Below are 57,139 nucleotides of genomic sequence, written 5' to 3' on the forward strand. Positions count from 1 at the left end.
CGGCCATCGACGCCAAGCGCGGCAAGCTCTTCGCGAAGCTCATCAAGAACATCGAGGTCGCGGCGCGCACGGGCGGCGGTGACCCCGCGGGCAACCCGACGCTGTTCGACGCCATCCAGAAGGCGAAGAAGTCGTCGGTCCCCAACGACAACATCGACCGCGCCGTCAAGCGCGGGTCGGGCACGGGCGCCGACGCCGTCGACTACCAGACGATCATGTACGAGGGCTACGGCCCGAACGGCATCGCCGTCCTGGTCGAGTGCCTCACCGACAACAAGAACCGCGCGGCCTCCGAGGTCCGCCTCGCGTTCAGCCGCAACGGGGGCAACCTCGCCGACCCGGGCTCCGTGTCCTACCTCTTCTCGCGCAAGGGCCTCGTCGTCGTGCCGAAGGCCGACGGCGTGACCGAGGACGACGTCATGCTCGCCGCGCTCGAGGCGGGGGCCGAGGAGGTCACCGACTCCGGCGAGGTCATCGAGGTGCTCTCCGAGGCGAGCGACCTCGTCGCCGTGCGCAGCGCCATCCAGGAGGCGGGGATCGAGTACGACTCCGCCGACTCGATCTGGCACCCGTCCATGGAGGTCGAGGTCGACGCCGAGGGCGCGCGCAAGATCCTGCGCCTCATCGACGCGCTCGAGGACAGCGACGACGTGCAGAACGTCTACGCCAACTTCGACGCGTCGGACGAGGTCATGGCGGAGCTCGAGAACGACGACTGACCCGGCTCGGGTCGCCTCCGGGTGGTCGGGTCGCGGTGCGGCCGGGAGGTCGGCGCGCGGTCTACCATCCGCGGCGCTCGTTCCTCGCGCCGCTCCCGCCAGGCCCGCCACGACCGCGCACCGACCTCCCGGCCCCACCGCTGGCTGGTCCGTCGCCGGACCGCGTGGCACGGCCGGTCCGTGCCGTTCACGTGAAAGGGTCGGGGGGTGCGCGTTCTCGGAGTGGATCCTGGGCTGACCCGGTGCGGTGTCGGGGTGGTGGACTCCGCGCGGGGGCGGCGGGCCGAGCTCGTCGCCGTCGGGGTGATCCGGACGGACCCGGAGCTGAGCGTGGACCTGCGGCTGCTGCGGGTCGCGGAGCGGCTCGACGCGTGGCTCGACGAGCACGTGCCCGACGTCGTCGCGGTCGAGCGCGTGTTCGCGCAGCACAACGTCGGGACGGTCATGGGCACCGCGCAGGCCGCGGGGATCGCGATGGTCGGGGCGGCGAAGCGGGGCGTCCCCGTCGCGCTGCACACGCCGTCGGAGGTCAAGGCCGCGGTCACGGGGAGCGGACGCGCCGGCAAGGAGCAGGTCCAGCGCATGGTCGCGAGCATCCTCGGCCTGGCGGAGCCGCCGAAGCCCGCGGACGCGGCGGACGCGCTCGCGCTCGCGATCTGCCACCTGTGGCGCCCGGCGGGCGCCCTGCAGGGTGGCGAGCGCCACGAGCTGACGCCCGCGCAGCGCGCCTGGGCGGCCGCGGAGCACGCGGCGAAGGGACGCCGCGCGCCGCGCTAGAGGCGGCCGTGGCGGTGGTCGTGCCCGTGGCCGCGCCGGTGGTCCGTGTCGGTCGGTCGGCGGGTGGGCGGCCCTTGCTAGAGTGACCGCGGTCGTACGGGTGTTCGACGCGCCCCTCGGCGCGCGGCCCGACGGCGGTCCTCGGGCCGGCGGACCATCGGACCAGGTCGGCGGTGCCGGCCGGAAGAGGAGCCTGCGTGATCGCGTCCCTGAGCGGTGTCGTGGCGAGCGTCCAGCTCGACCGCGCCGTGCTCGAGGTCGGAGGAGTGGGCTACCTCGTCCACGCCACGCCCGCCACGCTCGCCGCCCTGCGCGTCGGGGAGACGGCGCGCCTCGCGACGAGCCTCGTCGTGCGCGAGGACTCGTTCACCCTCTACGGCTTCGCCGACGACGACGAGCGCGCCGTCTTCGAGACCGTCCAGACCGTGAGCGGCGTCGGTCCGCGCCTCGCGCTCGCGATGCTCGCCGTGCACACGCCCGACGGCCTGCGCCGTGCGGTCGCGGGCGCCGACATCGCCGCGCTCGTGCGCGTCCCGGGTATCGGCAACAAGGGTGCGCAGCGGATCGCGCTCGAGCTCGGCGACAAGCTCGGCCCGCCCACGGGCTCCGACGCCCCCGACGCGGGGTCGACCGCCTCGGCGGCGGCGCGTCCGGACGACCGCCGCGACCAGGTGGTCGAGGCGCTCGTCGGGCTCGGCTGGAACCTCAAGGCCGCGGACGACGCGGTGTCCACCGTGCTCGCCGAGGCGGGCGTCGACGTCGTCGAGGCGCCCGACGTGGCGGGTGCGCTGCGCGCCGCGCTGCGGGTGCTCGGCGGGCCGAGGAGCTGACGATGGCGACCTTCGACCAGGTGGGTCTCGACGACCTCGGCGGGGACGGCACGTTCTCGTCGGAGCGCATCGTCGCGGCGGGCGCGGACGACCTCGAGCGCGCGGCCGAGGCCGCGCTGCGCCCGCGCCGGCTGGAGGAGTTCGTCGGCCAGGCCGTCGTGCGCGACCAGCTGTCGCTCGTGCTCCAGGCTGCGCTCGCGCGGGGGAGCGCGCCCGACCACGTGCTCCTGTCGGGCCCGCCCGGGCTCGGCAAGACGACGCTCGCCATGATCATCGCCGCGGAGCTCGGCACGTCGCTCCGCGTGACGTCCGGTCCGGCGATCCAGCACGCCGGCGACCTCGCGGCGGTGCTGTCCTCGCTCGAGGAGGGCGAGGTCCTGTTCATCGACGAGATCCACCGGCTCGCGCGACCGGCCGAGGAGCTCCTCTACATGGCGATGGAGGACTTCCGCGTCGACGTCGTCGTGGGGAAGGGGGCCGGGGCGAGCGCCATCCCGCTCTCGCTCCCGCCGTTCACGGCGGTCGGTGCGACGACGCGCGCAGGGCTCCTGCCCGCGCCGCTGCGCGACCGGTTCGGCTTCACCGGGCACCTGGACTTCTACTCGGGCGACGAGCTCGAGCGCGTGCTGACGCGCTCGGCCGGCCTGCTCGGCGTCGCGCTCGACCCGGACGCCGCCCGTGAGATCGCGGGCCGCTCGCGCGGCACGCCCCGCATCGCGAACCGCCTGCTGCGGCGCGTGCGCGACTGGGCGCAGGTGCGCGGTGACGGGACCATGGACCTCGCGGCTGCGCGCGCAGCCCTCGAGGTCTACGAGGTGGACCCGATCGGCCTCGACCGGCTCGACCGGGCGGTGCTCACCGCGCTGTGCACGCGCTTCAACGGCGGTCCCGTGGGCCTGACGACGCTCGCGGTGACGGTGGGCGAGGAGGCGGAGACGGTCGAGACCGTCGCCGAGCCGTACCTCGTGCGCGAGGGCCTGATCGGGCGGACGCCGCGAGGCCGCGTCGCGACCCCGGCCGCCTGGACGCACCTCGGGCTCACCCCGCCGCGCGAGGGCGGCACGCTCTTCGACGCCTGAGGCGACGCCGGCGGTCACGGGCCCGCGGGAGCGCTCCGTGACGGCGGTCACAGGCGCTCCGCGGGTGGTCCTAGAATGGTCGGGACCCGAGCGGGCGGAACTCCGCGGCGAGACGGCTCGTTGGTGAACCGTGCGCGCACGCCTAGACTGCGCGCAGATCCCGCACAGAACAGGACACGAGACTCCGTCATGGATATCAGCTTCATCCTCATCCTCGCCCTCGCGGCGGGTGCGATGTTCCTCATGACCAGCCGCACCCGCAAGCAGCAGCGCGAGGCCCAGAACTTCCGGGCGACCCTCGCCCCCGGGCAGGAGGTGATGACGGGCTCGGGCATGTTCGGCACGGTCGTCGACGTCGATGACGAAGCCGACGTCATCACCATCGAGTCGACGCCGGGCAACCAGTCCCGGTGGCTGCGCGCCGCGATCGCCAAGCTCGTCGAGCCCCCGGTCGAGGAGACCGAGGAGACGACGGCGGACGACGCGTCCGAGGACGCGGCAGAGTACGGCACCGCCGGCGCCGACGCCGGGACCACCACGAAGGGCGACGTCGACGACCTCGTCGTGCCCGACGACCTCTCCGGTCTGACCGACGACCGGTCGGAGAAGGACCGCGGACGCCGGGACGACGGCACCGACATCAAGTGACCCTATGCCGGTCGCTGCCGCGACCGGCCTGACGCGGTGGGCCGCGAGGCCCACCGCACACGCACGAGAAGAGACGGACAGTTGGCCACCAGCAGCACACGAGCGAGGCCCGTACGGACCCTCGTCACCCTGGGAATCCTCATCGTCGTCCTCTTCGGGTCCCTCTTCGCGGGCACGAAGCTCGACCCGAAGACCGAGGACAACCCGGGCGGGGCGAGCCTCACCCCGGGCCTCGCGCTCGATCTCGAGGGTGGCACGCAGATCATCCTGCAGCCCGTCACCACCGACGGCTCGCAGCCGACGGCCGAGGACATCAACCAGGCGATCAACGTCATCCGCCAGCGCATCGACGCGCAGGGTGTGTCCGAGGCCGAGATCACGAGCCAGGGCCGCAACAACATCGTCGTCGGCATCCCGGGGCAGCCGTCCCAGGAGACCATCGACCTCGTCAGCACCTCGGCCCAGATGCGCTTCCGCCCCGTGCTCTCCGTCGGCATGCCGACGGCGACGCCCGCTGACGAGTCCACCGACCCGGCCGCGGGCGAGGACGCCACGGCCGAGGACGCCCCGGACGCGACGGAGTCCGCGGACGCGGCCACCGACGGCGCGACGGACCCCGCGGCCGAGGACGGCACGGACCCGGCGGCCGACGCAGCGACGGACGCCCCGGCGGACGACGCCACGACGGACCCGGCACCGGAGACGACCCGCCCGGAGAACCCCAGCGACCTCGCGCAGATCACGCCGGAGCTGCAGGCGCAGTTCGACGCGCTCGACTGCACGCTCCCCGAGAACCTCGTGGGCGGCGACAGCGGACCGACCGACAGCGCGTTCGTCTCGTGCGCCGACGACGGCACGGCCAAGTACATCCTGGGCCCGGTCGAGATCGAGGGCACCGACATCTCGAACGCGAGCTCCGGCCTGCGCGTCGGGCAGAACGGCGTCGTCACCAACGAGTGGGTCGTCAACATCGAGTTCGACTCCGAGGGCACCAAGGCCTTCCGTGACGTCACGACGCGTCTCACGACGCTGCCGTCGCCGCAGAACCAGTTCGCGATGGTCCTCGACGGCCTCGTCATCTCGGCGCCCGTCTCGCAGGTCGCGATCCCCGACGGCAAGGCCGAGATCTCGGGCAGCTTCACGCGCGACAGCGCGGCGACGCTTGCGAACCAGCTCAACTTCGGCTCGCTCCCGCTGACGTTCGAGGTGCAGAGCCAGGAGCAGATCTCGGCGACGCTCGGCTCCGAGCAGCTCGAGAAGGGTCTGCTCGCGGGCGCGATCGGTCTGCTGCTGGTCGTCATCTACTCGCTCTTCCAGTACCGCGTGCTCGGCCTGGTCACCGTCGCGTCGCTCGGCATCGCGGCCGTCGTGTCGTACGGCGTGATCTCGGTGCTCTCGTGGACGATCGGGTACCGCCTGTCGCTCGCCGGCGTCGCGGGGCTCATCGTCGCGATCGGTATCACCGCGGACTCGTTCATCGTGTACTTCGAACGCATCCGCGACGAGCTGCGCGACGGCCGGACGCTGAACTCCGCGGTGGAGAAGGGCTGGCAGCGCGCCCGCCGCACGATCCTCGCCTCGGACGCGGTGAACTTCGTCGCCGCGGTGGTGCTGTACTACCTGGCCGTCGGCGGCGTGCGCGGCTTCGCGTTCACGCTCGGCCTGACCACCCTGGTCGACCTCATCGTGGTGTTCCTGTTCACGCACCCGCTCATGCAGCTCCTCGCCCGGACCAAGTTCTTCGCGAACGGCCACCCGGCGTCGGGCCTCGACCCGCGGCGCCTCGGTGTGCGCGGTCCGCGGTACGCAGGTCGCGGTCGTGTCGTCGGCGCGACCTCGACGGCCCCCGCGGCCGGCGACGCCGTCGTCGAGGACGCGCCCGTGCAGGACGCCCCGACGCCCGAGCGCGCGGCGCCCGTGCGGGAGACGGTCGGCGCGGGCGTGGGCCGGTCCGACGGTCCGCGCATGACCATCGCGGAGCGCCGCGCGGCCGAGCGGCGAGCCGCCGCCTCCGCGGACGGCGACGACGGGTCCCCGGCCGCTGACGCGGCAGGCGACGAGAACGAGGAGAAGCACTGATGGCCAGCGGTTTCGCCCAGTGGGGCAACGACCTGTACACGGGCCGCCGGTCCTACGCCATCGTCGCCAAGCGGCGTGCCTACTTCGTGGTGGCGCTCGTCCTGGTCGTCCTGTCCCTCGGCATCATCGGGGTCCGGATCGCCGGTGACGGGCTCAACCTCGGCATCGAGTTCCGCGGCGGGTCGGAGTTCACCGTCTCCGGCGTCTCCGACACCTCGCAGCAGCCCGCGCTCGACGCCGTCGCGGCGGTCGCCCCCGAGGAGGTGCCGCGCGTCACCTCGGTGGGCTCCAGCACCGTGCGGGTGCAGACGGCGGAGCTCAGCAACGCGCAGGTCGAGCAGGTCGCCGTCGAGCTCGCGAGCGCGTACGACGTGTCCGAGGGGGAGGTGACGAGCTCGTACATCGGCCCGACCTGGGGCAAGGACGTCTCCCAGAAGGCGATCGTCGGCCTCGTCGTCTTCCTGCTCCTCGTGAGCCTGGTCATGACGATCTACTTCCGGAACTGGCGCATGGCGCTCGCCGCGGTCATCGCCCTGTTCCACGACCTGATCGTCACGGTGGGCATCTACGCGGCGATCGGCTGGGAGATCACGCCGGCGACGGTGATCGGGCTCCTGACGATCCTCGCGTACTCGATCTACGACACGGTCGTGGTCTTCGACAAGGTCCGTGAGAACACCGCGGGTGTCCTCGACCAGACGCGCAGCACGTACGCCGAGCGGGCGAACCTCGCGATCAACCAGACGCTCGTGCGCTCGATCAACACGTCCGTCGTCGCGCTGCTCCCCGTCGCGGGCATCCTCTTCATCGGGGCGTTCCTCCTCGGCGCGGGCACCCTGCGCGACATCGCGCTCGCGCTGTTCGTCGGCATGGCCGTCGGCGCGTACTCGTCGGTGTATCTCGCGACGCCGCTTGAGGTCGCGCTGCGCGAGCGCGAGAAGCCGATCCAGGAGCACACGGCCAAGGTCCTCGCGCTGCGCGCGGAGCGGGCCGAGGTCGCGGGCGACGAGGAGGACGCCGCGCTCGCGGCGGCCGGCGTCGGGGCGGGGCACCGCCAGCTCCAGCCGGGCGCGCACCAGGGCAACAAGGCGCAGCCGCGCCGCCGTCGTCCCCGATGACGGCACCCGGTCACGTGACGGCCGGCGAGGCGGGCGGCCTGCGCGCCGTCCACCTCGCCGGCCTCGGCCCCGAGCGCGCCTCGCGCGTGCTCGAGCTCGTCCGCGCCGTCCCGGACTACCCGGGGCCGGGGATCGTCTTCCGGGACATCACCGGCCTGCTGGCCGACGGCGACGCCTTCGGCCACGTGGTCGAGGCGCTCGGCGACGTGGCGCGCGCCGCGGGCGGGGTCGACCTCGTCGCGGGCATGGAGGCGCGCGGCTTCCTCATCGGGGCGCCGCTCGCGACGCACCTCGGCGTGGGGTTCGTGCCGCTGCGCAAGGCGGGCAAGCTCCCGCCGCCGACGGACACCGTCACCTACGACCTCGAGTACGGCACCGCGACGATCGAGCTCCGGTCGGGAACACTGCCCCCGGGTGCGCGTGTTCTCGTGGTGGACGACGTGCTCGCGACCGGGGGCACGGCGGCCGCGGGCGCCGAGCTCGTCGAGCGCGGGGGAGGCGTCGTGGTGGGCCTGGCGTTCCTCCTCGAGCTCGAGGGTCTGGGAGGCCGCGAGCGGCTCGCGGGCCGCGAGGTGGCCACGCTGGTCCACGTCGAGTCGTAGGATTGCCACTCCGGTCGTCTCGGCTGGTCGCCGGTATCGTGCCGGCGGCCGCCGCCCTGCGGAAGGAGGCGCGCATGAGCGAGAACACCCGGACGTCGCGCGCTCCTGAGCGCGCGGGCGCCCCGACCTCCGGCACCGGTGGCTCGGGCGGGCGCGGCGTCCGCTCCCGCCTCGTGCGCTTCGGCGCGCGCCCCAACGCGGGCAGCCCGGCGCTCGAGCCGGTGCTCCAGGCGGTCCGCACCAACCACCCCCGCACGGACCTCAGCGTCATCGAGCGCGCCTACGAGACCGCCGAGCGCGCCCACCGCGGCCAGCTGCGCAAGAGCGGCGACCCGTACATCACGCACCCCGTCGCGGTCGCGACGATCCTCGCCGAGCTCGGGTTCGACGGGTCGACGCTCGCCGCCGCGCTGCTGCACGACACGGTCGAGGACACCGACTACTCGCTCGCGCAGCTCACCGAGGAGTACGGCGAGGAGATCGCCATGCTCGTCGACGGCGTGACCAAGCTCGACAAGGTGACGTACGGCGACGCGGCGCAGGCCGAGACGGTGCGCAAGATGGTCGTCGCCATGGCGCGCGACATCCGCGTGCTCGTCATCAAGCTCGCCGACCGCCTGCACAACGCCCGCACCTGGAAGTACGTGTCGTCGTCGTCGGCAGGGCGCAAGGCGCGCGAGACCCTCGAGATCTACGCGCCGCTCGCCCACCGCCTCGGCATGAACACGATCAAGTGGGAGCTCGAGGACCTGTCGTTCCAGGCCCTGTACCCCAAGGTGTACGACGAGATCGTCCACCTCGTCGCCGAGCGCGCGCCGGCGCGCGAGGAGTACCTGGCCGTCGTGCGCGAGCAGGTCACGGCCGACCTGCGCAGCGCGAAGATCAAGGCGACCGTCACCGGTCGGCCGAAGCACTACTACTCGATCTACCAGAAGATGATCGTGCGCGGCCACGACTTCGCGGAGATCTACGACCTCGTCGGCGCGCGCGTCCTGGTGGACAGCGTCCGGGACTGCTACGCGGCGCTCGGCGCGCTGCACGCGCGGTGGAACCCCGTGCCGGGGCGGTTCAAGGACTACATCGCGATGCCGAAGTTCAACATGTACCAGTCGCTGCACACGACGGTCATCGGGCCGGGCGGCAAGCCGGTCGAGATCCAGATCCGCACGCACGAGATGCACCGGCGCGCGGAGTACGGCGTCGCGGCGCACTGGAAGTACAAGGAGACCGCGAAGTCGGGCGGCAAGACGGCGAAGGACGACGCCGCGGCCAACGACATGCGGTGGCTGCGCCAGCTCGTGGACTGGCAGCGCGAGACGGCCGACCCGGCCGAGTTCCTCGACTCCCTGCGCTTCGAGATCGGCGGCGCGGAGGTCTACGTCTTCACCCCCAAGGGCGACGTCATGGCGCTGCCGGCAGGCTCGACGCCGGTCGACTTCGCCTATGCGGTGCACACCGAGGTCGGGCACCGGACGATGGGTGCGCGGGTCAACGGCCGGCTCGTCCCGCTCGACTCGACGCTCGAGAACGGCGACTCGGTCGACGTCCTCACGTCGAAGTCCGAGAACGCGGGGCCCAGCCGCGACTGGCTCGCGTTCGTCAAGAGCCCGCGGGCGCGCAACAAGATCCGGCAGTGGTTCTCCAAGGAGCGTCGCGAGGAGGCCGTCGAGCACGGCAAGGACGCGATCGCCAAGGCGATGCGCAAGCAGAACCTGCCGATCCAGCGCCTGCTGTCGCACGAGTCGCTCGTCGCGCTCGCCAACGAGCTCCGCTTCGCGGACGTCACCGCGCTGTACGCGGCGATCGGCGAGGGCCAGGTGTCGGCGGCGAACGTCGTCTCCAAGCTCGTCCAGGCGATGGGCGGCGAGGAGGGCACGGTCGAGGACGTCGCCGAGACCGCCCGTCCCGGGCACACCGCGCGCCGCGTGCGCACGGGGGACCCGGGCGTCATGGTCAAGGGCGTCGACGACATCTGGGTCAAGCTCGCGAAGTGCTGCACGCCGGTCCCGGGCGACGAGATCATCGGGTTCGTCACGCGCGGGCAGGGCGTGAGCGTGCACCGCGCGGACTGCGCGAACGTCGTCGGGCTGCGCAACCAGCCCGAGCGGATCGTCGACGTCTCGTGGACCACGGGCAGCAACGCGATGTTCCTCGTGCAGATCCAGGTCGAGGCGCTCGACCGTGCGCGCCTGCTCTCCGACGTGACGCGCGTCCTGTCGGACAACCACGTGAACATCCTCTCGGCGACCGTCTCGACCTCGAACGACCGCGTGGCGATGTCGCGCTTCGTCTTCGAGATGGCGGAGCCCGCGCACCTCGCGCAGGTCCTCAGCGCGGTCCGCAAGGTCGACGGCGTGTTCGACGTCTACCGCATCACGGGGACGAAGGCCGCCGAGACGGCGCAGCTCCCCGCCTGAGGCCGCGGCCGGCACGCTGACCGAGGCCACCACGCCGCGCAGGGCGGCAGGCCCGGTGGCAGCATCGGCACATGGACCTGCCCGTCATGCCTCCCGTGCTGCCCATGCTCGCGAAGTCCGTGCCCACCGTGCCCGAGCCCGACGCCGTCGACGGCGGGTACGTGTACGAGCCGAAGTGGGACGGCTTCCGCGCGATCGTGTACCGCGACGACGACGAGGTGCGGCTCGACAGCAGGAACGCGCGGCCCATGGACCGCTACTTCCCCGAGGTCGTCGAGGCGGTGCGGGCGGCGCTGCCGCCCCGGTGCGTGGTCGACGGCGAGATCGTCGTCGCGCGCGACGGGCGTCTCGAGTTCGAGGTGCTCCAGCAACGCATCCACCCGGCTGCGTCGCGCGTGCGGCTGCTCGCGGAGCAGACCCCCGCGGCGCTCGTCGTGTTCGACGTGCTCGCGCTGGGCGACGAGGACCTCACGCGCGCACCGCTCGCGCGGCGGCAGGAGGTGCTCGACTCGCTGGGCCTGGACGGCCCGGCCGTGCACGCCACGCCCCGCACGCGCGACGTCGCCGTGGCGCGGGAGTGGTTCGACACGTTCGAGGGGGCTGGGCTGGACGGCGTCGTCGCCAAGCCGCTCGACGGCACGTACCAGCCGAACAAGCGGGCGATGCTCAAGATCAAGCACGGCCGCGAGGCGGACGTCGTGCTCGCGGGGTACCGCCTGCACAAGACGTCGACCCCCACGAAGCCGCTGCTCGGCTCGCTCCTGCTCGGCCTGTACGACGACGCGGGCCAGCTCCAGTTCGTCGGCGTCGCCGCGTCGTTCCCGACAGCGCGCCGTGCCGCGCTGGTCGCCGAGCTCGCGCCGCTCGTCGTCGAGCCGGGCACGCCGGACGCGGACGCGCACCCGTGGTCCGGGTGGGAGAACCCCGCGGGGGAGCGGATGCCGGGTGCGGTGTCGCGCTGGAGCTCGGGCAAGGACCTGTCGTTCACGCCGCTGCGTCCGGAGCGCGTGCTCGAGGTCGCCTACGACCACATGGAGGGCTCCCGGTTCCGGCACACCGCGCAGTTCCGGCGCTGGCGCGAGGACCGCGACCCGGCATCGTGCACCTACGAGCAGCTCGAGGAGCCGGTGCGCTACGACCTCACAGGCATCCTGCCCGGGGCGCCCGGCGTGGCCTGACGCCGCGCGCCCCCGAGCCCGCGCACCGCGTCAGTCCCGCGCGCGGTCCCGGTCCTTGCTCGGCTGGACGCGCTTGGGCTCGCCGGGCATCTTCGGGTACTCGGGCGGGTAGGGGAGGTCCCCGAGCCCGTGCTCGGCCTCGTCACGCCGGGACAGCTCCAGGGCGGGCTCGAGCGACGCGCCCGGGTCCTCCCGGTCGGCGCGCAGGGGTGCGAAGAGGTCGCCCGCCGCGGCGAGGCGCGCGGGCATCGACAGCACGTCGAAGTCGTCCGGGTGGACGTCGCCGAGCTCCTCCCAGCGCAGGGGAGCGGACACCGTCGCGCGCTGGTTGGAGCGGATCGAGTAGGCCGACGCGATCGTGCGGTCGCGCGCCATCTGGTTGTAGTCGACGAAGATCTTGGCGCCGCGCTCCTCCTTCCACCACTTGGTGGTGACCTGGTCCGGCAGACGGCGTTCGAGCTCACGACCGATCGCGATCGTCGCGCGGCGCGCGGCCACGAAGTCCCACTCGGGCGCGACCGGGACGAACACGTGGATCCCGCGGCCGCCCGACGTCTTGGGGTAGCCGGGGAGGCCGAGCTCGTCGAGGACCTCGCGCAGGTGCGGCGCGACGCGCACGGCGTCGTCGAAGTCCGTGCCCGGCTGGGGGTCGAGGTCGATGCGCAGCTGGTCCACCGCCTCGACGTCGCCGCCGCGCACGGGCCACGGGTGGAACGTCAGGGTGCCGAGGTTGGCCGCCCAGGCGACGACGGCGAGCTCGGTCGGGCACACCTCGTCGGCGGTGCGTCCGCTCGGGAACGCGATGCGCGCGGTCTGCACCCAGTCCGGCGCGCCCTTCGGGATGCGCTTCTGGTAGAACGCGTCGCCGGTGCTGTCCGTGCGCGTGCTCATGCGCGCGCCCTCGAACACGCCCTTGGGCCAGCGCTCGAGCGTCGTCGGGCGGTCGACCAGGGCGCCGAGGATGCCGTCGCCCACGTCGAGGAAGTACTGCACGACGTCCAGCTTGGTGAGCCCGCGCGCGGGGAAGACGACGCGGTCCGGGCTCGTGACGCGCACGGTCCGTCCTCGGACGTCGAGCTCCACGGGGGGTGTCGTGGCTGCGGCCATGCCGACCAACCTAGACCGGGTCGTCGGCCCCGGCGAGCAGGAGCGCGAGGGTGCGTCGCGCCTGCGACCGGCCGGGCCACCGGTGGCGCAGCTCGAGCGACCGCGCCGCCGTGCGGGCGTCGAGCCCGCAGACAGCCTCCAGCCGACGCAGGGTGCTCAGCGCCTGCACCGGCTCGCACCGCGAGGCGACGTCGAGCGCGGTCCGCAGGACCGACGTCACGAGGACGCCCGCGACGAGGTTCGTCTCGTCGCGCAGCACGTGCGCCTGCCGCGCGGCCCGGCCCTGGTGCGGCGCCGGCCGGTGCCGACCGGGCGGGTGGACGACGTCGAGCACGCGGGGCGGCGCGGAGCCGCACAGCACCCACGCGGCCGCCGCGCCCGCGAGCACCGTGCCGCGCGGGACGAGGTCGCGGACGGCGAGCGCCCGCAGCGTGGGGGTGACGGGCACGCTCGCCGGGGCGGCGACGTCGCCCCACTGCCGACGCACGGCGCCGCTCCGGACGAGCTCCTGGAAGGCCGCCGACCCGCCGACGTCCTCCGGCGCGACGAGCAGGCCCACCTCCGGCTCCTCGACCCGGAGCAGGTGCGCGAGCGCGGCTGCGGGGCCGAGTCCCGTGGGGTGGTCGGGTACGGCGTGGTCGGGCACGGTCGTGGCTGCGGGCACGCCTCAACCGTGCCGCACGGCGGTGGGGACGCGGAAGGGCCGGCGCCCGTCTGTGGACGAGCGCCGGCCCTCCGGTCGAGCGGGACGTGCGTCAGCCGCGCGAGTCCTCCGCCGCGCGGACGACCTGCTCGAGCCAGGAGCGCCGCGCGGCGAGCGCCGTCTCGGCCTCCTTGACGGCGCGCGCGTCCCCGCGGCTCTGCGCAGCGGCGAGGTCTGCCTCGAGCCCTTCGATCGCGGCCTCGAGCTGCGCGGCCGCACCCTCGGCGCGGGCGCGCGTCTCGGGGTTGCTCCGCGTCCACTGCGCCTGCTCGGCGTCGCGGACCGCGTTCTCGACGGCGCGCAGGCGTCCCTCGACACGCTGCAGGTCACCGCGCGGCACGCGCCCGGCCTCCTCCCAGCGCTCCTGGAGGTCACGCAGCGCCGCCTTGGCCGCGGCGAGGTCCTTGACGGGCAGGAGTGCCTCCGCCTCGGTGAGCAGCGCCTCCTTCACCTCGAGGTTCGCCGCGTACTCGGCGTCCGTCGCGGAGTTCACCGCGTCGCGCGCCTGGAAGAACGTGTCCTGCGCGGCCCGGAAGCGGGCCCACAGGGCGTCGTCGTCCTTGCGGCTCGCCCGGCCCGCGGCCTTCCAGCGCGCCATGAGGTCGCGGTACGCGCCCGCCGTCGGGCCCCAGTCGGTGCTCGACGACAGCGACTCGGCCTCCGCGACCAGCTTCTCCTTCGCGGCCTTGGCGGAGGCGTTGCGCTGCTCTAGCTCGGCGAAGTAGTGCCGACGCTCGCGGTCGAACGCGGTGCGCGCGTGGCTGAACCGCTTCCACAGCGCCTCCTCGCTCGCGCGGTCGATGCGCGGGCCCGAGCGCTGGGCCTCCTTCCAGCGCTCCAGCAGCCCCCGCAGCTCCTCGCCCGCCGGCCGCCACTGCATGCGGCTCGGGTCGGTCGCGGCGATCTTCTCCGCGGCCTCGATGATCTCCGTCCGGGCCTCGAGGGCCGCGGCCTTCGCTGCGGCGCGCTCCGCCTCGAGCTGCGCGCGGCGCTCGGCCGCGGCGCCGCGCAGCGACTCGACCTGCGCGCGGAGCCCGTCGAGGTCGCCGACCGCGGAGGGCTCGGCGGTCTCCTCGGTGAGCCGGGCGATCGTCTGGTCGATCTCCTTGACGGACAGGTCCGTGCTCGTCAGCCGTGCCTCGAACAGCGCGACCTTCGCCTGGAGGTCGAGGTAGCGGCGCACGTACAGCGTGAGCGCCTCGTCGGCGCCGACGCCGGGGAACTGACCGACGGAGCGCTCGCCGGCGCTCTCGCGGACGTACACCGTGCCGTCGTCGTCCACGCGACCGAACGCGGCCGCGGCCTTGGCGGCGGCCGAGTCGTCGGCGAGCGCCGGGACGGTGGGCACCTCCGGCACGACGGCCGCAGCCGCGGGAGCGCCCGCGGTGGGGGCGGCCGGCTTGCGGGGCGGGTGCGGGAGCGCCGACGGTTTCGGCCGCGGGCCGGGACGCGGGGCCGCAGGCCGCGGCGCCGCGTCCGTGGTTGCCTGCGCGTCCGTGGGCGCCTCCGCGGGTGCGGTCGTCTCGGCGGGCGCGGCCTCCGTCGTGGCCTCGGCAGCGACGGCGTCGTCGCCAGCGTCGGCAGCCGGAGCGTCCGTCACGGGGTCGGCGGGGGCCTCGGTCTGCTCGGGCTCAGCGGCGGGCGCGGCGTCGACGGTAGGAGAGTCGGCCTGCTCGGCCTCGGCCGCGGGCGCGTCCTCCGTCTCGGCCGCGGGCGCGTCCTCCGTCTCGGCGGCGGGTGCGTCGTCCGTCTCGGCGGCCGGGGCGGGCTCCGCCTCGTCGGGAGCGGGACCCTGGTCGGTGGCCTCGGTGGCCTCGGTGGCCTCGGTGGCCTCGGTGGCCTCGGTGGCCTCGGTGGCCTCGGTGGCCTCGGTGGCCTCGGTGGCCTCGGTGGCCTCGGGCGTCGGCTCCACGTCTGTCGCGTCGACCCGTCCGGTCTCGCTCGCCTCCGCGGGCTCCGGTGCCGGTGCGCTCGCCTGGTTCTGGGCGGGATCGCTCACTGGGTCTCAACTCCTTCGATGGTGACCGGGGTGGCGGGGGACCCGTCGCCGGATCCGTCCTGCGTCCCCGCGTCAGCGACTGCCTGGACGACGTCCAGGCCGGACGTGATGGTGCCGAACACCGTGTAACCACCCGCCGCGTCGGACGGGATGGTCGAGTCCTCGTAGACGAGGAAGAACTGGGAGCCCATCGAGTCGGCGTCCCCGCCCTGGCGGGCCATGGCGACGGTCCCGGCCGGGTAGACGTCGTCGGTCGGGGCGTTCTCGACGGGGCCGAACTTGTAGCCCGGGTCGCCCGTGCCGGTGCCCGTCGGGTCGCCGCACTGGAGCACGTAGATGCCCGAGGTCGTCAGGCGGTGGCACGACGTGCCGTCGAAGTACCCGGACTCGGCGAGGGACACGAAGCTCGCGACCGCCTGCGGGGCCGCCGCGCCGTCGAGCGTAAGCGTGAGGTCGCCCGCGCTCGTGGTGAGCGTCGTGGTCCAGTCGCGGCCCTCGGCGGCGGACGCGGGGGGCAGGGTGTGCTCGCCGGAGGGCGCCCCGCCCGTGTCGCCGCCCGGGTCGGTGCCGGGCTCCTGGGTGGCGGCGAGCGCCCACCAGACGGCGACGCCGATCACGACGAGCGCGACGACGACGCCCACGATCGACCACGTGCGCTGGCGCTTCGCGCGGAGCTGGGCCACGTGACGGTCCCACTTCTCCTCACGACGACGCGCCTGCTCGCGCTCGCGACTCTTCGTCGACACCCCAGCTCCTTCGTCCGGCGCCGCGACGGCGCGCACGGTCGACCCCGGTGCGGCCGTGGTCGGTACGGGACAGTCTAGGCACCGAGAACCCTGGTGGCGGGTGGATTTGCCGCACGCAGGTCACGGTCCGGTATCGACGCCGGCGCTCGAAACCTGCGCTGCGCCCGCCCGGAGCAGCCCCGACGCTCGTGCCGCGGGCTACCCTCGCCCTCATGGACCGACCTCGTGGCACGACGCCGACGCCCTCTGACGACGACCGGCGGGACGCCCCCGGGCCGGCCGTGCACGTGGTCGTGGCCCCCGTCTTCGGCACGAACTGCACGGTGGTGAGCGCCCCGGGCGGCGACTGCGTCGTGGTCGACGCAGGGGCGGGGGTCGCGGACGCCGTCGTCGCGCACGTCCGCGCGGCGGGCCTCGTGCCGCGCGCGGTGCTCGCGACGCACGGCCACGTGGACCACACGTGGGACGCCGCGGCGCTCGCGGACCGCTTTGAGGTGCCCGTCGTGCTGCACGCGGCGGACGCGTACCGGCTCGCGGACCCGTTCGGGAGCCTGGAGCACCCGAAGCACGGCGGGCCCGACGCGAGCCGTGCGGGCGCCGTCGTGTCCGGCCCGCTCGGCGCGGCGCTCGCGGCGGCCGGCGCCGGGCCGCAGGACTACCGCGAGCCGGGACGCGTCGAGACGTTCGACGTGCCCGCGGGCGGCGAGCAGGTGCTGCGCTGGGGCGGTCTCGCGGTGCGCGCGGTCGGCGCGCCCGGGCACACCGAGGGCTCCACGCTCTACCTGGTCGGTGAGCCGGGAGCGGGCCTCGTGCTCAGCGGCGACGTCCTCTTCGCGGGCTCCGTCGGCCGGACCGACCTGCCGGGCGGGGAGGGCGCGACGATGGCCCGCACCCTGCGCGACGTCGTCGCGCACCTGGACCCGGTCTGGGACGTGCTCCCGGGGCACGGCCCGGCGACGACGGTCGCGCGCGAGCTGGCGACGAACCCCTTCCTCGTCCGCTGAGCGCGGGTCCGTGGTCCGGACGATGCGGTCGGCGGTCCCGGCGTCTGGGAAGATCTGACCCATGGCCAGGCCTACACCTCTCTCCGGTTTCCCCGAATGGCTCCCCGACGGTCGGATCGTCGAGCAGCACGTCCTCGACACCCTGCGCCGGGTGTTCGAGCTGCACGGGTTCGCCGGGATCGAGACGCGCGCGGTCGAGCCGCTCGACCAGCTCCTGCGCAAGGGGGAGACGTCGAAGGAGGTCTACGTCCTGCGCCGGCTCCAGGAGGAGCCGCAGGACGACGCCGTGGGCGGGGCGGCCGGGAAGGGTGCGGCCGGCGACAAGCAGCTCGGCCTGCACTTCGACCTCACCGTCCCGTTCGCGCGCTACGTGCTCGAGAACGCCGGGCACCTCGCGTTCCCCTTCAAGCGCTACCAGATCCAGAAGGTGTGGCGCGGCGAGCGCCCCCAGGACGGGCGGTTCCGCGAGTTCACCCAGGCCGACGTCGACGTCGTCGGCGCGGGCGAGCTGCCCTACCACTACGAGGTCGAGCTGCCGCTCGTCATGGCCGAGGCCCTGGGCGCGCTGCGCGACATCGGCGTGCCCGAGGTCCGCGTCCTCGTGAACAACCGCCGGGTCGCCGAGGGGTTCTACCGCGGGCTCGGCATCGACGCGGTGGACGACGTCCTGCGCCAGATCGACAAGCTCGACAAGGTCGGCCCCGAGAAGGTCGCCGTGCTGCTCGTGTCCGAGGCGGGCACGACCCCCGAGCAGGCGCAGGCGTGCCTCGCGCTCGCGGGCATCAGCGGGAGCGACTCCGGCGTGGTCGACCGCGTGCGGGCGCTCGCGGCCGAGCACGGCGTGGAGAGCGAGCTGCTGGAGACCGGGCTCGGCGAGCTCGGCGCGCTGATCGAGGCCGCGAGCGTGCGCGCCCCGGGCGTCGTCGTCGCCGACCTCAAGATCGCACGCGGCCTCGACTACTACACCGGGTCCGTCTACGAGACCGTGCTCGTGGGCCACGAGCAGCTCGGCTCGATCTGCTCGGGCGGGCGCTACGACACGCTCGCGTCCGACGGCGTGAACACCTACCCCGGCGTCGGGCTGTCGATCGGCGTGTCCCGGCTCGTGTCGCGCCTGCTCTCCGCAGGCCTCGTGCGGGCGACGCGCTCCGTGCCGAGCGCCGTCGTCGTGGCCGTCACGAACGAGGAGACGCGCGACGCCTCCGACGCCGTCGCGCACGCGCTGCGCGCCCGCGGCGTGCCGGTCGAGGTGGCGCCCGCGGCCGCGAAGTTCGGCAAGCAGATCCGCTACGCCGACCGGCGCGGCATCCCGTTCGTCTGGTTCCCCGGGCGCGTCGAGGACGACGGCACGCGCTCGCCCGACCAGGTGAAGGACATCCGCTCCGGGGAGCAGGTCGACGCCGACGCCGCGACGTGGGAGCCGCCCGCCGAGGACCGCTTCCCGCGCGTCGTGCCCGCGGGGGACTGACCCGCCGCACCGGGGAGGGAGGGCGACGTGACGCGACCGGTCGAGCTCGCCCTGCCGTTCCACGGGACGTGGCTCGTGCGCAACAGCCCCGCGCGGCGCGTGCCGAGCCACGGCACCGACCTGTTCGCGACCACGTACGCGATCGACTTCGTCGCCGTCCGAGGGCGGCGCACCGCCGTCGTGCGCGACTGGCGCGCCGCGCTGGGCACCGAGCCGCCCGAACGGTTCGTCGCGTTCGGGCAGCCCGTGCTCGCCCCTGCGGCGGGCACCGTCGTCGCGGTGCACGACGGCGAGCCCGACCACGAGGCCCGTCGCTCACCCGCCGCGCTGCTCGGCTACGCCCTCACGCAGGCGGCGCGAGCGCGCGGCGGTGCCGCGGCGCTCGCGGGCAACCACGTGGTGCTGGCCCTCGACCGGCCGGGCACGTTCGTCGTCCTCGCCCACCTGCGCGCCGGGTCGGTGGCCGTCGAGCCCGGCCGACGCGTCGTGGTCGGCGACGAGCTGGGCCGGTGCGGGAGCTCGGGGAACTCGACGCAGCCGCACGTCCACGTGCAGGCCATGGACGCGGCGGACGCGCTCGTCGCCCGCGGGCTGCCGCTCGTCTTCCGGGGGTTCCGCGAGCGGGCCCGTGACGGCTCGGCGCGCGTCGTGGACCGGGGCGTCCCCGCGGAGGGTGCGGTCGTCGAGCCCGCCTGACCCGTGTCCTGCCGAGCATCACGCCGTCAGCGCGCCCAGCCCGGTGACCCAGCCCCCGAGGACCCCGGCGAGGACCACCGCCGCCGCGACCGCCAGCACGCCCACCGCGGCGACGACGTCGGGCACGCCGAGCGGCACGGGCCGCGACGTGGTCCGCGGACCGGACCCGAGGCCCCGTGACTCGAGCGCGACGGTCAGGCGCTCGGACCGGCGCACGGCACCGACGAGGAGGGCGAACGCCGCGGAGCCGAGCGCGCGGGGGGACCGGGGGAGCACGCCGTGTCGTCGGCGCGGGTCGCGCACGGCCTGGGCGCAGCGGATCGTGTGCCAGGCGTCGGGGAGCTCGACGAGCAGCCGGTGGGCCGCGAGCACCGCGTAGGTCCACGTGAGGGGCAGCCGCCCGTGCTGGCGGAGGCTCGTCATGAGGCGCACCGGGTCGGTCGTCGTCGCGACCGTGAGCGAGAGGGCGCCGACGAGCAGCGTGCGCACGGCGAGCCCGGCACCGATCGTCAGGCCGTCGGAGCCGACGGTGACCAGGCCGAGGTCGACCGCGTCGCCGCCCGGCCGGGTGGCGACGTTGACGACCAGCAGGCTCGTCGCGAAGACGAGGAAGGGCACGTGCGCCAGGGCGAGCGTGCGCACGGGGACGCGCCCCGCGAGCAGCAGCGCCGCGACCGTGAGCACCCAGCCGATCGCGGGGGTGTACGGGTCGGTGACGAGGAGCGCGCCGGTCGACACGACGAGGACGGTCGCGAGCTTGACCGTCGGGTTCCAGCGCCCGAGGGGCGTGCTGTGCGGCGCGGTCACGGGGCGGCCTCCGTGCGGGCGACTGCCGCGTCGAGCGCGCGGACGAGAGCGCCGGGGTCGACGCCGTGGCGGCGTCCCGTGCGGGCCCACCACGCGAGCAGGGGCGGGCGGCGCAGGCGCGCGCGCCGGCACAGCGCGTCGTCGGCCAGCACGGTGGCGGCCGGGCCGAGCGCCACGAGCCGGCCGCCGACGACCACCGCGACGCGGTCGGCGAGCGCCGCGACGAGCGCGAGGTCGTGCGTGACGACGACGACCGCGCCGCCGACGTCAGCGCGCTGCCGCAGCGCGCGGGCGACGGCGTCCGCCTGGGCGCGGTCGAGCCCCGACGTGGGCTCGTCGGCGAGGAGGACGGGCGGGTCGAGCACCGTCGCCGTCGCGAGCGACAGACGCCGTTGCTCGCCGCCGGAGAGCCGGTACGGGTTGGCGTCGGCGAGGTGCGTCAGGGCGAAGGTGTCGAGGGTCCGCGCGACGCGCCCGTCGACGTCGGCCAGCCGCGCGAGGCGCGCCGACCACGCGACCTCGTCGCGCACCGTCCGCGCGAGGAGCTGGTGCTCCGGGTCCTGGAACACCATCGCGACGGGCGCGTCCGCCGCCGTCGTCACGTCGCCCCTGGTCCGTTCGAGTCCCGCGAGCCCGCGCAGGAGGGTGGACTTGCCGCCCCCGTTCGGCCCCACCACCGCGAGCACCTCGCCCGCGCGGACGTCGAGGTCGACGTCGTGCACCACCGGCGTCTCGTCCCGCCCGCGTCGTCGGCGGCCTGCCATGGCGCGGTGCACCGCGAGACGACGGGCGCGGAGGGCGACCGGGCCGGGCGCACTCGGACCGGCGTCCGAGGCGCCCGGGACCGGTGCCCGCGGATCCGAGGGGCGCGGGTCTGCGGTGCGCGCGAGGTCGACGAGCCAGGCGTCGGTCGCGGGGGCACCGAGCGGTCCGGGGGCCCCGGCCCGCTCGAGCCGGACGTCGAGCGGCAGCCAGCACCCGAGCGCGGCGAGCGTGGCGGCGTGCGCGCGCAGGACGGCGGTCGTGGGGCCGTGCGCGACGGCGCGGCCCGTGCGGTCGAGCACGAGGGTCGCGTCCGGGAGCGTCCCGACGTCGTCGAGGCGGTGCTCGACGAGCACGACCGACCGGCGGGGTGTTCCGTGCGGGTCCGGTCCGGGCGCCCGGACGAGCCCGCCCACGAGCGTCCCCACCTCGTGCGCCGCGGCCGGGTCGAGGAACGCCGTCGGCTCGTCGAGGACCACGAGCTCGGGGTCGGCGACGAGCGCCGCCGCGAGGGCGACGCGCTGCGCCTCGCCGCCCGACAGCGCGTGGGTCGGTCGGTCGTGCAGGTGGCCCGCACCGGCAGCGGCGAGAGCGGTTGCGGCGCGGGCGTCCATGGTGCGCGGGTCCGCCGCCCGGTTCTCGAGCGCGAACCGCAGCTCCTCGTCGACGCGGCCGAGGCAGAGCTGGTCACCCGGCCGCTGCTGGACGAGGCCGACGCGCGCGGCGAGCCCCGCGGGGGTCGTGGCGCGCGGGTCGACGCCCGTCACGCGCAGGTCGCCCGTGACGGTGCCCGGGAGCGTGTGGGGCACGACGCCGACGAGCGCGCGCAGCAGCGTGGACTTCCCGCAGCCCGAGGGGCCGAGCACGAGCAGCCCCGTCCCCGCGGGGACGGTCAGGGTGAGGTCGTCGAGCACGCACGTCGCGTCGTGGCCCACGGTGACGGTCAGGCCCGCGGCGGAGACGGCGTCGGGCACGGTGCCCGGCACGGTGCCGGGCATGACGTCCGCCGCGGCGTCCCGCACCTCAGCCACGGCGGTCCGTGCCGATCGCGAAGGCGTCGAGCGCGCCGGTGCGGGAGAGGGCGTCGCCGAGGAGGCGCGCCGCGATCCCGCACAGCACGACGCACGAGACGACCTGCACGCCGAGCCGGAGCATCGCCCAGTCCTGCCCGAGCCAGCCGAACCGGACCGCGTTGAACGCGTAGGTGACGAGCGCCGCGCTGACGCCCGACGCGACGAAAACCCACCAGCCGTAGCGGCGGTACCGGGTCAGCGCGAAGGGGATCTCCGCGCCCACCCCTTGGACGAGCCCCACGAGGACGAGCAGCGGGCCTGCGGGCGACGCGAGGAAGACCACCTCGACGAGCGCCGCGAGCGTCTCGGTGAGGATGCCGACGCCCGGCTTGCGCACGATGTACGTCGCGAGCGGGCCCACGACGATCCACGCGCCCGCGAGCACGTTCGCGGCAAGGTCCGCGAGCGGCCCCATGGCGAGCTGGAGCGGGGCCCAGAGCTGCACGAACGCCCAGTAGACGAACCCGAACACGACGCCCAGGACGGCGACGAGGACCGTCTCGTGGAGCGTGAGGCCACGGCGCCGGGCGCGGGCCGGGGGAGCGGTGACGGTGCGGTCTCCGGGACCGGGCGCCGGGGGCACGGCGTCGGCCGGCGGGCCGGGCGTGCTGGTGGGCGGGGTCTCCCGGGGCGGGGTGGTGCGGGGCTCGGTCATGCGGTTCCCTCCGTCGGGCCCCCGGGGCGGAGGGTGCACGACGGCGCGCCACCGCTGCCCCCGCGCGGACGGCACGCGCGGGGCGCGGGCACGAGCGCGCAGGGGACGGTGACGTCGGCCCTGCTCCCTTCGCTGGTACGAACCAGATCAGGTTCCACGGGTCTGCAGGGGGGACGGGTGTCCGACCTGCACTCTCAGCGCTCGTGCGCTCCCCGGAGGCGTTCGGCCCGACCCTAGGGCCTGGACGTCCGCCGGACAATCCCGGCGTCTCACCCACCGGGACGTCCGGGCACCGTGAGAAGGTGACGGCGACGAGGCGCCCGCGCGGACCGGGGACGGGCTCCGACGACGAGGAACGAGGCAGCGCGCATGACCCGAGACAACGACCCCGCGGCCGTCGCGGAGCTGGACCGCCTCGACGAGGCCGTGCGGAGCGCGCCCGCGGGCGACACGTCGGCGCAGATCGCGCTGTGGCGGCAGGCGGCGCGCCTCGGCACGTGGTTCTTCATCGCCCGAGGGCCCGAGGACCAGCCGCGTCCGTACGCCGTCTCCGCGGACCAGGGGCCCATGATCTGCCTCTACAGCAGCGCCCCGCGCGCGGACGAGGCGGCCCGGGCGCTCGGGCTGGCGGCCGAAGGGACCGGCTCCGTGCCGCTGCTCGGCGTGCCCGTGCCGGCGGCGATCGACTACGTTGCGTCCTTCGCCGCAGCAGGGGTCGTCGGCGTCGCGCTCGACCACCCCCGCATCGGCCACCACATCCCCCTCGGGAACCTGGCGCTGCTCAAGACGTGGTCCGCCGGCGGATGACCCGTCCTTGACAGCGGGTTCGAACAGTTGTTCGAATGGCGCGATGCGGTGGGACGGACAGGCGCTCGGCGCGGACGACGGCGCGCTTCCCGGTTTGGAGCGCATGGGCCTCGTCCGCAGCGTGCGCACGCCCGAGTTCGCGGGGATCACGTTCCACGAGGTCACGGCCAAGAGCGCGCTGTCGAAGGTCCCGGCGATGTCGCGCATGCCCTTCCGCTGGACGGTCAACCCGTACCGCGGGTGCAGCCACGCGTGCTCCTACTGCCTCGCGCCGAGCACGCCCGTGCTCCTGGCCGACGGCACGCAGCGGGCGATCGGCGAGCTGCGCGTCGGCGACGAGATCGTCGGCACCGCCCCCCACGGCGCGTACCGGCGCTACGTGCGCACCCGCGTCCTCGACCGCTGGACCACCCGCAAGCGCGCCTACCGGGTGACCCTCGCCGACGGCACGCGCCTCGTCGCGAGCGGCGACCACCGGTTCCTCACCGAGCGCGGCTGGCGCCACGTCGTCGGCGGCGCCGGGCACCGCGCCCGCCTGGCGCTCGGCGACGTGCTCGTCGGGCCGGGCGCCGCGGCGCTCGCGGACGGGCGGCCCGTCCTCGACGGCCAGGACGTCACCGGCGGCGAGGCGTTGCGCGTCGACTCCCTCGAGGCCCTCGACGGGCCGGGGGAGGTGACGGAGCTGGTCGACATCACGACCGGCACGCGCGACTTCGTCGCCGCGGGGGTCGTGAGCCACAACTGCTTCGCCCGCCCCACGCACGAGTACCTCGACCTCGACGCGGGCGAGGACTTCGACCGGGAGGTCGTGGTCAAGGTCAACGTGGACGACGTGCTGCGCGCCGAGCTCGCCCGACCGTCCTGGGCGCGCGAGGCCGTCGCGCTGGGCACCAACACCGACCCGTACCAGCGCGCCGAGGGACGCTACCGCCTCATGCCCGGCATCATCGACGCCCTCGCCGGGTCGGGCACGCCGCTCTCCGTGCTGACCAAGGGCACGCTCCTGCGCCGCGACCTGCCCCTGCTCGTCGACGCCGCCTCGCGCGTCGAGGTCGGGATCGGCGTGTCCCTCGCGCTCCTGGACCCCGAGCTCCAGGCGAGCGTCGAGCCCGGCACGCCGTCGCCGCGCGCGCGGCTCGACCTCGTCCGCACCGTCCGGGAGGCCGGCCTGCCGTGCGGCGTCATGGTCGCCCCCGTGCTGCCGTGGCTCACCGACTCCACGCGGGCGCTCACCGAGCTGCTCGACGCCGTCAAGGACGCGGGCGCGACGGGCGTCACCGTGCTGCCGCTGCACCTCAAGCCCGGTACGCGCGAGTGGTACATGGGCTGGCTCGCGCGCGAGCACCCGCGGCTCGTCCCCGGCTACGAGCGCGTGTACGCGCGCGGCACGTACGCCTCGACGGCGTACCGGTCCTGGCTGTGGGACCGGGTGCGGCCGATGCTCGAGGCGCGCGGGTTCGGAGTCGCGGGGCACCGCGGCCCCGCGGGCGTCGAGGGCCGGTTCCGCCGCGGCGAGCCCGGCGACCGGCGACGCCGGCCAGGGCCGCCGACGGACGGCGCCTACCCGGCCGGCAGCCTCGCCGTCGACCCGGCGCCGCAGGACGCGCGCGCCGGCTACGGCGGGGCGCTCGCGGGCATGCCGATGGACGGCGGCGGGCTCGACGTCGTCGGCGGGGGAGTCGAGCAGGTCCTGTTCTGACCGGTCTCAGGCGTCGGCGAGGCGCGCCGGGAAGCCGCCGGTTGCGACTGGTCCCCAGCGCGTGATCGTCAGCCGCACGAGAGACTTGCCCTGGCTGACCATCGCCGCGCGGTACTCGTCCCAGTCCGGGTGCTCGCCGCTGACGGCCCGGTAGTAGTCGACGAGCGGCTCGACCGACCCGGGCAGGTCGATCACCTCCGCCTCGCCGTCGACCTGCACCCACGGGTCGGAGAACCGCTCGCCCAGCGACAGGAGCGACGCGCGCGCGTCGCGGCGCACGTTGACCGCCTTGGCGCGCTCCGGGTACGTCGACACGACGACCCGGCCCGCGTCGTCGACCCCGTACGTGACCGGGCTGAGCTGGGGCCGGCCGTCCGCGCGGGTGGTGACGAGGACGCCGTCGTGCCGGGAGCGCAGGAACTCCTCGAGCTCGTCGCGCTCGACGCGCCGGTTCGTCGCGATGGTGCGTGCCACGGGTGACCCTCCTTCGTGCGGGCGGCGGGCCGGACGGCCCTGCCGCGGCCGGTCGGCCCGTGCGCCCACGGGCGCGGCGCCGGTCCCGGCGGTGCCGTCACGGGACGTCGCGGCGGCACCGCCACGGTATCCGGTCGCCCCCGCCGGTCGAGAGCGGACCGTCGACCGCCTCCCGTCGGAGGTATCCGGTCGAGCCGCCCGCCCGCCCGCACTAGACTTCAGCGGACGCGTCCCCGCACCGGGATCGCGACCCCCACCGCCCACCTGGAAGGAACCCTCCGTGCTGCGCACCCGAACGGCCGGCTCACTGCGGGCCGAGCACACCGGTCAGACCGTCACCCTCACGGGCTGGGTCGACCGTCGGCGCGATCACGGCGGCGTCGCTTTCATCGACCTGCGTGACGCGTCCGGCATCGCCCAGGTCGTCATCCGCGACGAGGCCGTCGCGCACCCGCTGCGCAACGAGTTCGTCCTCCAGGTCACGGGCGAGGTCTCGCGCCGCCCCGACGGGAACGAGAACCCGTCCCTGCCGACCGGCGAGATCGAGGTCGTCGCGACCGACGTCGTCGTGCTCAACACGTCCGAGGCCCTGCCGTTCCAGGTGTCGACGGCGCTCGCGGACACGGAGACGATCGGCGAGGAGGCGCGTCTCAAGCACCGCTACCTCGACCTGCGTCGGCCCGCCCCGGCGCACGCCCTGCGCCTGCGCGCCAAGGCGAACCAGGCCGCGCGCCGCGTGCTCGACGCCGAGGAGTTCGTCGAGATCGAGACGCCCACGCTCACCCGCTCGACCCCGGAGGGCGCGCGCGACTTCCTCGTGCCCGCGCGCCTCGCGCCCGGCTCCTGGTACGCGCTCCCGCAGTCGCCGCAGCTGTTCAAGCAGCTCCTCATGGTCGCGGGCATGGAGCGCTACTACCAGATCGCGCGCTGCTACCGCGACGAGGACTTCCGCGCGGACCGTCAGCCCGAGTTCACGCAGCTCGACGTCGAGATGAGCTTCGTCGAGCAGGACGACGTCATCGCGCTCGCCGAGAAGATCCTCGTCGCGCTGTGGGAGCTCGTCGGGTACACCATCCCGACGCCGATCCCGCGCATGACCTTCCACGACGCCATGCGCCTGTACGGGTCGGACAAGCCCGACCTGCGGTTCGGCAATCCCCTCGTCGAGCTCACGGACTACTTCCGGGACACGCCGTTCCGCGTGTTCCAGGCCGAGTACGTCGGTGCCGTCGTCATGGCGGGCGGGGCGTCGCAGCCGCGCCGCCAGTTCGACGCCTGGCAGGAGTGGGCCAAGCAGCGCGGCGCCCGCGGCCTCGCGTACGTGACGTTCGGCGAGGACGGCACGCTCGGCGGGCCCGTCGCGAAGAACCTGTCCGACACCGAGCGTCAGGGCCTGCGCGACGCGACCGGCGCGCAGCCGGGCGACGCCGTGTTCTTCGCCGCGGGCAAGACGTCCGACTCGCGCGCCCTGCTCGGCGCCGCACGCCAGGAGATCGCGAAGCGGACGGGGCAGATCGACGAGGACGCGTGGGCGTTCGTCTGGATCGTCGACGCGCCGCTGTTCAAGCCGACCGGAGAGGACGACGACGTCGATCTCGGCCACTCGGCCTGGACCGCCGTGCACCACGCGTTCACGTCGCCCACGCCCGAATGGGTCGACACGTTCGAGCAGAACCCGGGCGAGGCGCTCGCCTACGCCTACGACATCGTGTGCAACGGCAACGAGATCGGTGGCGGGTCCATCCGTATCCACCGTCGCGACGTGCAGGAGCGCGTCTTCGACGTCATGGGCATCGGGCCCGAGGAGGCGCAGGAGAAGTTCGGCTTCCTCCTCGACGCGTTCAAGTTCGGCGCGCCCCCGCACGGCGGGATCGCGTTCGGCTGGGACCGCATCGTCGCGCTGCTCACGAAGTCGGACTCCATCCGCGACGTCATCGCGTTCCCCAAGTCGGGCGGCGGGTACGACCCGCTCACGCAGGCACCCGCCCCGATCACGCCCGAGCAGCGCAAGGAGGCCGGCGTCGACGCCAAGCCCGCCGCTCCCGCGCCCGACGGCGGCCAGGACGGCGACGCGACCGGGCGCACGGACGCGTAGCGGCCGACCGCACGACGCCGAGGGCGCGCCACCCCGACCGGGGCGGCGCGCCCTCCGTGCGTCCGGACCGCGACGACCACCCCTGCCGCGGCGAGGCACGAGGCGGACCGGCCGAGGACGAAGCCCGCGCCGGCGTCCCGCCCAGATCTTGAGCAGATCCTGAGGTTTCGCTGCGCCGACTCGGCGGGTGCCTCGCGCCGGGGCGCGCAGGATCGTGCTCGTTGAACCCCACGACGAACGAGGCACTCATGACCGCCCTGCTCACCGACCGCGACCCGGTCGACGTCGACGAGCCCGCGCCCTTCGGCACGGAGCTCGACCGCTACCAGTTCACGCCCGACGAGGTCGTGGTCCAGGCCCCTGCCCGCCGCGCGACGATCGGCGCGATCATCCCTGCCTACAACGAGGGATCGACGATCAAGTCCGTGCTCAAGGGCATCCTGCGCCAGACCCGCCTGCCGGACGTCGTGCACGTCGTGGTCAACAACACGAGCGACCGCACCTTCGCCAAGGCGTCCAAGCTCGCCGGGGAGCACACGCGGCGCCGCCACGGCGTCGAGCAGACGACGCGCGTGTACGTCCACGACCTCGGCACCCTGGCCGACAAGAAGGTCGGTGCCCTCAACTACGGCTACCGGCTCGTGCACGGCGCGGACTACCTCCTCGGCGTGGACGGCGACACCGTGCTGGCCAAGGACGCCGTCGAGCGCCTCGAGGCCGAGATGTCGTCCGACCCGCGCATCGGCGGCATCTCCGCCATCTACACCGTCGACAACGTCACGCCGCGCGGTCCGCTCAGCCGGTTCCTGCTCACCGGCCAGCGCGCCCAGTTCGCCGCGTTCAACATGCAGAACCTCCTGCGCGGCCGGAACATGGCCGTCCTCGGCGGCCAGGCCTCGTTGTTCCGCATGTCGGCGCTCGAGGCGGTCATGCTCGCGCACCACCAGCGCGACCCGTGGGTCTCCGACTCCGAGGTCGAGGACTCCCTGCTCAGCCTCCAGATCAAGTCGCTCGGCTACTCGACGAAGATCTCGGCGACCGCGCGCGCGACCGTCGGCGGCATGACGACGCTGCGCGCGCTCGACGGCCAGCAGGTCAAGTGGAACTACGGCGCGATCGACCTCATGTGGCCCGGACAGCGCGGCGACACCCGCGGCCAGCCGTTCCACCCCAACCTGCGCCTGCGCTGGATGGAGAACGCGAGCATGCTCGTCAACGCCGCCACCCGCATCCTGTTCGGCCTGCTCGTCGCCGGCGCGCTGAGCCTCCACGCGTTCCGCTTCTCGCCCGTCTGGCTCGTGCCGCCCTCCGTCGCGGTCGCGCTCAACCTCCGGACCGCGCTCTCCATCCGCGGACGCACCTGGCGCGACGTGCTCTTCGCCGCGACCCTCGTCCCGGCCGAGGCCTACATGTGGATCCGCATCGGGCACTTCGTGCGCGCCTGGTCCAAGTTCCTGTCCCGCTCGCGCACCGACAACTGGGCGGCCCAGGCCAAGGCCGAGCGCGGCAGCGGCTGGGCCTACCTCAGCCCGCTGCTCGTCACCCTGGTCGCCCTCGCGGCCGTCGTGTGGGCCTGGACGACGCTGACCCCCGGGGTCCAGTCCGCCGTCCTCTCGGTCGGGTGGCCGGTCCTCGGCGTGGTGACGATCCTCCAGACCTTCTTCATGCTGCGCCGCCTCGTGCGCCGCCACCACGGCCTCCGCGCGTGAGGGAGGACCTGCGCCGGGCGTGGACGGCGCTCGCGGACGACCTGGACGGCGACGTGCAGGCCGTCCGGCGGTTCTTCGTCGCGTACCGGGACCTCGTCGTCCCTCGGGTCGACGCAGCGGCGGTCGCGCTCGCCCGGGGCGACGACGAGGAGGCGCGCAGCGCGCTGCTCACCGTGCGGTCGACGTCGCTCATGGTCGGGGCCACGGAGGTCGGGGACGCCGCCTCCGCGGTGCTCGACCGGCACCGCGTCCGCCGCGACGCCCGGACGACGTCGGACGAGGCGCGCGCGCTCACGACGCTGCGGGCGGCCGCCCGCAGCGCGTGCGACGACGTGTCGCTCCTGCTCGGCGAGCTGCCGCCCGCCGGTCAGCCCACGGGGTCGAACCGGTAGCCGACGCCGCGCACGGTGCGGATCCACCGGGGCGACGTCGGGCCGTCGCCGAGCTTGCGGCGGAGGTTCGCGATGTGCACCTCGACGCTGCGCCGGTCCGCGTCCGTGACGTACGTGCCGGCGTCGTACTCCTCGCCCCACAGGACGCGGACGAGCTCGTTGCGGCTGACGACGCGACCCGTCGCCTCGACGAGCGCGCCGAGCAGGTCGTACTCGCTGCGCGTCAGGTGGACGGCCGTGCCGTCGACCGTGGCCGTGCGGCGGGGGACGTCCAGCAGGAGCCCGGCCGAGCCCATGAGGGTCGGCTCGTGGTCCGCCGGGGCGGGGCGCGCGGCGTCGGCGCCGTCCGACGGCAGGCCGCGTCGCGGTCGCCGCAGGAGCGCCTCGATCCGTGCACGCAGCTCGCGCGGGCGGAAGGGCTTCGTCTGGTAGTCGTCGGCACCGGCGTCCAGGCCCATGAGGGTGTCGATCTCGTCGGTGCGCGCCGTGAGCATCACGATGTAGGTGTCCGAGACCTGGCGGATGCGCCGGCACACCTCGAACCCGTCGATGTCGGGCAGGCTCACGTCGAGGGTCGTCACGACCGGGTCGGTCCGCCGGACGAGCTCCACGCCCTCGACGCCGGTCGCGGCCGCCTCGGTGACGAAGCCGGCCTGACCGAGCACCGTCCGCAGGAGATCACGGATCTCCGCGTCGTCCTCGACGATCACTGCGGTTCGCGTGTTGTCCGCCATCCGGCTCCCCCCGTGCGACTGAGTGCTGCCGCCTACCGTAGCCGCCCGCGGGAGTGCCCGCGCACGAACCGTCCCTGCCGGTGAGCGCGTCTCAGTGGGTGATCGCGAGCCGGCGGTGCACCCGGCGCAGCGGTCCGGGCGCCCACCAGTTGTACCGCCCGAGCAGCGTCATCGTCGCGGGGACCAGCAGGAGGCGCACGATCGTCGCGTCGACGAGGACGGCGACGGCGAGCGCGAACCCGACCTCCTTGATGACGAGCAGGTCGCCGAAGACGAAACCGGCGAACACGACGACGATGATCGCGGCCGCCGACGTGATGATCCGCCCGGAGCGCTGCAGCCCGAGCCGGACCGCCTCGTCGTTGGACAGGCCGGTGTCGTAGAGCTCCTTGATGCGTGCGAGCAGGAACACCTCGTAGTCCATCGCGAGGCCGAACGCGAACGCCACGACGAGCGCGACGACGTACGTCTCGATCCCCCCCACCGAGGAGAAGCTCAGCAGCCCTTCCAGGTGGCCGTCCTGGAACACCCACACGAGCACCCCGAGGGACGCCGCGAGCGACAGCGCGTTCGTCAGCAGCGCCTTCACCGGCACCACCACGGAGCCGGTCATGAGGAACAGGAGCACGAGCGTGGCACCGACGACGATCCCCACGGCCCACCACACGCGCTCGCCGAGCGCCTCGAGGAAGTCGACCTGCCCCGCCGCCTGCCCCGTGACCCAGACGTCGAACCCCGGGTCCGTCGCCCGGACCTCCCGCACGACCGACACGGCCTCCGGCCCGCCGGCGTCGTCCGTGTCGACGTGCACGCCCACCACCGCGTACGACCCGAGCGGCGCCGCCGGGTCGACGCTCTCGACGCCGTCGAGCGCCGCCACGTCGTCGGCCCACGCCTGGGCGTCCTCGACGCTCGCGTCCACGACCGCGACGACCTGGGCGCCCGCGCTCGACGGGTACTGCGCAGCGAGCTCGTCGACGAACTCACGCTGCGGCGACCCCTGGGGGAGCAGCTCGATCCCCGAGTTCCGCAGCTGCAGCCCGAGCACGGGCAGCGCGAGGACCACGAGCAGCGCTGCCGTGGTGAGCAGCACCCACGTCGGGTGCCGCTGGACGCGCTCCGCGAGGCGCGAGAACGCGCCCTCGTCCGACTGCACGTCCGCGGTCCGGGCGAGCACGCGGCGCAGGCCCGGGACCCGGCCGAGCAGCCCCGGGCGGGCGAGGCGGCGCCCCGAGTACGCGAGCAGCGCAGGGACGAGGGTGAGCGCCGTCGCGACGGCCACGAGCACGACCCCGAGCCCGGCCGCGCCGACCGCGCGCAGGATGTCCGGGCGGAACACCATGAGGCCCGCGATGGAGATCGCGACCGTGAGCGCCGAGAACGCGACCGTGCGGCCCGCGGTCTCCATGGTGCGCACGAGCGCCTCGTGCACCACACCGTCTCCGCGCCGCCGACGCAGGGACGGGTCGTCGCCCGCCTCGATCAGGCGGTGCAGCTCCTCCCGGAACCGCGACACCACGAGCAGCCCGTAGTCGATCGACAGGCCCAGGCCGAGCAGGGTGACGACGTTGACGATGGAGGCGTCGACGTCGAGCACGTACGTCAGGCCCAGCAGCACCCCGAGACCGGCACCGATCGACGCGACGGCCCCGGCCATCGGCATGGCCGCGGCGAGGAACCCGCCGAAGACGAGCACCATGATGAGCAGCGCGACCGGCAGGGCGACGGCCTCTCCCGTCGTGAGGTCCTCCTTCACCTGGCTCGTGATCGCCTCGACGATGAGCCCGTTCGACCCCACGAGGCCCGTCGGGTCGCCCGCCGCCTCCGGGGCGGCGTCCGCGAGCACGCCGGGCACGGCCTCGAGCTGCTCCACGACGCGGTCCGCGACCGCGTCGGTGCGCTCGGCGTCGAGGTCGGTGCGCAGCGTCACGACCGAGAGGAAGCCGCGCCCGTCCTGCGCGACGAGCGACTGCGCCGCCGGGTCCTCCACGCCGCCGGGGATCACGTACGGGTCGATGACCGTGTCCACGCCCTCGATGGCGACGAGGTCGGCGTCGACCCCCGTCATGGCCTCCACGACCTGCGGGTCCGCCGGGTCGACGCCGGACACCAGGAGCGTGATCTCCGTCCCGCCCTCGTCGTTCTCCGCGAGGACCTGCGACGCCCGCTCGCTGTCCGAGCCCGGGATCGTCGGCGCGCCCGTCGTCACGCGGTCGAACACGCTCTCCCCGTGGACCCCGAACAGCGCCAGCGCGAAGCCGAGCGCCGTGAGGAGGACCCACACGACGACGGTGAGACGCGGGTGGCGGGCGACACGACGACCGAGGCTCGAGAACACGAGCGCCAGCATCCCACCCGCTCCCGCCGCGTGTCAGATCTCCCGCGCCCCGGCGACGGACGTTCACCCGACCTCCTCGGCCCGGCACCTCCGCGTGGGCGGCGGTGCGTAGGCTCGAGCCCATGTCCACCGGTGATCTCTTCGGCGGCGACCTCTTCGGCGCCGCCACCTCCGGCGCGCAGGGCACGCCGCGACCTGGACCGGGGGCCCCGCTCGCCGTGCGCATGCGCCCCGCCACCCTCGACGAGGTCGCGGGCCAGGCCCACCTCCTCGTGCCCGGCTCGCCCCTGCGGCGGCTCATCCGGTCCGGTGCCGAGAGCGACGCGTCCGGCGGCCGCGCGGCGCCCGGCTCCGTCATCCTCTGGGGCCCGCCCGGCACCGGGAAGACGACGCTCGCCTACCTCATCGCGACCGCCTCCGGCCGCCGCTTCGTCGAGCTCTCGGCCGTCACCGCGGGCGTCAAGGACGTCCGCACGGTCGTCGAGGACGCGCGCCGCCGCCTCGCCACCGGCGGCGAGGAGACCGTCCTGTTCATCGACGAGGTGCACCGCTTCTCCAAGTCGCAGCAGGACGCGCTCCTGCCCAGCGTCGAGAACCGGTGGGTCACGCTCGTCGCCGCCACCACGGAGAACCCCAGCTTCTCCGTCAACTCCCCGCTGCTGTCGCGCTCCCTCCTGCTCACCCTCCAGCCGCTCGGCGACGACGACGTCCGGGCGCTCGTGCGCCGCGCGGTCGCCGACGAGCGTGGCCTCGGCGGCCTCGTCGCGCTCACCGACGAGGCGGAGGACCACCTCGTGCGCCTCGCCGGCGGCGACGCGCGCAAGGCGCTCACCGTGCTCGAGGCCGCCGCCGGCGCCGCGCTGTCCGACGCCCCCGTACCCGTGCCCGCAGCGGCCGCCTCGGCCGACGACGACGCCGAGGGCGCAGGGCGCGGCACGCCCGACGCCGGCCCCCCGCCCGTGCCCGTCGACCTCGACGCCGTCGAACGCGCCGTCGACGTCGCCGCGGTGCGGTACGACCGCGACGGCGACCAGCACTACGACGTCGTCTCCGCCTTCATCAAGTCGATGCGCGGCTCCGACGTCGACGCCTCCCTGCACTACCTCGCCCGCATGATCGCGGCGGGGGAGGACCCCCGCTTCATCGCGCGCCGCATCGTCATCGCCGCCGCGGAGGACGTCGGCATGGCCGACCCCTCGGCGTTGCAGACCGCGGTCGCCGCCGCCCAGGCGGTCCAGCTCATCGGCATGCCCGAGGGCCGGATCGTCCTCGCCGAGGCGGTCGTGCACCTGGCGACCGCGCCCAAGTCGAACGCGGCCTACCTCGGGATCGACGCGGCGCTCGCGGACGTGCGCGCCGGGAAGGCGGGGTCGGTCCCGCCCCACCTGCGCGACGCGCACTACCCGGGCGCCAAGCAGCTCGGTCACGGTGCGGGCTACCGGTACGCGCACGACGCGCCGCACGGCGTCGCCGCGCAGCAGTACCTGCCGGACTCCCTCGTCGGGTCGCGGTACTACACGCCCACGGACCGCGGGTACGAGCGGCAGGTCACGGACCGGCTCGGGCGCATCCGCGACATCCTCGGGCAGGACGGTCCTGCGCGCTGACGGGGTCGGGGACCGCGACGCCCTGCGTGCGGTAGACTGCTCAGGTTGCCTGCACGGCGACCACCTGGGACCTCGGCCCCGACCCCTCGCCCTTCCTCACGGAAGAGCGCGCGGTCCATCGGCTGGTCCCGCACCCGGACCCGGTTCTCGGGACCAGGTGTGACGTCAGAACCCGAACGACAGGAATGAGACACCGCTGTGACGTCTGTCAAGCGCTCGCGCCGCCAGGTCCGCCTGAGCCGCGCCCTGGGCATCGCCCTCACCCCGAAGGCCGTCAAGCACTTCGAGAAGCGCCCGTACCCCCCGGGTGAGCACGGCCGCGCCCGCCGTCGCACCGAGTCGGACTACGCGGTCCGTCTCCGCGAGAAGCAGCGTCTGCGCGCCCAGTACATGCTCCGCGAGAAGCAGCTCGCGCGTGCGTACGAGGACGCCCGCAAGGACAAGGGCCTGACCGGTGAGGCGCTCGTCGAGAACCTCGAGACGCGTCTCGACGCGCTCGTGCTGCGCGCCGGCTTCGCCCGCACCATCCTGCAGGCGCGCCAGGCGGTCACGCACCGCCACATCCTCGTCGACGGCAAGATCGTGGACCGTCCGTCGTTCCGCGTGAAGCCCGGCCAGACCCTCCAGGTCAAGCCGAAGAGCCAGGCGACGACGCCGTTCCAGGTCGCGGCCGCGGGCGCGCACCGCGACGTGCTGCCGGCCGTCCCGGGCTACCTGGACGTCCAGCTCGAGAAGCTCAGCGCGGTGCTCACGCGTCGCCCGAAGCGCGCCGAGGTCCCCGTGCAGTGCGAGGTCCAGCTCGTCGTCGAGTACTACGCTCGCTGATTCCTGCCCCGGACGCCTCGCTCACCGCTTCGTCGGCGAGCGAGGCGTTCGTGCGTCCGGGCCGGTGCGCCGGCCCGCCCCCCGCGGGTGCGGTCGCGCCGTGCCCGACGACGGTCCCCGCCCTGGTGCGGGTAGTGTTTCGCGGAGCCGTGGGTGCGTCCGCGAGGAGCCCTGCGGCGACGACCGTCCCGCGCGCACGGCGCACGGGTGCCGCGCACGCGGCACCGTGACTGGCACTGGAGGAAGAATGTCCCTGGGAGATGTGGCCGGCCTCATCGCAGCCGTCGCGTTCGTGCTGCTCGTCGGCCTGCTCGCGGTGCCGCTCCTCAAGCTCGGCCGCGTGCTCGACGAGGCGCGCGCGAGCATCAAGGAGGTCACCGACCACTCGGTGCCGATCCTCGACGAGGCCGCGACGACCGTCGCCACGACGAACAGCCAGCTCGTCAAGGTCGACACCATCACCACGTCGGCCGCCCAGGTGAGCGAGAACGTCTCCGCGCTCACGGGCCTGTACGCCGCGACGTTCGGCGCGCCGCTGGTCAAGGTCGCCGCGTTCACCTACGGCGTGCGCCAGGCCGCCGCGCGCTCGTTCGGCGGCCGTCGGTCGTCGGGCCGGTCGTCGGCCTCGTCCACGGGCCGCGCCGAGGGGTCGCGCTGATGCGCCGGGTCTTCTGGATCGGTGTCGGCGTCGCGATCACGGTCGTGGTCGTCGTGCGCGGCAAGAAGGTCCTGGCGCGCTACGCGCCGGCGTCGCTCGTGGACCAGGCGACCGAGCAGGTGAACGGCCTCGGCGAGAAGGTCGTCGAGATCGCCCGCGACTTCCGCACCGAGTTCGCGCTCGCGCGCGACGCGCGCGAGCAGGAGCTCATGGCGGCGCTGCTCGCCGAGGGCCAGGAGGACCCGGACGCCGTCCGCGCACGTCGCGCGGCCGGACGCCACGCGCGCCCCGCCGCCGCCGACCGGGACGCCTTCGACGACACGGACGACGTCGAGGACCTGCTCGGTTACTCCTTCTAGGACGCCGAGCCCGCGGCGCCCACCGCACCACCCCGCACGACCACCGACCTCTTTCCGAAGGACATCATGCGCACCGCCGAGATCCGCAAGCGCTGGCTCGACTACTTCGCCGACCGCGACCACACCGTCGTGCCGTCGGCGTCGCTCGTCTCCCCGGACCCGTCCACGCTGTTCACCATCGCAGGCATGGTCCCGTTCATCCCGTACATGACGGGGGAGCAGACCCCGCCGTGGGACCGTGCGACGAGCGTCCAGAAGTGCGTGCGCACCCTCGACATCGACGAGGTCGGCAAGACGACGCGCCACGGCACGTTCTTCCAGATGAACGGCAACTTCTCGTTCGGGGACTACTTCAAGGAAGGCGCGATCACCTACGCCTGGGACCTCGTCACGGGCGCGCGCGAGGAGGGGAAGTACGGGTTCGACCCCGAGAGCGTGTGGGTCACCGTCTACCACGACGACGACGAGGCACGGCAGCTCTGGAAGCGCATCGCCGGCCTGCCGGACGAGCGCATCCAGGCGCGCGGCAAGAAGGACAACTACTGGTCCACGGGCCAGCCCGGCCCCGCGGGCCCGTGCTCGGAGATCTACATCGACCGCGGTCCCGAGTTCGGCCAGGAGGGTGGCCCCGTCGTCGACGAGGACCGCTACCTGGAGATCTGGAACCTCGTCTTCATGCAGTACGCGATCGACGACGTGAAGTCCAAGGAGGAGTTCCGGATCGTCTCGGAGCTCGCGCGCAAGAACATCGACACCGGCATGGGCCTGGAGCGCGTCGCCTACCTCCTCCAGGGCAAGGACAACCTCTACGAGATCGACGAGGTGTTCCCGGTCATCACCGCGGCCGAGGCGCTCTCCGGCAAGCGCTACGGCGCGAACCACGAGGACGACGTGCGCATGCGCGTCGTGGCCGACCACGTCCGCTCGGCCCTGATGATCATGAGCGACGGCGTGCGCCCGTCCAACGAGGGCCGCGGCTACGTGCTGCGCCGTCTGCTGCGCCGCTCGGTGCGCGCGATGCGCCTGCTCGGCGTCGAGGACCGCGCCATGCCCGCGCTGCTCCCGGTGAGCCGCGACGCGATGGCGCCGTCGTACCCGGAGGTCGCGACCGACTTCGCGCGCATCTCCGACGTCGCCTACACCGAGGAGGACGCGTTCCGGCGCACGCTCACGGCCGGCACGACGATCCTCGACACCGCCGTGTCGCGGGCCAAGGCTGCGGCCGGCTCGGGCGGGACGCCGCTGCTCGGCGGCGACCAGGCGTTCGCGCTGCACGACACGTACGGCTTCCCGATCGACCTCACGCTCGAGATGGCGGCCGAGCAGGGCGTCCAGGTCGACGAGAAGGCGTTCCGCGCGCTCATGACCGAGCAGCGCCAGCGGGCGCGCGCCGACGCGCTCGCGAAGCGCTCGGGCGGCGTCGACACGGCGGCGTACGAGTCGCTCGCGTCCGAGCTCGCGGCGCCCGTGGAGTTCCTCGGGTACACCGAGTCGTCCGCGGCGGTGCGCGTCGCCGGCCTGCTGGTCGACGGCGTCCCCGCCCCGGCCGCGACGGCGCCGGCCGACGTCGAGGTCGTGCTCGACCGCACCCCGTTCTACGCGGAGGCCGGCGGCCAGCTCGCCGACCACGGCACGATCGTGCTCGACGGCGGCGCGACCATCGAGGTCGACGACGTGCAGCGCCCGATCAAGGGCCTGTCGGTGCACCGCGGCCGCCTGGTCGAGGGCACCGCGGCGCTCGGCGACCCGGGCACCGCGACGATCGACCGCGACCGTCGCAAGGCGATCAGCCGCGCCCACTCGGCGACGCACATGATCCACAAGGCGCTCCAGGAGTCGCTCGGCAAGGACGCGACGCAGGCCGGGTCGGAGAACGCGCCCAGCCGCATCCGCTTCGACTTCCGCCGCTCGTCCGCCGTGCCCTCGGGCGCGCTCTCGGAGATCGAGGAGCGGGTCAACACCCAGCTCCAGGAGAACCTCGAGGTCACGGACCAGCTCATGCCGATCACCGAGGCGCGCGCCCTGGGGGCGATGGCGCTGTTCGGCGAGAAGTACGGCGACACCGTGCGCGTCGTCTCCATCGGCGGCGACTGGTCGCGCGAGCTCTGCGCCGGCACGCACGTGCAGCGCACGGGCCAGCTCGGCCTCGTCACGCTGCTCGGCGAGTCGTCGATCGGCTCGGGCGTGCGGCGCGTCGACGCCCTCGTCGGTGACGGCGCGTACGGGTTCCAGGCGAAGGAGCACGCGCTCGTGGGCCAGCTCACGGGTCTGCTCAACGTGCGGACCGAGGAGCTGCCCGACCGCGTGAGCACGCTCGTGTCGCGCCTGCGCGACGCCGAGAAGGAGCTCGCCCAGCTCCGGCAGGCCCAGCTCCTCGCGGCGGCCGGCACGCTCGCCGCCGGGGCGGAGCTCGTGGGCGGCACGCGCGTCGTCGTGCACGACGCCGGTGAGGTCGCGTCCGCGGACGACCTGCGCGCGCTCGCGCTCGACGTGCGCGGCCGTCTCGGCGAGGCGGAGCCCGCGGTCGTCGCCGTCGGCGGCGTCGCGAAGGGTCGCCCGCAGGTCGTCGTCGTGACGAACGCCTCCGCTCGTGCGGCCGGGCTGCGCGCCGGCGTGCTCGCCAAGGCTGCCGCCCAGACGCTCGGTGGCGGTGGCGGCGGCAAGGACGACATGGCCCAGGGCGGCGGCACGGACGTGTCCGCGCTGCCCGCCGCCCTCCGGGGCGTGCGCGACGGCGCAGCGGCCGGCGCGTGACCGGCCTGCCCGTGCAGCCCGCAGACGACGGGCGCGCCCCCCTCCCGCGGGGGGCGCGCCTCGGCGTCGACGTGGGCAGCGTCCGCGTCGGCCTGGCCGCGAGCGACCCCGACGGTCTCGTCGCGACCCCCGTCGAGACCCTCGCACGCGACACGCGCGCCGGCGCGGCGGTCCCCGCCGACGTCGCCCGCATCGCGGCCGAGGTCGAGGAGCGCAACGCCCAGGTCGTCTACGTGGGCCTGCCGCGGCACCTCTCCGGCGGGGAGGGCGCCGCCGCCCAGGGCGCCCGGGCGTACGCTGGTGCGGTGGCTCGCGTCGTCGCACCGGTGCCGGTGCACCTCGTCGACGAGCGGATGACGACCGTCAGCGCCCACCAGGCGCTGCACGCGTCGGGACGCGCCGGTCGCAAGCACCGGAGCGTCGTCGACCAGGCCGCCGCCGTTATCATTCTGCAATCCGCTCTCGAGGCCGAGCGGGGCGCGGGGGTGCGCGCCGGAGAACCTGTAGACCCGACAGGAGACCACCGACCGTGACCGACCTGTTCGAACGGCCCGCAGTCCAGGGCGAGCAGCAGCCCGCGCGCTCCTCGCGCGCCGAGCAGCGCGCGCGCCGGGCCGCGAAGAAGCGACGCCAGCGCCGGCGCCGCCGGGCCCTCGTGGTCCTGCTCGTCTCGCTCCTCGTGGTGGGCGGAGCGGGCTACCTGCTGCTCAACAACGCGTCCGACCTCTTCGGGTTCGCGAACCCGCTCGAGGCGAAGGACTTCGAGGGCCCGGGGACCGAGCCCGTCGACGTCGTGATCGAGCCCGGTTCGACGGGCCGCGACATGGGGGCGGTGCTCACCGAGGCGGGCGTCGTCGCGAGCTCCGCGGCGTTCGCGAACGCGTTCGAGGACAACCCGAACGCCGGCAAGATCCAGCCGGGCACGCACACGCTGCTCCTCGGGATGTCGGCGAAGGACGCCGTCGCGCGTCTCGTGGCGAACGACTCGCGCGTCGAGACGAAGATCACGATCCCCGAGGGCTACACGGTCAAGCAGGTGCTCGAGCGGTCGTCCTCCGTGACCGGGATTCCCGTCGCCGAGTTCGAGGCGGCCATGGCCGACACCGCCGCCACGGGGCTGCCCGCCGAGGCGAACGGCAACTACGAGGGCTGGCTCTACCCGACGACGTACGTCCTCGAGCCGGGCGACGTCAACGCCACGGGGATCATCCAGGGCATGGTGAGCCAGACCACGAGCGAGCTCGCCGAGCTCGGCGTGGCGCCCGAGCGCTTCCAGGAAGTGCTCACGATGGCGTCGATCGTCGAGTGGGAGGGCAAGAACGCGGAGCAGCGGCAGAAGGTCGCGCGCGTCATCTACAACCGCATCGAGGACGGCATGCCGCTCGGCATGGACGCGATCGACGTCTACGGGCTGGGCAAGCCGGCCGGTCAGATCACGACCGAGGAGTTCCAGAACCCCGACCTCCCGTACGCGTCGCGCGTCCACCAGGGCCTGCCCCCTACCCCGATCGGGAGCCCCAGCCGGGAGAGCGTCGAGGCCGTGCTCAACGCACCGGAGGGCCCGTGGCTCTGGTACGTGACCGTGAACCTGGACACCGGAGAGACGAAGTTCACCGACAAGTACGCGGAGTTCGAGCAGTTCAAGCAGGAGTACCGGCAGTGGTTGGCGGAGAACGAGGGGTGAGCACGACGCGCCCGCCGCGCCGGGCGGCCGTCCTCGGCCACCCCGTCGCGCACTCGCTGTCGCCGGTGCTGCACCGTGCCGCGTACGACGCGCTCGGGCTGGACGGGTGGTCCTACGAGGCGATCGACACGACCGAGGAGCAGCTCCCGGCCTTCGTCAACGGCCTCGACGCCTCGTGGGCGGGCCTGAGCCTGACCATGCCGCTCAAGCACGCGGTGATCCCGCTGCTGGACCACGTCGACCCGCTCGCGAACGTCGTCGGGGCGGTCAACACGCTCGTGGTGCAGCCTACGGGTGGGACACGACCGACGTTCGTCGGGACGAACACCGACGTGCACGGCCTCGTCGCGGCGCTGCGCGAAGGGCTGGGGGAGCGGGAAGTCCGTTCCGCCGTCGTGCTGGGCGCCGGCGCGACCGCCGCCTCGACGCTCGCCGCGCTGGCGCAGCTGGGCTGCACCGCACCGTCCGTCCTCGTGCGCTCGCTGGGGCGCACGGGAACCCTGCAGCGCGCCGCGCACCGCATGGGCGTCGAGCCGCGGTTCGAGGTGCTGGACCCGGCGTCGCCCGCGCTCGTCGACCGCCTCGTGCGCACGGACGCCGTCGTGGCCACCCTGCCGTCGCGTGCCGCCGACCCGGTGGCGGGCGCGCTGTCCCAGGCCGCGGTGACGCCCGGCGGGGTCCTCCTCGACGTCGTCTACGACCCCCGGCCCACCGCGCTGTCCGTCGCCTGGGCCGCGGGCGGCGGCACCGTCGTCGGCGGCGAGCGCATGCTCCTGCACCAGGCGGCCGAGCAGGTGCGGCTCATGACGGGCAAGGCTGCGCCGCTGGCGACGATGGACCGCGCCCTCGGCTCCGCGCTCGGCGCCCCGGTCTGAGCCCCACGCGAATCAGCCGCCGAGGACCGCGCGGGTCGTCGTCTGGCCCCAGCCGGCGGCGACGCCCGCGCCGAGCACCATGAACGGGCCGAAGGCCACCGCCGTGTCGCGGCGAGCGCGCCGCGAGACCACCAGGCCGAGCGCCCACGCCCCGCCGAGCAGGAACGGCAGGAGGAGCCCGGTGACGAGCTCGGCCCACCCGAACCACGCGAGCGGGGCGCCGAGCGTGCCCGCGAGCTTGACGTCGCCGAACCCCAGCCCGGGCGGGTGCGCGAGCCGCAGCGCGGCGTAGGCGCAGAAGCCCACGGCGCCGCCGGCGAGCGCGCGGACGAGCGGCTCCCCGTCGCCCGCCGCGAGCGACGCGACCGCGAGCAGCACGACGACCGCGACCCCTGTCGGGAGCACGATCACGTCCGGCAGGCGGTGCGTGCGCACGTCGATCACGGCGAGCAGCGCGCCTGCCGCGGCGACGACCGCGACGGCGGGCGTCGCCCACGACAGGCCCGACCACCACGCCGCGGCCAGCGCCGCGAGCAGCGCGAGCACTCCACCCGCCCGGCCCGCGACCCGGAGCTCGCGGGCGAGGTCGGCGCGACGGCGTCGTCCCCAGGTCCTCGGCGCGGCCGCGGTCACGACGGCCGCCCGCGCCTCGTCCGGCTCGTCGTCACCCGACCCGCGGCGCGATGTCGCGGCGTGCCTCGTCCCGTCCCCCTGCTGGACCATGCGCGGCACCGTAGCGTGCCCGCGGAGGCGCGCGACGTCGTCGTCCACAGGCCGCCGCGTCGGCGGGCACGGAGCTGCGCGCCGCGCCGCAGGGGACCGCGGGACCGACGCCTCAGGGGACCGCTCGACCGTCGTCGCACGCCGTCGGTCCGCACTGCGGGCGGCCGCCGGGACGACGGCGCCGACGTGGGAGGATGGCGATCATGCTGCGTTGGTTGACATCGGGTGAGTCGCACGGCGAGGCGCTGGTCGGGATCCTCGACGGGCTGCCCGCGGGCGTCGCGCTCACGACGGACGACGTGCGCGCCGCGCTCGCGCGTCGCCGCCTCGGGTACGGCCGCGGTTCACGCCAGAAGTTCGAGCAGGACGAGCTGCGCGTCCTCGGCGGCCTGCGCCACGGCGCGACCCAGGGTGGTCCGCTCGCCATCGAGATCGCGAACTCCGAGTGGCCCAAGTGGGTCGACGTCATGTCGTCCGACCCCGTGCCGCCCGAGGCGCTGCTCGTCGACGCCGGGACGGGTGACGTCCGGGAGATCGCGCGCAACCGCCCGCTCACCCGGCCGCGCCCCGGGCACGCCGACCTCGTCGGCATGCGCAAGTACGGTTTCGAGGACGCACGACCGGTGCTCGAGCGCGCCTCGGCGCGCGAGACCGCGACGCGGGTCGCGCTCGGCACGGCCGCGGCGAAGTTCCTCGAGCAGGCCCTCGGCGTCCGGCTCGTGTCGCACGTCGTCGCGATCGGGCCGGTCGAGGTCCCCGAGGACGCGCCGGTGCCCGGCCCCGACGACGTCGCCGCGCTCGACGCCGACCCGGTGCGCTGCTTCGACCCGGACGCCGCGGCGGCCATGGTCGCGGAGATCGACGAGTGCCAGAAGGCGGGAGACACGCTCGGCGGCGTCGTCGAGGTGCTCGCGTACGGGGTTCCCTCGGGCCTGGGCACCTACGCGCAGAGCGACCGGCGCCTCGACGCGCGCCTCGCCGCCGTCCTCATGGGCATCCAGGCGATCAAGGGCGTCGAGGTCGGCGACGGCTTCCGCACCGCGCGCCGCCGCGGGTCCGCCGCGCACGACGAGATCGAGCGCGGCGCCGACGGTCGCATCCACCGGCGCAGCAACCGCGCCGGCGGGGTCGAGGGCGGCATGTCGAACGGCGAGGTGGTGCGCGTGCGCGCCGCCATGAAGCCGATCTCGACGGTGCCGCGCGCGCTCGCGACGGTCGACGTCGTCACCGGCGACGTCGCCAAGGCCCAGCACCAGCGCTCCGACGTGTGCGCGGTCCCGCCCGCGGCGGTCGTCGCAGAGGCCATGGTCGCGCTCGTCCTCGCCGAGCAGGCGCTCGAGAAGTTCGGCGGCGACTCCGTCGCGGAGGTCCGCCGTAACGCCGAGGCGTACCTCGCCGCGATCCCCGAGCTGCAGCGCTGATGACGCCCGTCGCCCCGGGGACCCGCCCGGTCGTCGTGCTCGTCGGGCCGCCCGGGAGCGGGAAGTCGACCGTCGCGCGCCACCTGGCCGAGCTGCTCGGCCTCGCGCAGCGCGACACGGACGTCGACGTCGAGACCACGGCCGGGAAGCCGGTCGCGGACATCTTCGTCGACCACGGCGAGCCGCACTTCCGCGAGCTCGAGCGCGAGGCCGTGACGACCGCGCTCGCGACGCACGACGGCGTCCTCGCCCTGGGCGGCGGCGCGGTGCTCGACGAGCACACGCAGACCGCGCTCGCCGCGTACGTCGCCGCGGGCGGGACGGTCGTCTTCCTCGACGTGAGCCTCGCGCACGCCGCACCGCGCGTCGGCCTCAACCAGGCGCGTCCGCTCCTGCTCGGGAACCCGCGGGCGCGCTGGGCCGCGCTCATGGAGGCGCGGCGCCCCGTCTACGAGCGGGTCTCGACGCTGCACGTCGCGACGGACGCGCGCACGCCCGCCCAGGTCGCGCGCGAGATCCGCGAGCACCTCGTGGACGGTGCGCCCGGCACTCCCGGGCGCACGACGCCCGCACCCGCGCCGGCCGACCCCGCCGGCACCCCGGTCGAACAGGAGAACGCGTGAGCGACACGACCCCCGACGCCACCACCCCCGCCCAGGACACGACCGCGGCCGCGCCGACGCGTGTGCGGGTCTCGGGCGAGCAGCCGTACGACGTCGTCGTGGGGCGCCACCTGCTCGGCGAGCTGCCCGCCATGCTCGGCGACCGGGTGCGCCGGGTGCTCGTCGTGCACCCCGCGGCCCTCGCCGCGACGGCCGAGGTGGTCCACGAGGACCTCAAGGCGTCGGGCTACGAGGCGTACGTCGCGGAGGTCCCGGACGCGGAGGAGTCCAAGACCGCGCAGGTCGCGGCGTTCCTGTGGGGCGTGCTCGGACAGCTGGACTTCACGCGCACGGACGCGGTCGTCACGGTCGGCGGCGGTGCGACGACGGACCTCGGCGGCTTCGTCGCCGCGACGTGGCTGCGCGGCATCCGCGTGGTGCACGTGCCGACGACGCTCCTCGCGATGGTCGACGCCGCGGTCGGGGGCAAGACCGGCATCAACACGGCCGAGGGCAAGAACCTCGTCGGTGCGTTCCACCCGCCCGCGGGCGTGCTGTGCGACCTCGCGGCCCTGGAGTCGCTCGGCCGCTGGGACTTCGTCGCGGGTCTCGCGGAGGTCGTCAAGGCCGGGTTCATCGCGGACGAGCGCATCCTCGAGCTCGTCGAGGAGCACGCCGACGCGCTCGCCGCGTGGGGCACCCGGCCGACGACGGACGAGACCTGGGCCGTCGTCGCCGAGCTCGTCGAGCGCTCGGTCGCGGTCAAGGCGCGCGTCGTGGGGGAGGACCTCAAGGAGGCCGGCCTGCGCGAGATCCTCAACTACGGGCACACGCTGGGCCACGCCGTCGAGCTCACCGAGCGCTACCAGTGGCGCCACGGCGCGGCCGTCTCCGTCGGCATGGTGTTCGCCGCCGAGCTCTCGCGCCTCGCCGGGAGGCTGGACGACGCCGTCGTCGAGCGGCACCGGGCGATCCTCGGCTCGCTGGGGCTGCCCCTCACCTATCGGGGCGACCGCTGGGAGCAGCTCATGTCGGCCATGCGCCGTGACAAGAAGTCGCGCGGCGACCTCCTGCGGTTCGTCGTGCTCGACGACGTCGCCCGCCCGACCCGCCTCGAGGGTCCGGACCCGACGCTGCTCGCCGCGGCCTACGCGGAGATCGCGGCGGACGCCCCGGTGGGCCGCGGGCCGATCGCCCTCTGAGGGGCCACGGTCGAGGTCAGGCCCACAGCCCTCGGGTGCGGAGCACGTCGCGCAGCACGTCCGAGCGGTCGGTGACGATCCCGTCGACCCCGAGGTCGAGCAGCCGGTGCATGGTCGGGGCGTCGTTGACCGTCCAGGCGTGCACCGCGACGCCGGCCCGGTGCGCGGCCCGCACGAACGCGGAGTCCACGACGCGCACCCAGCCTTCGCGCACCGGTACCTGGAGGCAGTCGACGGAGCGCGCGGCTCGTCGGGCGAGCGCGTCGACGCGGGCGCGCCCCGCGAGCAGCATGCCCACCACCGCGCCCCGCGCGCCGGACACGGTCACAGGCCGCGAGAGCCGCGCGACGGTCGCCTCGCGGCGCGCCGCGGCGAACGACGCGACGCACACGCGGTCGTGCGCGCGCGTGCGCTCGATCGCGCGCGCGACCGGCTCGGCAGCCGCCGCCGACTTGACGTCGACGTTGACCCGCAGGTCCGGCCACGTCCCGAGGACGTCCTCCAGCGACGGCACCGGCTCTCGTCCGCCGATCCGGGCGGCGCGCACCGTGCGCCACGGGAGGTCGGCCACGAGGCCGCGCGCGTCCGTCGTCCGGTCCAGCGAGGCGTCGTGGAGCGCCACGGCGACGCCGTCCGACGTCGCGTGGGCGTCCGTCTCGACGTACCGGAGCCCCAGCTCGCGGGCCGCCGCGAACGCGGCCATCGAGTTCTCGAGACCCTCGCGCGAGAAGCCGCGGTGCGCGAGCGCCGCGAAGGGCACGTCCAGGTAGCGCGTCGCGCTCATGCGGCCGCCCCTGGGCGGGCGTCGGACGGCGCGGGGCCGGGTGCGCAGGGCAGCGGCAGGAGCAGGACCGGGGGCAGAGGGCGGGCAGCGCTGAGGGTCACCCCGTCAGCCTGCCCGAGGCCGTGGTCCGTCGCCCGTCGGGAGCGGGCACGGACGTCTCGCCGTCGCCGGCCCCGGCACGGCTAGGCTCGGGCGCCATGGAACGCGTGCTCGTCCTCAACGGACCCAACCTCGGTCGGCTCGGCGTGCGGGAGCCGGAGATCTACGGCTCGGCCTCGATGGCCGACCTCCGTGCGTCGGCGTCGACGTGGGGGAGCGCGCTCGACCTCGCCGTCGACGTGCGGCAGACCGACGACGAGTCCGAGCTCGTCGGCTGGCTGCACGAGGCCGTCGACGCCCGGACCCACGTCGTGCTGAACCCGGCCGCGTTCACGCACTACTCGTACGCGGTGCGCGACGCCGCCGCGCAGGTCACGACGTCCGGCCTGCTGCTGGTCGAGGTCCACCTGAGCAACCCGGCGGCGCGCGAGGCGTTCCGCAGCCACTCCGTGGTGGGCGCGGTGGCGACGGGCACGATCGCGGGCTTCGGCTTCGACTCCTACCGGCTCGCGCTCGAGGCGGTCGCCGCGCGGCTGCGGGGAGCGGCCCCGGCTTGATCACGCTCGATCAAGCCCCAAGGCTTGATGGAGCGGGAACAAGGGTCTAGCCTTGAGGGCATGTACGTCCTCACCGTCGACCAGCGGGGGAGCACCGGTCGTCCCGATCGCGTCCCCGAGGTGCTCGCGCGCCTCGAGGAGGTGCTGGCGGACCGCGCTGGTGTCGTGCTCCCGTTCGACCGGACCGTCGGCGACGAGGTCCAGGGGGTCCTCGACCACCCGGAGGTCGTCGTCGAGGTCGTGCTCGACCTCCTGCGCGACGGCGGCTGGAGCGTCGGGCTCGGCGTCGGGCCCGTCGACGAGCCGCTGCCCGCGGTGTCGCGCGAGGCGTCGGGCACGGCGTTCGTCCTGGCCCGCGAGGCGGTGGAGCAGGCGAAGTCGCGCGCGGCCACCGCGCCCGTCGCCGTCCGCGGGGAGCCCGCGTCGCGCGCCGCCGAGGTCGAGGCGCTCCTGCGTCTCCTCGCGGCGGTCGCGGACCGGCGCACCGCGCCCGGGTGGGAGGCCGTCGACGCGCTGGCGCGTGTGGGTGGGACCCAGAAGGATGTGGCTCGCGCGCTCGGTGTGTCCGAGCAGGCGGTCAGCCAGCGGCTGCGCACCGCGCTGTGGCCCGAGGAGGCGGCGGTGCGGCCCGTGGTCGCGAGGCTGCTGGGCGAGCTCCACGAGGGGCCGCCGGTGGATCGGCAGGAGGAGAAGGCGTGACGGACCCGGTGACGGTCGTGCTCGTGGTGGTCGTCTGGGTGGTCGCGCTCGCCGCGAGCGTCCTCGGCGGCGGCCCCGTGACCCAGTGGGTGCTGCGCGCGGCGGCGCGCTCGGGCGGCTCCGCCGCTCCGGGGCGTGCCGGCCGGCCCCGGCGCGCGGCCCCTGCGGACCCGGCGGCCGTGCCCGTGCCCCCGCCGCCCCCTCCGACGACGGGGCCGATCGGGACGGAGGCGGTCAAGGCTCTGCGCGGCGGGACGTGGATCGGGATCCTCGAACGGTTCGCGATCACGGGCTGCCTCCTCGCGGGCGAGCCCGGCGGCATCGCCTTCGTCGTCGCGATCAAGGGCCTGGGCCGCTATCCCGAGCTGCGCGAGCACCCCGTCGCGTCGGAGCGCTTCGTCATCGGGACGCTCGCCTCGATGTGCTGGGCGGCGACCCTGGGCGTCGTGGCGAACGCGGTCCTCGCCGCGCTCCGGTAAGATCGTCAAGGCCCATTTCCGCATCCCGCCCTCGCGTGGCCCCCTCGTGCCGTCCCGGCGCGCGGTGGCGCGTCGACGGGACCGCTGACCCTCCGACAGGAAGACGAACGTGGCGACCACCAACGACATCAAGAACGGCACTGTGCTGCGACTCGACGGCCAGCTGTGGACCGTGATCGAGTTCCAGCACGTCAAGCCCGGCAAGGGTGGCGCGTTCGTCCGCACCAAGATCAAGAACGTCATGACGGGCAAGACGATCGACAAGACGTTCAACGCCGGGCTCAAGATCGAGACCGCCAACGTCGACCGCCGTGACTTCCAGTACCTGTACCAGGACGGCGCGGACTACGTGTTCATGGACACCTCGACGTACGACCAGATCACGGTCGGCGCCGAGATCGTGGGCGACGCCAAGGACTACATGCTCGAGAACCAGAACGTGCTCATCGCGTCGAACGACGGCCAGCCGCTCTACATCGAGCTGCCGGCCTCGGTCGTCCTCGAGATCACGTACACCGAGCCGGGCCTGCAGGGCGACCGCTCGACGGGCGGCACCAAGCCCGCGACGCTCGAGACGGGCGCGCAGATCCAGGTCCCGCTCTTCCTCGAGCAGGGCACCAAGGTCAAGGTCGACACGCGTGACGGGTCGTACCTCGGCCGCGTGAACGACTGACCGCCGGCACCGACGGACAGACGACGGACTGACATGGCCGCACGCACCAAGGCGCGCAAGCGCGCGCTCGACGTCCTCTTCGAGGCGGAGCAGCGTCACGTGGACCCGACGACCCTCCTCGCGGAGCGCGTCGCCGACCCCGGGACGGCGCAGACCGCGCTGCCGCAGTACGCGGTCGACATCGTCGAGGGGGTGCTCGCCCACCGCGAGCGCATCGACGAGCTGCTCGAGACCTACTCCCACGGGTGGACGCTCGAGCGCATGCCCGCGGTCGACCGGGCCCTGCTGCGCATCGGCGGCTGGGAGATCCTCTTCAACGACGACGTCCCGGACGTCGTCGCGATCGACGAGGCCGTCGACCTCGCGCGCTCCCTGTCGACCGACGACTCGCCGTCGTTCGTCAACGGGCTGCTCGCGCGCATCGTCGAGATGAAGCCGACGATCACGGCCTGACCGCGGCGCCCGGTCTCGGCCGGGACGACGCCTCGCGCGGCGTCGGTCACGGGTGTGACCGACGCCGCGTCCCACCGGGCGGGACGCGCACCCGGCCGCCGGACCACCGGCGGTAGGGTGGGTGACCGTCAGACATCCTTTAAGGCCCGTCCTGTGAGGCGGGGAAGGAGGTCGCCGGACATGAGCTCTGGCGCTGCTGTGCCCACACCATCCGCACCCCGGCCGGGGTCCGACCCCGAGACGGGGCCGACCGCCGGGACCGTCGTCCTCACGGCGGCGGACATCTCCCGCGCGCTGACGCGCATCGCCCACGAGATCGTGGAGCGCAACAAGGGAGCCCACGACCTCGTCCTCCTCGGCATCCCGACGCGCGGCGTCCCGCTCGCGGCCCGGCTCGCCGAGCGACTCGCCGCGATCGAGGGAGACGGCGCGCCCGACCCGCACGCGATCGTCGGCGAGCTCGACGTGACGATGTACCGCGACGACCTGCACCGCCACCCGACGCGCACGATCGGCGCGACGCGCCTGCCCGCGTCGGGGATCGACGGCAAGGTCGTGGTCCTCGTCGACGACGTCCTGTACTCCGGCCGCACGATCCGGGCCGCGCTCGACGCGATCAGCGACCTCGGCCGCCCGCGCGCGGTGCAGCTCGCGGCGCTCGTCGACCGCGGCCACCGGGAGCTGCCGATCCGCCCCGACTTCGTGGGCAAGAACCTGCCGACGTCGACGTCCGAGCGCGTGAGCGTGCGCCTCGCCGAGATCGACGGCGCCTCAGCGGCGGGCGACGCGTCCGACGACGCGGTCGTCATCCGGCCCGCGGCCCCGCAGGCGGCCGCCACCGACGGTGGGGAGGCCCGCGCATGAGGCATCTGCTCTCGACCCAGGACCTCGGACGCGCCGACGCCGTCCGCATCCTCGACACGGCCGCCCAGATGGCCGCGACGCAGTCGCGCGAGATCAAGAAGCTCCCGACGCTGCGCGGGCGCACGGTCGTCAACCTCTTCTACGAGGACTCGACGCGCACGCGCATCTCCTTCGAGACCGCGGCGAAGCGGCTGTCCGCGGACGTCATCAACTTCTCGGCCAAGGGGTCGAGCGTGTCCAAGGGCGAGTCGCTCAAGGACACGGCGCTGACGCTCCAGGCGATGGGCGCGGACGCGGTCGTCGTGCGGCACCAGGCGTCGGGCGCCCCGCACCTGCTCGCGCACGCGGGCTGGCTCGACGCGGCCGTCGTCAACGCGGGCGACGGCATGCACCAGCACCCGACGCAGGCGCTCCTCGACGCGTACACCCTGCGCCGCCACCTCACCGGGACGGGCCTGACCTCCCCGGGGGCGAGCGGCCCCGACGACGCCGCCGCACGCGGTGCCGGCCTCGACGGGCGCCACGTCGCGATCGTCGGCGACGTGCTGCACTCGCGGGTCGCGCGCTCGAACGTCCACCTGCTGCACACGCTCGGGGCCCGCGTGACGCTCGTCGCGCCGCCCACGCTCCTGCCGGTCGGCGTCCGGACGTGGCCGTGCGAGGTCTCCTACGACCTGGACGCAACCCTCGCGGGGCACACGGCGCACGGCGGCCCCGACGCCGTGATGATGCTGCGCGTGCAGCGCGAGCGCATGAGCGGCGCCGGCGCCGGGGGCGGGGCCTTCTTCCCGAACCCGCTCGAGTACAGCCGCAAGTACGGGCTCGACGCCCGGCGCCTCGGACTCCTCGCCGAGCACGCCGTCGTCCTGCACCCCGGCCCCATGAACCGCGGCCTCGAGATCTCCGCGCAGGCGGCGGACTCGCCGCGCGCGGTGATCGTGGAGCAGGTCGCGAACGGCGTCGCCGTGCGCATGGCCGTGCTCTACCTCCTCCTCGCGGGCAGCGACGAGGCCGACGCCGCGGCGTCGTCCACGCCCCTGCCCTCCGCCCAGCCCGTCCCCGCCGTCGAAAGGGTCTCCGCCTCGTGAGCAGCGCCGCAACCACCACGTACGTCCTGCGCGGCGCGCGCCCGCTCGGCGGCGACCCCGTCGACCTCGTCCTCGCGGACGGTGTGGTCGCCGAGCTCGCTCCCCTCGGCGCAGCGCGCGCCGCGGACGACGAGGGCACGGTCGTCGTCGACGCGACGGGCCTCGTCGCCCTGCCCGGGCTGGTCGACCTGCACACGCACCTGCGCGAGCCGGGGCGCGAGGACGCCGAGACGATCGCGTCCGGCACCCGCGCCGCGGCGGCGGGCGGCTTCACGGCCGTGCACGCGATGGCCAACACGACCCCGGTCGCGGACACGGCGGGCGTCGTCGAGCAGGTGTGGCGCCTCGGGCGCGACGCGGGCTGGGTCGACGTGCACCCGGTGGGCGCCGTCTCCGTCGGGCTCGCGGGCGAGCAGCTCGCCGAGCTCGGTGCGATGGCCGACTCCGCGGCCCGCGTGCGGGTGTTCTCGGACGACGGGAAGTGCGTCGACGACCCGATCCTCATGCGCCGCGCCCTCGAGTACGTCAAGGCGTTCGACGGCGTCGTCGCCCAGCACGCGCAGGAGCCGCGCCTCACCGAGGGCGCCCAGATGAACGAGGGCGTCGTGTCGGCCGAGCTCGGCCTCGCGGGCTGGCCCGCGGTCGCGGAGGAGGCGATCATCGCGCGCGACGTGCTCCTCGCGGAGCACGTGGGCTCGCGCCTGCACGTGTGCCACCTGTCGACCGCCGGCTCGGTCGAGATCGTCCGCTGGGCCAAGGGCCGCGGGATCGACGTCACGGCCGAGGTCACGCCGCACCACCTCGCCCTCACCGACGACCTGGCGCGCGGCTACGACCCGACCTTCAAGGTCAACCCGCCGCTGCGCACGGCCGCGGACGTCGAGGCGGTGCGCGAGGGTCTCGCGGACGGCACGATCGACATCGTCGCGACCGACCACGCGCCGCACGCGCGCGAGGACAAGGACTGCGAGTGGGCCGCGGCCGCGTTCGGCATGACGGGCCTCGAGACGGCGCTGAGCGTCGTGCAGCAGACCATGGTCGACACGGGCCGCATGACGTGGGCCGACGTCGCACGCGTGCTGTCGAGCGCGCCCGCGCGCATCGGCCGCATCGACACGGGGGAGCGCGCCCAGGGCCGTCCGCTCGAGGTCGGCGAGCCCGCGAACGTCACGCTCGTCGACCCGGCCGCGCGGCGCGTGGTCGACGGCGCCGGGCAGGCCACCGCGAGCACCAACACGCCCTTCCAGGGCCGCGAGCTGCCCGGTGCGGTCGTCGCGACGTTCCTGCGCGGCCGGGCCACCGTGCTCGACGGAGCGCCCGTCGAGGCGGTCACCGCCGGTCGGGGGGTGGGAGCGTGAACCTGCCGCAGCCGGTCGCGGCCGGGATCTGGATCGTGCTCGGCGTCGTCCTGCTGACGCTCGTGCTCGTCGGCCGGCGCCGGCTCGTGCGCCGCTCCGCGGGCTTCGTGCCGACGCCGCCCGCGGTGCCGGCGGAGCCCGCGCGCGGCGGCGTCGTGCTCGGCCCGCTCGACGCGCTGTACGTGTCGAGCACGCTCGCGGGCGACTGGCTCGCGCGCGTCGGCGCCCACGGGCTCGGCGACCGGGCGCAGGCCCAGGTCACCGTGCACGACGGCGGCCTGCACGTCGCGCGCCGCGGCGCCGACGACGTGTGGGTCCCCGCGGCGGCCGTCGAGGACGTGGCGCTCACACCGGGCATGGCGGGGAAGTTCGTCGGGAAGGAGGCCATCGTCGTGGTGACGTGGTCCGTCCCGGCAGAGCCGGTCCCGGCCGACGCGCCCGAGGCGCCGGCGCACCCTGAGGTCCGGCTGGACACCGGGCTGATGCCGCGCCACGACCACGACGTCCCGCGTCTCCTGGAGGCCGTGCGCGACCTCGCCGGCCGACCCCGGAGCCCGGGCGCCGACGGTACCCGCGAACGACGAACCGGGGCGCCGAGCAGCGCCACCGACGCACCCACCGACCAGGACGGCCCGGCGCCGACGCGCGAGAGCGCGGCACCCGGCACCGACGAGAACGACGAGGAAGCACCTTGACCGCCTCAGCGAACGCAGTGAGCTCACCGACCGCAGTCACCTCGGTGACCGGCGCACCCGCGCCCGACCGGGCCCTGATCGTCCTCGAGGACGGCACGGTGCAGGCCGGTCGCGCGTACGGCGCGCGCGGCACGACCGTCGGCGAGATCGTCTTCAACACCGGCATGACCGGCTACCAGGAGACCCTCACCGACCCCTCCTACCACCGGCAGATCGTCGTCATGACGGCCCCCCACATCGGGAACACGGGCGTCAACGACGAGGACCCGGAGTCCGGCAAGATCTGGGTCGCCGGGTACGTCGTGCGCGACGCGGCCCGCCGCGCGTCGAGCTGGCGCGCGCAGCGCACCCTCGACGAGGAGCTCGCGGCCCAGGGCGTCGTCGGCATCAGCGACGTCGACACGCGCGCCCTCACGCGCCACCTGCGCGAGCTCGGCGTGATGCGCGCGGGCATCTTCTCCGGCGACGCGCTCGTGCGCGACGGCTACCCGCGCACCGTGGAGGACCTCGTCGCCGAGGTGAAGGCGGCGCCTGCGATGGCCGGCGCCGACCTCGCCCGCGAGGTGAGCACGGAGACGGCGTACGTCGTCGAGCCCTTCGAGGGCACGACGCCGGACGGCGAGCCCGTCGCGACGGTCGTCGCCGTGGACCTCGGCATCAAGTCGATGACGCCCCAGCGCCTCGCGCAGCGCGGCGTGCGCGTGCACGTGGTGCCCGCCGCGTCGACGGTCGCGGACATCGAGGCGTACGCGCCCGACGGCGTGTTCTTCTCCAACGGCCCGGGCGACCCGAGCGCCGCGACGCACGAGGTCGAGCTGCTGCGCGGCGTCCTGGACCGCGGCACGCCGTTCTTCGGCATCTGCTTCGGCAACCAGATCCTCGGGCGTGCGCTCGGCTACGGCACGTACAAGCTCGCGTACGGCCACCGCGGCATCAACCAGCCCGTCATGGACCGCCGCACCGGCAAGGTCGAGGTCACGGCGCACAACCACGGGTTCGCGGTCGACGCGCCGCTCGACGGCGAGTCCGTCGCCCCGCACGACGGCGGCCGCTACGGGCGCGTCGTCGTGTCCCACGTCGGGCTCAACGACCAGGTGGTCGAGGGGCTCGAGTGCCTCGACCTGCCCGCCTTCTCCGTCCAGTACCACCCCGAGGCCGCGGCCGGCCCCCACGACGCCGCGTACCTCTTCGACCGCTTCGTCGAGCTCATGACGTCGCGTCGCGCCGCCGGCGCGGCGGGCGCAGGCTCCGACGCCGTCGAGCAGACCACCAAGGAGAGCTGACCGTGCCTCGCAGAACCGACATCTCCAGCGTCCTGGTCATCGGGTCCGGCCCGATCGTCATCGGCCAGGCGTGCGAGTTCGACTACTCCGGCACCCAGGCGTGCCGCGTGCTCAAGGAGGAGGGCCTGCGGGTCGTCCTCGTGAACTCGAACCCCGCCACGATCATGACCGACCCCGAGTTCGCCGACGCGACCTACGTCGAGCCGATCACGACCGAGGTCCTCACGTCGATCATCGCCAAGGAGCGCCCCGACGCGCTGCTGCCGACGCTCGGCGGTCAGACGGCCCTCAACGCGGCGATCGCGCTCGACGAGGCCGGCGTCCTCGCGGAGTACGGCGTCGAGCTCATCGGCGCGAACATCGCGGCGATCCAGAAGGGCGAGGACCGCCAGCAGTTCAAGGACGTCGTCGAGGTCTGCGGCGGCGAGTCCGCCCGCTCGGTCATCGTGCACACGGTCGACGAGGCGATCGCGGCCGCGGGCGACCTCGGCTACCCGATGGTCGTGCGCCCGTCGTTCACGATGGGCGGCCTCGGCTCGGGCTTCGCGTACGACGAGGACGAGCTGCGCCGCATCGTCGGGCAGGGCCTGCACTACTCCCCGGTGACGGAGGTGCTCCTCGAGGAGTCGATCCTCGGCTGGAAGGAGTACGAGCTCGAGCTCATGCGCGACAAGAACGACAACGTCGTGGTCGTGTGCTCGATCGAGAACGTCGACCCCGTCGGCGTGCACACGGGCGACTCGATCACGGTCGCGCCCGCGCTCACCCTCACGGACCGCGAGTACCAGAAGCTGCGCGACATCGGGATCGCCGTCATCCGCGAGGTCGGCGTCGACACGGGCGGCTGCAACATCCAGTTCGCGGTCGACCCGGACACGGGCCGCGTCATCGTCATCGAGATGAACCCGCGCGTCTCGCGGTCGTCCGCGCTCGCGTCCAAGGCGACCGGGTTCCCCATCGCGAAGATCGCGGCGAAGCTCGCCGTCGGCTACACGCTCGACGAGATCCCCAACGACATCACGCAGGTCACGCCGGCCTCGTTCGAGCCGACGCTCGACTACGTCGTCGTCAAGGTGCCCCGGTTCGCGTTCGAGAAGTTCCCGGCCGCCGACCCGACGCTCACGACGACCATGAAGTCGGTCGGCGAGGCGATGGCGCTCGGGCGCAACTTCACCGAGGCGCTCGGCAAGGCGCTGCGCTCGATCGACAAGGGCGGCTCGGTCTTCCACTGGGACGGCGAGCCGGTGTCCGGCGCGGAGCTCGACGAGCTGCTCGTGCGCATCGCGCGCCCCACCGAGAACCGGATCATCGGCGTCCAGCAGGCGCTGCGCGCCGGGGCGAGCGTGGAGCAGGTGTTCGAGGCCACGAAGATCGACCCGTGGTACCTCGACCAGATCCAGCTGGTCAACGAGGTCGCGGCGGCCGTCGCCGACGCGCCCGCGCTCACGGAGGACGTGCTGCGCGAGGCGAAGAAGCACGGGCTGTCCGACGCGCAGGTCGCGCGCCTGCGGGGCATGGGCCCGGCGGGCGAGGCGACCGTGCGCGAGGTCCGCTACGCGCTCGGCGTCCGGCCCGTCTACAAGACGGTCGACACGTGCGCGGCCGAGTTCGCCGCGCGCACGCCGTACCACTACTCGTCGTACGACCTGGAGACCGAGGTCGCGCCGCGCGAGCGCGAGGCCGTGATCATCCTCGGCTCGGGCCCGAACCGCATCGGGCAGGGCATCGAGTTCGACTACTCCTGCGTGCACGCGGCCCTCACGCTGCGCGAGCGCTACGAGACGGTCATGGTCAACTGCAACCCGGAGACGGTCTCGACCGACTACGACACGTCCGACCGCCTCTACTTCGAGCCGCTGACGTTCGAGGACGTGCTCGAGGTCTACCAGGCGGAGCTCGCCGCGGGGCCGGTGAAGGGCATCATCGTCCAGCTCGGTGGCCAGACGCCGCTCGCGCTCGCGCAGCGGCTCGCGGACGCGGGCCTGCCGATCCTCGGCACGAGCCCCGAGGCGATCGACGCCGCGGAGGACCGCGGCGAGTTCGGCCGCGTGCTCGTCGAGGCGGGCCTGCCCGCTCCGGCGTTCGGCACGGCGCGCTCGCTCGACGAGGCGAAGGACGTCGCGGCCGGGATCGGCTACCCGGTGCTCGTGCGCCCGTCCTACGTGCTCGGCGGGCGCGGCATGGAGATCGTGTACTCGGCCGAGCAGCTCACGGGCTACGTCGAGCGCGCGCTCGTGGCGGCCGCGGCGGAGGACCGCACGGCCGGGACGCTGCCCGCGCCGCTGCTCATCGACCGGTTCCTCGACGACGCCATGGAGATCGACGTCGACGCGCTCTACGACGGCACCGAGCTCTTCCTCGGCGGCGTGATGGAGCACATCGAGGAGGCCGGCATCCACTCGGGCGACTCGGCGTGCGTCCTGCCGCCCGTGTCGCTCTCGGAGCAGGAGATCGAGCGCATCCGCCGCTCGACCGAGGCCATCGCGAAGGGCGTCGGCGTGCGCGGCCTGCTCAACGTGCAGTACGCGCTCGTCTCCGACGTGCTGTACGTCCTGGAGGCCAACCCCCGTGCGTCGCGCACGGTGCCGTTCGTCTCCAAGGCGACGGGCACGTCGCTCGCGAAGGCCGCGGCGCGCGTCATGGCGGGCGAGTCGATCGCCGAGCTGCGTGCGGCGGGCGTGC

At 74.4% G+C, this 57,139-nt stretch carries 52 protein-coding genes and 1 riboswitch (2 of these 53 cut by a window edge); of the genes, 40 read left to right on the plus strand and 12 right to left on the minus strand.

Annotated features, from left to right (window positions below; genetic code table 11):
- From ACZ4MO_RS07785 to ACZ4MO_RS07830, 10 genes are all read left to right on the plus strand, one after another.
- A protein-coding gene (locus ACZ4MO_RS07785) for a YebC/PmpR family DNA-binding transcriptional regulator (protein ID WP_053370897.1) crosses the window boundary here: on the plus strand, positions 1 to 719 show its 3' portion. 43 nt of this gene lie to the left of the window's left edge; 719 of the gene's 762 nt are visible here — the last part of the coding sequence; its start codon lies off the left edge, out of view; its stop codon occupies positions 717 to 719.
- Between the two features lie 207 nt (positions 720 to 926).
- Entirely contained in the window at positions 927 to 1,496 is a 570-nt protein-coding gene (gene ruvC, locus ACZ4MO_RS07790; protein ID WP_074806198.1) for a crossover junction endodeoxyribonuclease RuvC, read from the plus strand.
- A 197-nt stretch (positions 1,497 to 1,693) separates the two neighbouring features.
- Positions 1,694 to 2,326, plus strand: a complete 633-nt coding sequence (ruvA, locus tag ACZ4MO_RS07795; RefSeq protein ID WP_175008607.1) for a Holliday junction branch migration protein RuvA — start codon at positions 1,694 to 1,696, stop codon at positions 2,324 to 2,326.
- A 2-nt stretch (positions 2,327 to 2,328) separates the two neighbouring features.
- Complete coding sequence (gene ruvB, locus ACZ4MO_RS07800; protein ID WP_175008606.1) at positions 2,329 to 3,405, plus strand: Holliday junction branch migration DNA helicase RuvB; 1,077 nt, start codon at positions 2,329 to 2,331, stop codon at positions 3,403 to 3,405.
- Between the two features lie 189 nt (positions 3,406 to 3,594).
- Positions 3,595 to 4,053, plus strand: a complete 459-nt coding sequence (gene yajC, locus ACZ4MO_RS07805; protein WP_021483634.1) for a preprotein translocase subunit YajC — start codon at positions 3,595 to 3,597, stop codon at positions 4,051 to 4,053.
- A gap of 81 nt (positions 4,054 to 4,134) precedes the next feature.
- Positions 4,135 to 6,132 (plus strand): protein translocase subunit SecD, encoded by a 1,998-nt coding sequence (secD, locus tag ACZ4MO_RS07810; protein ID WP_175008605.1) that lies wholly within the window; start codon positions 4,135 to 4,137, stop codon positions 6,130 to 6,132.
- Complete coding sequence (secF, locus tag ACZ4MO_RS07815) at positions 6,132 to 7,250, plus strand: protein translocase subunit SecF (protein ID WP_043651870.1); 1,119 nt, start codon at positions 6,132 to 6,134, stop codon at positions 7,248 to 7,250. Before secD ends, secF begins: the two co-directional genes overlap by 1 nt.
- Positions 7,247 to 7,852: an adenine phosphoribosyltransferase gene (locus ACZ4MO_RS07820; RefSeq protein ID WP_175008604.1), complete on the plus strand. Its 606-nt coding sequence runs from the start codon at positions 7,247 to 7,249 to the stop codon at positions 7,850 to 7,852. Before secF ends, ACZ4MO_RS07820 begins: the two co-directional genes overlap by 4 nt.
- Positions 7,853 to 7,926: 74 nt before the next feature.
- Entirely contained in the window at positions 7,927 to 10,269 is a 2,343-nt protein-coding gene (locus ACZ4MO_RS07825) for a RelA/SpoT family protein (protein WP_074807188.1), read from the plus strand.
- Positions 10,270 to 10,340: 71 nt separating this feature from the next.
- Positions 10,341 to 11,447, plus strand: a complete 1,107-nt coding sequence (locus ACZ4MO_RS07830) for an ATP-dependent DNA ligase (protein WP_175008603.1) — start codon at positions 10,341 to 10,343, stop codon at positions 11,445 to 11,447.
- A gap of 30 nt (positions 11,448 to 11,477) precedes the next feature.
- Here the strand turns inward: ACZ4MO_RS07830 and ligD are convergent, their stop codons facing one another.
- The 4 genes from ligD to ACZ4MO_RS07850 form a co-directional block, all read right to left on the minus strand.
- Positions 11,478 to 12,554 carry a non-homologous end-joining DNA ligase gene (gene ligD / locus ACZ4MO_RS07835; RefSeq protein WP_175008602.1) on the minus strand — a complete coding sequence of 359 codons (1,077 nt, stop codon included), beginning with the start codon at positions 12,552 to 12,554 and terminating at the stop codon, positions 11,478 to 11,480.
- A gap of 10 nt (positions 12,555 to 12,564) precedes the next feature.
- Positions 12,565 to 13,218: a hypothetical protein gene (locus ACZ4MO_RS07840; RefSeq protein ID WP_499278699.1), complete on the minus strand. Its 654-nt coding sequence runs from the start codon at positions 13,216 to 13,218 to the stop codon at positions 12,565 to 12,567.
- A gap of 91 nt (positions 13,219 to 13,309) precedes the next feature.
- A complete protein-coding gene (locus ACZ4MO_RS07845; protein ID WP_499278701.1) occupies positions 13,310 to 15,256 on the minus strand; it encodes a DUF349 domain-containing protein in 1,947 nt (648 codons plus the stop codon).
- Positions 15,253 to 16,002 carry a peptidylprolyl isomerase gene (locus ACZ4MO_RS07850; protein ID WP_175008600.1) on the minus strand — a complete coding sequence of 250 codons (750 nt, stop codon included), beginning with the start codon at positions 16,000 to 16,002 and terminating at the stop codon, positions 15,253 to 15,255. Before ACZ4MO_RS07850 ends, ACZ4MO_RS07845 begins: the two co-directional genes overlap by 4 nt.
- Before the next feature lie 212 nt (positions 16,003 to 16,214).
- Here ACZ4MO_RS07850 and ACZ4MO_RS07855 point away from each other — a divergent pair, with 212 nt between their 5' ends.
- The 3 genes from ACZ4MO_RS07855 (at position 16,215) to ACZ4MO_RS07865 (ending at position 19,170) form a co-directional block, all read left to right on the plus strand.
- Positions 16,215 to 17,006 (plus strand): MBL fold metallo-hydrolase, encoded by a 792-nt coding sequence (locus ACZ4MO_RS07855; protein WP_175008599.1) that lies wholly within the window; start codon positions 16,215 to 16,217, stop codon positions 17,004 to 17,006.
- A 61-nt stretch (positions 17,007 to 17,067) separates the two neighbouring features.
- Positions 17,068 to 18,474: a histidine--tRNA ligase gene (hisS, locus tag ACZ4MO_RS07860; RefSeq protein ID WP_175008598.1), complete on the plus strand. Its 1,407-nt coding sequence runs from the start codon at positions 17,068 to 17,070 to the stop codon at positions 18,472 to 18,474.
- A gap of 27 nt (positions 18,475 to 18,501) precedes the next feature.
- On the plus strand, positions 18,502 to 19,170 hold the full coding sequence (locus tag ACZ4MO_RS07865) for a peptidoglycan DD-metalloendopeptidase family protein (protein WP_175008597.1): 669 nt from the start codon (positions 18,502 to 18,504) through the stop codon (positions 19,168 to 19,170).
- A gap of 18 nt (positions 19,171 to 19,188) precedes the next feature.
- On the opposite strand, the gene ACZ4MO_RS07870 is transcribed toward ACZ4MO_RS07865, so the two are convergent.
- The 3 genes from ACZ4MO_RS07870 to ACZ4MO_RS07880 are packed head-to-tail and all read right to left on the minus strand — an operon-like array spanning position 19,189 to position 22,467.
- The gene (locus ACZ4MO_RS07870; protein ID WP_186810406.1) at positions 19,189 to 19,977 is read right to left on the minus strand and encodes a CbiQ family ECF transporter T component; all 789 of its coding nucleotides are present in this window, start codon (positions 19,975 to 19,977) and stop codon (positions 19,189 to 19,191) included.
- The gene (locus ACZ4MO_RS07875) at positions 19,974 to 21,770 is read right to left on the minus strand and encodes an ATP-binding cassette domain-containing protein (protein ID WP_186810405.1); all 1,797 of its coding nucleotides are present in this window, start codon (positions 21,768 to 21,770) and stop codon (positions 19,974 to 19,976) included. The genes ACZ4MO_RS07870 and ACZ4MO_RS07875 overlap by 4 nt, the downstream gene beginning before the upstream one ends.
- Positions 21,763 to 22,467: an ECF transporter S component gene (locus tag ACZ4MO_RS07880; protein WP_175008596.1), complete on the minus strand. Its 705-nt coding sequence runs from the start codon at positions 22,465 to 22,467 to the stop codon at positions 21,763 to 21,765. Before ACZ4MO_RS07880 ends, ACZ4MO_RS07875 begins: the two co-directional genes overlap by 8 nt.
- Before the next feature lie 105 nt (positions 22,468 to 22,572).
- A riboswitch (TPP riboswitch) is annotated at positions 22,573 to 22,692 on the minus strand.
- 144 nt (positions 22,693 to 22,836) lie between these two features.
- Between ACZ4MO_RS07880 and ACZ4MO_RS07885 the strand changes: the two genes are divergently transcribed.
- Together ACZ4MO_RS07885 and ACZ4MO_RS07890 are read left to right on the plus strand one after the other, a co-directional pair.
- Complete coding sequence (locus tag ACZ4MO_RS07885; protein ID WP_175008595.1) at positions 22,837 to 23,274, plus strand: hypothetical protein; 438 nt, start codon at positions 22,837 to 22,839, stop codon at positions 23,272 to 23,274.
- Positions 23,275 to 23,317: 43 nt separating this feature from the next.
- Positions 23,318 to 24,973 carry an Rv2578c family radical SAM protein gene (locus tag ACZ4MO_RS07890; protein WP_499278704.1) on the plus strand — a complete coding sequence of 552 codons (1,656 nt, stop codon included), beginning with the start codon at positions 23,318 to 23,320 and terminating at the stop codon, positions 24,971 to 24,973.
- 6 nt (positions 24,974 to 24,979) lie between these two features.
- Here ACZ4MO_RS07890 and ACZ4MO_RS07895 read toward each other — a convergent pair whose 3' ends face one another.
- On the minus strand, positions 24,980 to 25,447 hold the full coding sequence (locus tag ACZ4MO_RS07895) for a TIGR03618 family F420-dependent PPOX class oxidoreductase (RefSeq protein ID WP_175008593.1): 468 nt from the start codon (positions 25,445 to 25,447) through the stop codon (positions 24,980 to 24,982).
- A gap of 280 nt (positions 25,448 to 25,727) precedes the next feature.
- Between ACZ4MO_RS07895 and aspS the strand changes: the two genes are divergently transcribed.
- The 3 genes from aspS (at position 25,728) to ACZ4MO_RS07910 (ending at position 29,643) form a co-directional block, all read left to right on the plus strand.
- A complete protein-coding gene (gene aspS, locus ACZ4MO_RS07900; RefSeq protein WP_175008592.1) occupies positions 25,728 to 27,542 on the plus strand; it encodes an aspartate--tRNA ligase in 1,815 nt (604 codons plus the stop codon).
- 221 nt (positions 27,543 to 27,763) lie between these two features.
- On the plus strand, positions 27,764 to 29,251 hold the full coding sequence (locus tag ACZ4MO_RS07905) for a glycosyltransferase family 2 protein (RefSeq protein ID WP_499278706.1): 1,488 nt from the start codon (positions 27,764 to 27,766) through the stop codon (positions 29,249 to 29,251).
- Positions 29,248 to 29,643 carry a hypothetical protein gene (locus ACZ4MO_RS07910; RefSeq protein WP_175008590.1) on the plus strand — a complete coding sequence of 132 codons (396 nt, stop codon included), beginning with the start codon at positions 29,248 to 29,250 and terminating at the stop codon, positions 29,641 to 29,643. Before ACZ4MO_RS07905 ends, ACZ4MO_RS07910 begins: the two co-directional genes overlap by 4 nt.
- Here the strand turns inward: ACZ4MO_RS07910 and ACZ4MO_RS07915 are convergent.
- Both ACZ4MO_RS07915 and ACZ4MO_RS07920 read right to left on the minus strand, forming a co-directional pair.
- A complete protein-coding gene (locus ACZ4MO_RS07915; RefSeq protein ID WP_499278708.1) occupies positions 29,619 to 30,377 on the minus strand; it encodes a response regulator transcription factor in 759 nt (252 codons plus the stop codon). The two genes, ACZ4MO_RS07910 and ACZ4MO_RS07915, sit on opposite strands and share 25 nt — an antisense overlap.
- A gap of 91 nt (positions 30,378 to 30,468) precedes the next feature.
- Positions 30,469 to 32,715: an MMPL family transporter gene (locus tag ACZ4MO_RS07920; protein WP_499278710.1), complete on the minus strand. Its 2,247-nt coding sequence runs from the start codon at positions 32,713 to 32,715 to the stop codon at positions 30,469 to 30,471.
- Between the two features lie 224 nt (positions 32,716 to 32,939).
- Here ACZ4MO_RS07920 and ACZ4MO_RS07925 point away from each other — a divergent pair, with 224 nt between their 5' ends.
- From ACZ4MO_RS07925 to ACZ4MO_RS07960, 8 genes are all read left to right on the plus strand, one after another.
- Positions 32,940 to 34,322 carry a replication-associated recombination protein A gene (locus ACZ4MO_RS07925; protein ID WP_499278743.1) on the plus strand — a complete coding sequence of 461 codons (1,383 nt, stop codon included), beginning with the start codon at positions 32,940 to 32,942 and terminating at the stop codon, positions 34,320 to 34,322.
- A gap of 198 nt (positions 34,323 to 34,520) precedes the next feature.
- A complete protein-coding gene (rpsD, locus tag ACZ4MO_RS07930; protein WP_074806274.1) occupies positions 34,521 to 35,147 on the plus strand; it encodes a 30S ribosomal protein S4 in 627 nt (208 codons plus the stop codon).
- A gap of 247 nt (positions 35,148 to 35,394) precedes the next feature.
- Complete coding sequence (locus ACZ4MO_RS07935; RefSeq protein ID WP_175008587.1) at positions 35,395 to 35,805, plus strand: DUF948 domain-containing protein; 411 nt, start codon at positions 35,395 to 35,397, stop codon at positions 35,803 to 35,805.
- Positions 35,805 to 36,164, plus strand: a complete 360-nt coding sequence (locus ACZ4MO_RS07940) for a hypothetical protein (RefSeq protein ID WP_076404900.1) — start codon at positions 35,805 to 35,807, stop codon at positions 36,162 to 36,164. The genes ACZ4MO_RS07935 and ACZ4MO_RS07940 overlap by 1 nt, the downstream gene beginning before the upstream one ends.
- Before the next feature lie 66 nt (positions 36,165 to 36,230).
- A complete protein-coding gene (gene alaS, locus ACZ4MO_RS07945) occupies positions 36,231 to 38,918 on the plus strand; it encodes an alanine--tRNA ligase (RefSeq protein ID WP_175008586.1) in 2,688 nt (895 codons plus the stop codon).
- A gap of 5 nt (positions 38,919 to 38,923) precedes the next feature.
- On the plus strand, positions 38,924 to 39,451 hold the full coding sequence (ruvX, locus tag ACZ4MO_RS07950) for a Holliday junction resolvase RuvX (protein WP_228088033.1): 528 nt from the start codon (positions 38,924 to 38,926) through the stop codon (positions 39,449 to 39,451).
- On the plus strand, positions 39,448 to 40,602 hold the full coding sequence (gene mltG, locus ACZ4MO_RS07955; RefSeq protein ID WP_175008585.1) for an endolytic transglycosylase MltG: 1,155 nt from the start codon (positions 39,448 to 39,450) through the stop codon (positions 40,600 to 40,602). The genes ruvX and mltG overlap by 4 nt, the downstream gene beginning before the upstream one ends.
- Positions 40,599 to 41,477, plus strand: coding sequence for a shikimate dehydrogenase (locus ACZ4MO_RS07960; RefSeq protein ID WP_175008584.1), 879 nt, complete (start codon positions 40,599 to 40,601; stop codon positions 41,475 to 41,477). Before mltG ends, ACZ4MO_RS07960 begins: the two co-directional genes overlap by 4 nt.
- 12 nt (positions 41,478 to 41,489) lie before the next feature.
- On the opposite strand, the gene ACZ4MO_RS07965 is transcribed toward ACZ4MO_RS07960, so the two are convergent.
- Positions 41,490 to 42,200 carry a prepilin peptidase gene (locus ACZ4MO_RS07965; protein ID WP_175008583.1) on the minus strand — a complete coding sequence of 237 codons (711 nt, stop codon included), beginning with the start codon at positions 42,198 to 42,200 and terminating at the stop codon, positions 41,490 to 41,492.
- 203 nt (positions 42,201 to 42,403) lie between these two features.
- On the opposite strand from ACZ4MO_RS07965, the gene aroC reads away from it, so the two are divergent.
- Genes aroC through aroB form a run of 3 tightly spaced genes read left to right on the plus strand, consistent with a single transcriptional unit; the run spans position 42,404 to position 45,425 of the window.
- Entirely contained in the window at positions 42,404 to 43,621 is a 1,218-nt protein-coding gene (aroC, locus tag ACZ4MO_RS07970; RefSeq protein ID WP_175008692.1) for a chorismate synthase, read from the plus strand.
- Positions 43,621 to 44,244: a shikimate kinase gene (locus ACZ4MO_RS07975; protein ID WP_175008582.1), complete on the plus strand. Its 624-nt coding sequence runs from the start codon at positions 43,621 to 43,623 to the stop codon at positions 44,242 to 44,244. The genes aroC and ACZ4MO_RS07975 overlap by 1 nt, the downstream gene beginning before the upstream one ends.
- Positions 44,241 to 45,425 carry a 3-dehydroquinate synthase gene (gene aroB / locus ACZ4MO_RS07980; protein WP_222592372.1) on the plus strand — a complete coding sequence of 395 codons (1,185 nt, stop codon included), beginning with the start codon at positions 44,241 to 44,243 and terminating at the stop codon, positions 45,423 to 45,425. Before ACZ4MO_RS07975 ends, aroB begins: the two co-directional genes overlap by 4 nt.
- A 16-nt stretch (positions 45,426 to 45,441) precedes the next feature.
- Here aroB and ACZ4MO_RS07985 read toward each other — a convergent pair whose 3' ends face one another.
- Positions 45,442 to 46,209 carry a glycerophosphodiester phosphodiesterase family protein gene (locus ACZ4MO_RS07985; RefSeq protein ID WP_074806295.1) on the minus strand — a complete coding sequence of 256 codons (768 nt, stop codon included), beginning with the start codon at positions 46,207 to 46,209 and terminating at the stop codon, positions 45,442 to 45,444.
- A gap of 197 nt (positions 46,210 to 46,406) precedes the next feature.
- Here ACZ4MO_RS07985 and ACZ4MO_RS07990 point away from each other — a divergent pair, with 197 nt between their 5' ends.
- From ACZ4MO_RS07990 to carB, 11 genes are all read left to right on the plus strand, one after another.
- Positions 46,407 to 46,865 (plus strand): type II 3-dehydroquinate dehydratase, encoded by a 459-nt coding sequence (locus ACZ4MO_RS07990; RefSeq protein WP_175008581.1) that lies wholly within the window; start codon positions 46,407 to 46,409, stop codon positions 46,863 to 46,865.
- 60 nt (positions 46,866 to 46,925) lie between these two features.
- On the plus strand, positions 46,926 to 47,564 hold the full coding sequence (locus tag ACZ4MO_RS07995) for a hypothetical protein (protein ID WP_175008580.1): 639 nt from the start codon (positions 46,926 to 46,928) through the stop codon (positions 47,562 to 47,564).
- Entirely contained in the window at positions 47,561 to 48,043 is a 483-nt protein-coding gene (locus ACZ4MO_RS08000; protein ID WP_255181201.1) for a hypothetical protein, read from the plus strand. Before ACZ4MO_RS07995 ends, ACZ4MO_RS08000 begins: the two co-directional genes overlap by 4 nt.
- Positions 48,044 to 48,152: 109 nt before the next feature.
- Positions 48,153 to 48,716 (plus strand): elongation factor P, encoded by a 564-nt coding sequence (gene efp, locus ACZ4MO_RS08005; RefSeq protein ID WP_021482610.1) that lies wholly within the window; start codon positions 48,153 to 48,155, stop codon positions 48,714 to 48,716.
- A 33-nt stretch (positions 48,717 to 48,749) separates the two neighbouring features.
- A complete protein-coding gene (gene nusB, locus ACZ4MO_RS08010) occupies positions 48,750 to 49,169 on the plus strand; it encodes a transcription antitermination factor NusB (RefSeq protein WP_021482611.1) in 420 nt (139 codons plus the stop codon).
- A gap of 180 nt (positions 49,170 to 49,349) precedes the next feature.
- The gene (pyrR, locus tag ACZ4MO_RS08015; RefSeq protein ID WP_114553674.1) at positions 49,350 to 50,033 is read left to right on the plus strand and encodes a bifunctional pyr operon transcriptional regulator/uracil phosphoribosyltransferase PyrR; all 684 of its coding nucleotides are present in this window, start codon (positions 49,350 to 49,352) and stop codon (positions 50,031 to 50,033) included.
- Positions 50,030 to 51,121: an aspartate carbamoyltransferase catalytic subunit gene (locus tag ACZ4MO_RS08020; protein ID WP_114553673.1), complete on the plus strand. Its 1,092-nt coding sequence runs from the start codon at positions 50,030 to 50,032 to the stop codon at positions 51,119 to 51,121. Before pyrR ends, ACZ4MO_RS08020 begins: the two co-directional genes overlap by 4 nt.
- Complete coding sequence (locus ACZ4MO_RS08025) at positions 51,118 to 52,479, plus strand: dihydroorotase (RefSeq protein ID WP_175008579.1); 1,362 nt, start codon at positions 51,118 to 51,120, stop codon at positions 52,477 to 52,479. The genes ACZ4MO_RS08020 and ACZ4MO_RS08025 overlap by 4 nt, the downstream gene beginning before the upstream one ends.
- Positions 52,476 to 53,174: a PH-like domain-containing protein gene (locus tag ACZ4MO_RS08030; protein WP_175008578.1), complete on the plus strand. Its 699-nt coding sequence runs from the start codon at positions 52,476 to 52,478 to the stop codon at positions 53,172 to 53,174. Before ACZ4MO_RS08025 ends, ACZ4MO_RS08030 begins: the two co-directional genes overlap by 4 nt.
- Before the next feature lie 44 nt (positions 53,175 to 53,218).
- Positions 53,219 to 54,457, plus strand: a complete 1,239-nt coding sequence (gene carA / locus ACZ4MO_RS08035) for a glutamine-hydrolyzing carbamoyl-phosphate synthase small subunit (RefSeq protein ID WP_074806318.1) — start codon at positions 53,219 to 53,221, stop codon at positions 54,455 to 54,457.
- Between the two features lie 2 nt (positions 54,458 to 54,459).
- On the plus strand, positions 54,460 to 57,139 hold the 5' portion of the coding sequence (carB, locus tag ACZ4MO_RS08040) for a carbamoyl-phosphate synthase large subunit (protein ID WP_175008576.1). It continues 692 nt past the right edge of the window; 2,680 of the gene's 3,372 nt are visible here — the first part of the coding sequence; the start codon lies at positions 54,460 to 54,462; its stop codon lies off the right edge, out of view.

Source organism: Sphaerisporangium cinnabarinum (assembly GCF_055567015.1).

Coding starts and splice junctions, on each gene's coding strand:
- ruvB (WP_175008606.1), top strand. CDS start 2,329: ATGGCGACCTTCGACCAGGTGGGTCTCGACGACCTCGGCGGGGACGGC.
- yajC (WP_021483634.1), top strand. CDS start 3,595: ATGGATATCAGCTTCATCCTCATCCTCGCCCTCGCGGCGGGTGCGATG.
- secF (WP_043651870.1), top strand. CDS start 6,132: ATGGCCAGCGGTTTCGCCCAGTGGGGCAACGACCTGTACACGGGCCGC.
- ACZ4MO_RS07820 (WP_175008604.1), top strand. CDS start 7,247: ATGACGGCACCCGGTCACGTGACGGCCGGCGAGGCGGGCGGCCTGCGC.
- ACZ4MO_RS07825 (WP_074807188.1), top strand. CDS start 7,927: ATGAGCGAGAACACCCGGACGTCGCGCGCTCCTGAGCGCGCGGGCGCC.
- ACZ4MO_RS07830 (WP_175008603.1), top strand. CDS start 10,341: ATGGACCTGCCCGTCATGCCTCCCGTGCTGCCCATGCTCGCGAAGTCC.
- ligD (WP_175008602.1), bottom strand. CDS start 12,554: ATGGCCGCAGCCACGACACCCCCCGTGGAGCTCGACGTCCGAGGACGG.
- ACZ4MO_RS07855 (WP_175008599.1), top strand. CDS start 16,215: ATGGACCGACCTCGTGGCACGACGCCGACGCCCTCTGACGACGACCGG.
- hisS (WP_175008598.1), top strand. CDS start 17,068: ATGGCCAGGCCTACACCTCTCTCCGGTTTCCCCGAATGGCTCCCCGAC.
- ACZ4MO_RS07880 (WP_175008596.1), bottom strand. CDS start 22,467: ATGACCGAGCCCCGCACCACCCCGCCCCGGGAGACCCCGCCCACCAGC.
- ACZ4MO_RS07885 (WP_175008595.1), top strand. CDS start 22,837: ATGACCCGAGACAACGACCCCGCGGCCGTCGCGGAGCTGGACCGCCTC.
- ACZ4MO_RS07890 (WP_499278704.1), top strand. CDS start 23,318: ATGCGGTGGGACGGACAGGCGCTCGGCGCGGACGACGGCGCGCTTCCC.
- ACZ4MO_RS07915 (WP_499278708.1), bottom strand. CDS start 30,377: ATGGCGGACAACACGCGAACCGCAGTGATCGTCGAGGACGACGCGGAG.
- ACZ4MO_RS07925 (WP_499278743.1), top strand. CDS start 32,940: ATGCGCCCCGCCACCCTCGACGAGGTCGCGGGCCAGGCCCACCTCCTC.
- ACZ4MO_RS07935 (WP_175008587.1), top strand. CDS start 35,395: ATGTCCCTGGGAGATGTGGCCGGCCTCATCGCAGCCGTCGCGTTCGTG.
- ACZ4MO_RS07940 (WP_076404900.1), top strand. CDS start 35,805: ATGCGCCGGGTCTTCTGGATCGGTGTCGGCGTCGCGATCACGGTCGTG.
- alaS (WP_175008586.1), top strand. CDS start 36,231: ATGCGCACCGCCGAGATCCGCAAGCGCTGGCTCGACTACTTCGCCGAC.
- ACZ4MO_RS07965 (WP_175008583.1), bottom strand. CDS start 42,200: ATGGTCCAGCAGGGGGACGGGACGAGGCACGCCGCGACATCGCGCCGC.
- aroC (WP_175008692.1), top strand. CDS start 42,404: ATGCTGCGTTGGTTGACATCGGGTGAGTCGCACGGCGAGGCGCTGGTC.
- ACZ4MO_RS07975 (WP_175008582.1), top strand. CDS start 43,621: ATGACGCCCGTCGCCCCGGGGACCCGCCCGGTCGTCGTGCTCGTCGGG.
- ACZ4MO_RS07985 (WP_074806295.1), bottom strand. CDS start 46,209: ATGAGCGCGACGCGCTACCTGGACGTGCCCTTCGCGGCGCTCGCGCAC.
- ACZ4MO_RS07990 (WP_175008581.1), top strand. CDS start 46,407: ATGGAACGCGTGCTCGTCCTCAACGGACCCAACCTCGGTCGGCTCGGC.
- ACZ4MO_RS07995 (WP_175008580.1), top strand. CDS start 46,926: ATGTACGTCCTCACCGTCGACCAGCGGGGGAGCACCGGTCGTCCCGAT.
- nusB (WP_021482611.1), top strand. CDS start 48,750: ATGGCCGCACGCACCAAGGCGCGCAAGCGCGCGCTCGACGTCCTCTTC.
- pyrR (WP_114553674.1), top strand. CDS start 49,350: ATGAGCTCTGGCGCTGCTGTGCCCACACCATCCGCACCCCGGCCGGGG.
- ACZ4MO_RS08020 (WP_114553673.1), top strand. CDS start 50,030: ATGAGGCATCTGCTCTCGACCCAGGACCTCGGACGCGCCGACGCCGTC.